The organism is Tritonibacter scottomollicae (assembly GCF_032924845.1).
GTDB lineage: Bacteria > Pseudomonadota > Alphaproteobacteria > Rhodobacterales > Rhodobacteraceae > Epibacterium > Epibacterium scottomollicae.
In genome coordinates this window covers 4,092,762-4,149,874 of the sequence record NZ_CP136704.1, presented here as the reverse complement: position 1 = coordinate 4,149,874, position 57,113 = coordinate 4,092,762, and the positions used below count along the sequence as shown (strand labels likewise).

General features: G+C 62.0%; 52 protein-coding genes and 1 pseudogene (2 of these 53 cut by a window edge). 27 read left to right on the top strand and 26 right to left on the bottom strand.

Annotated features, from left to right (window positions below):
- A protein-coding gene (locus tag R1T40_RS20465; protein ID WP_106163764.1) for a hypothetical protein crosses the window boundary here: on the top strand, positions 1–74 show its 3' portion. The gene continues 142 nt to the left of window position 1, outside the view; the window shows 74 of its 216 coding nt (coding positions 143–216); the start codon falls outside the window, past its left edge; it ends in the stop codon at positions 72–74.
- Positions 75–256: 182 nt separating this feature from the next.
- Positions 257–472, top strand: coding sequence for a hypothetical protein (locus R1T40_RS20460; protein WP_106163765.1), 216 nt, complete (start codon positions 257–259; stop codon positions 470–472).
- A 52-nt stretch (positions 473–524) separates the two neighbouring features.
- Here the strand turns inward: R1T40_RS20460 and R1T40_RS20455 are convergent, their stop codons facing one another.
- Positions 525–1,193, bottom strand: coding sequence for an arylesterase (locus tag R1T40_RS20455; RefSeq protein WP_317385468.1), 669 nt, complete (start codon positions 1,191–1,193; stop codon positions 525–527).
- A gap of 53 nt (positions 1,194–1,246) precedes the next feature.
- On the opposite strand from R1T40_RS20455, the gene R1T40_RS20450 reads away from it, so the two are divergent.
- On the top strand, positions 1,247–1,951 hold the full coding sequence (locus R1T40_RS20450) for an ABC transporter ATP-binding protein (RefSeq protein WP_106163767.1): 705 nt from the start codon (positions 1,247–1,249) through the stop codon (positions 1,949–1,951).
- On the top strand, positions 1,948–4,491 hold the full coding sequence (locus R1T40_RS20445) for an ABC transporter permease (RefSeq protein WP_317385467.1): 2,544 nt from the start codon (positions 1,948–1,950) through the stop codon (positions 4,489–4,491). Before R1T40_RS20450 ends, R1T40_RS20445 begins: the two co-directional genes overlap by 4 nt.
- Positions 4,492–4,499: 8 nt before the next feature.
- On the opposite strand, the gene R1T40_RS20440 is transcribed toward R1T40_RS20445, so the two are convergent.
- On the bottom strand, positions 4,500–4,967 hold the full coding sequence (locus R1T40_RS20440; protein ID WP_317385466.1) for an RrF2 family transcriptional regulator: 468 nt from the start codon (positions 4,965–4,967) through the stop codon (positions 4,500–4,502).
- A gap of 102 nt (positions 4,968–5,069) precedes the next feature.
- On the opposite strand from R1T40_RS20440, the gene R1T40_RS20435 reads away from it, so the two are divergent.
- Complete coding sequence (locus R1T40_RS20435; RefSeq protein WP_317385465.1) at positions 5,070–5,639, top strand: gamma-glutamylcyclotransferase family protein; 570 nt, start codon at positions 5,070–5,072, stop codon at positions 5,637–5,639.
- Positions 5,636–6,814, top strand: coding sequence for a DUF2254 domain-containing protein (locus R1T40_RS20430; protein ID WP_317385464.1), 1,179 nt, complete (start codon positions 5,636–5,638; stop codon positions 6,812–6,814). The genes R1T40_RS20435 and R1T40_RS20430 overlap by 4 nt, the downstream gene beginning before the upstream one ends.
- Positions 6,815–6,891: 77 nt before the next feature.
- Here the strand turns inward: R1T40_RS20430 and gltX are convergent, their stop codons facing one another.
- Positions 6,892–8,217, bottom strand: a complete 1,326-nt coding sequence (gltX, locus tag R1T40_RS20425) for a glutamate--tRNA ligase (RefSeq protein WP_317385463.1) — start codon at positions 8,215–8,217, stop codon at positions 6,892–6,894.
- 228 nt (positions 8,218–8,445) lie between these two features.
- Here gltX and R1T40_RS20420 point away from each other — a divergent pair, with 228 nt between their 5' ends.
- The gene (locus R1T40_RS20420; RefSeq protein ID WP_317385462.1) at positions 8,446–9,384 is read left to right on the top strand and encodes an MBL fold metallo-hydrolase; all 939 of its coding nucleotides are present in this window, start codon (positions 8,446–8,448) and stop codon (positions 9,382–9,384) included.
- 24 nt (positions 9,385–9,408) lie between these two features.
- Here the strand turns inward: R1T40_RS20420 and R1T40_RS20415 are convergent, their stop codons facing one another.
- Together R1T40_RS20415 and R1T40_RS20410 are read right to left on the bottom strand one after the other, a co-directional pair.
- Positions 9,409–10,704, bottom strand: coding sequence for an NAD(P)/FAD-dependent oxidoreductase (locus R1T40_RS20415; RefSeq protein ID WP_317385461.1), 1,296 nt, complete (start codon positions 10,702–10,704; stop codon positions 9,409–9,411).
- Positions 10,705–10,839: 135 nt separating this feature from the next.
- Entirely contained in the window at positions 10,840–12,498 is a 1,659-nt protein-coding gene (locus tag R1T40_RS20410) for an NAD+ synthase (RefSeq protein WP_317385460.1), read from the bottom strand.
- Between the two features lie 169 nt (positions 12,499–12,667).
- Between R1T40_RS20410 and R1T40_RS20405 the strand changes: the two genes are divergently transcribed.
- Both R1T40_RS20405 and R1T40_RS20400 read left to right on the top strand, forming a co-directional pair.
- Positions 12,668–14,107 (top strand): MORN repeat-containing protein, encoded by a 1,440-nt coding sequence (locus R1T40_RS20405; protein ID WP_317385459.1) that lies wholly within the window; start codon positions 12,668–12,670, stop codon positions 14,105–14,107.
- 8 nt (positions 14,108–14,115) lie between these two features.
- Positions 14,116–15,156 carry a hypothetical protein gene (locus tag R1T40_RS20400; RefSeq protein ID WP_317385458.1) on the top strand — a complete coding sequence of 347 codons (1,041 nt, stop codon included), beginning with the start codon at positions 14,116–14,118 and terminating at the stop codon, positions 15,154–15,156.
- On the opposite strand, the gene R1T40_RS20395 is transcribed toward R1T40_RS20400, so the two are convergent.
- Positions 15,153–16,679 carry a cryptochrome/photolyase family protein gene (locus R1T40_RS20395; protein ID WP_317385457.1) on the bottom strand — a complete coding sequence of 509 codons (1,527 nt, stop codon included), beginning with the start codon at positions 16,677–16,679 and terminating at the stop codon, positions 15,153–15,155. The two genes, R1T40_RS20400 and R1T40_RS20395, sit on opposite strands and share 4 nt — an antisense overlap.
- Positions 16,680–17,038: 359 nt before the next feature.
- On the opposite strand from R1T40_RS20395, the gene R1T40_RS20390 reads away from it, so the two are divergent.
- On the top strand, positions 17,039–18,610 hold the full coding sequence (locus tag R1T40_RS20390) for a 2-isopropylmalate synthase (protein WP_317385456.1): 1,572 nt from the start codon (positions 17,039–17,041) through the stop codon (positions 18,608–18,610).
- A gap of 167 nt (positions 18,611–18,777) precedes the next feature.
- Here the strand turns inward: R1T40_RS20390 and R1T40_RS20385 are convergent, their stop codons facing one another.
- Entirely contained in the window at positions 18,778–19,560 is a 783-nt protein-coding gene (locus R1T40_RS20385) for a 23S rRNA (adenine(2030)-N(6))-methyltransferase RlmJ (RefSeq protein ID WP_317385455.1), read from the bottom strand.
- Between the two features lie 109 nt (positions 19,561–19,669).
- On the opposite strand from R1T40_RS20385, the gene R1T40_RS20380 reads away from it, so the two are divergent.
- From R1T40_RS20380 to rodA, 6 genes and pseudogenes are all read left to right on the top strand, one after another.
- Positions 19,670–20,422: a hypothetical protein gene (locus R1T40_RS20380; RefSeq protein ID WP_317385454.1), complete on the top strand. Its 753-nt coding sequence runs from the start codon at positions 19,670–19,672 to the stop codon at positions 20,420–20,422.
- Positions 20,423–20,665: 243 nt separating this feature from the next.
- A complete protein-coding gene (locus R1T40_RS20375; protein WP_106163781.1) occupies positions 20,666–21,712 on the top strand; it encodes a rod shape-determining protein in 1,047 nt (348 codons plus the stop codon).
- 58 nt (positions 21,713–21,770) lie between these two features.
- A pseudogene (gene mreC / locus R1T40_RS20370) lies at positions 21,771–22,719 on the top strand (rod shape-determining protein MreC).
- Positions 22,712–23,251, top strand: coding sequence for a rod shape-determining protein MreD (locus R1T40_RS20365; RefSeq protein WP_106163783.1), 540 nt, complete (start codon positions 22,712–22,714; stop codon positions 23,249–23,251). Before mreC ends, R1T40_RS20365 begins: the two are co-directional and overlap by 8 nt.
- Positions 23,248–25,194, top strand: a complete 1,947-nt coding sequence (gene mrdA, locus R1T40_RS20360; RefSeq protein WP_317385453.1) for a penicillin-binding protein 2 — start codon at positions 23,248–23,250, stop codon at positions 25,192–25,194. The genes R1T40_RS20365 and mrdA overlap by 4 nt, the downstream gene beginning before the upstream one ends.
- On the top strand, positions 25,191–26,330 hold the full coding sequence (rodA, locus tag R1T40_RS20355; RefSeq protein WP_317385452.1) for a rod shape-determining protein RodA: 1,140 nt from the start codon (positions 25,191–25,193) through the stop codon (positions 26,328–26,330). The genes mrdA and rodA overlap by 4 nt, the downstream gene beginning before the upstream one ends.
- Here the strand turns inward: rodA and R1T40_RS20350 are convergent.
- Entirely contained in the window at positions 26,327–27,157 is an 831-nt protein-coding gene (locus tag R1T40_RS20350; RefSeq protein WP_317385451.1) for a LysR family transcriptional regulator, read from the bottom strand. The genes rodA and R1T40_RS20350 overlap by 4 nt on opposite strands.
- A 99-nt stretch (positions 27,158–27,256) precedes the next feature.
- Between R1T40_RS20350 and R1T40_RS20345 the strand changes: the two genes are divergently transcribed.
- Both R1T40_RS20345 and R1T40_RS20340 read left to right on the top strand, forming a co-directional pair.
- Complete coding sequence (locus R1T40_RS20345) at positions 27,257–27,667, top strand: VOC family protein (protein WP_106163787.1); 411 nt, start codon at positions 27,257–27,259, stop codon at positions 27,665–27,667.
- The gene (locus tag R1T40_RS20340) at positions 27,664–28,590 is read left to right on the top strand and encodes a 2-hydroxyacid dehydrogenase (protein WP_317385450.1); all 927 of its coding nucleotides are present in this window, start codon (positions 27,664–27,666) and stop codon (positions 28,588–28,590) included. Before R1T40_RS20345 ends, R1T40_RS20340 begins: the two co-directional genes overlap by 4 nt.
- Before the next feature lie 88 nt (positions 28,591–28,678).
- Here R1T40_RS20340 and R1T40_RS20335 read toward each other — a convergent pair whose 3' ends face one another.
- The 9 genes from R1T40_RS20335 to R1T40_RS20295 form a co-directional block, all read right to left on the bottom strand.
- Entirely contained in the window at positions 28,679–30,694 is a 2,016-nt protein-coding gene (locus R1T40_RS20335) for a M3 family metallopeptidase (protein WP_317385449.1), read from the bottom strand.
- Between the two features lie 252 nt (positions 30,695–30,946).
- On the bottom strand, positions 30,947–31,753 hold the full coding sequence (locus tag R1T40_RS20330) for an amino acid ABC transporter permease (RefSeq protein ID WP_317385448.1): 807 nt from the start codon (positions 31,751–31,753) through the stop codon (positions 30,947–30,949).
- Between the two features lie 74 nt (positions 31,754–31,827).
- Entirely contained in the window at positions 31,828–32,619 is a 792-nt protein-coding gene (locus R1T40_RS20325) for a transporter substrate-binding domain-containing protein (RefSeq protein WP_317385447.1), read from the bottom strand.
- A gap of 2 nt (positions 32,620–32,621) precedes the next feature.
- Positions 32,622–33,701 (bottom strand): HesA/MoeB/ThiF family protein, encoded by a 1,080-nt coding sequence (locus R1T40_RS20320; protein WP_317385446.1) that lies wholly within the window; start codon positions 33,699–33,701, stop codon positions 32,622–32,624.
- The gene (gene dut, locus R1T40_RS20315; protein WP_317385445.1) at positions 33,698–34,186 is read right to left on the bottom strand and encodes a dUTP diphosphatase; all 489 of its coding nucleotides are present in this window, start codon (positions 34,184–34,186) and stop codon (positions 33,698–33,700) included. Before dut ends, R1T40_RS20320 begins: the two co-directional genes overlap by 4 nt.
- 784 nt (positions 34,187–34,970) lie before the next feature.
- A complete protein-coding gene (locus R1T40_RS20310) occupies positions 34,971–35,345 on the bottom strand; it encodes a response regulator (RefSeq protein WP_317385444.1) in 375 nt (124 codons plus the stop codon).
- A 308-nt stretch (positions 35,346–35,653) separates the two neighbouring features.
- The gene (gene coaBC / locus R1T40_RS20305; RefSeq protein WP_317385443.1) at positions 35,654–36,865 is read right to left on the bottom strand and encodes a bifunctional phosphopantothenoylcysteine decarboxylase/phosphopantothenate--cysteine ligase CoaBC; all 1,212 of its coding nucleotides are present in this window, start codon (positions 36,863–36,865) and stop codon (positions 35,654–35,656) included.
- Between the two features lie 90 nt (positions 36,866–36,955).
- Positions 36,956–37,750, bottom strand: a complete 795-nt coding sequence (locus R1T40_RS20300; protein ID WP_317385442.1) for a ChaN family lipoprotein — start codon at positions 37,748–37,750, stop codon at positions 36,956–36,958.
- 41 nt (positions 37,751–37,791) lie between these two features.
- Positions 37,792–38,670 carry an RNA polymerase factor sigma-32 gene (locus R1T40_RS20295; protein WP_317385441.1) on the bottom strand — a complete coding sequence of 293 codons (879 nt, stop codon included), beginning with the start codon at positions 38,668–38,670 and terminating at the stop codon, positions 37,792–37,794.
- 170 nt (positions 38,671–38,840) lie between these two features.
- Between R1T40_RS20295 and cobU the strand changes: the two genes are divergently transcribed.
- The 4 genes from cobU (at position 38,841) to R1T40_RS20275 (ending at position 42,296) form a co-directional block, all read left to right on the top strand.
- Positions 38,841–39,374 (top strand): bifunctional adenosylcobinamide kinase/adenosylcobinamide-phosphate guanylyltransferase, encoded by a 534-nt coding sequence (gene cobU / locus R1T40_RS20290; RefSeq protein WP_317385440.1) that lies wholly within the window; start codon positions 38,841–38,843, stop codon positions 39,372–39,374.
- On the top strand, positions 39,371–39,952 hold the full coding sequence (locus R1T40_RS20285) for a histidine phosphatase family protein (RefSeq protein ID WP_317385439.1): 582 nt from the start codon (positions 39,371–39,373) through the stop codon (positions 39,950–39,952). The genes cobU and R1T40_RS20285 overlap by 4 nt, the downstream gene beginning before the upstream one ends.
- Positions 39,953–40,011: 59 nt before the next feature.
- A complete protein-coding gene (locus R1T40_RS20280; RefSeq protein WP_317385438.1) occupies positions 40,012–40,692 on the top strand; it encodes a glutathione S-transferase in 681 nt (226 codons plus the stop codon).
- A 101-nt stretch (positions 40,693–40,793) separates the two neighbouring features.
- Positions 40,794–42,296: a YifB family Mg chelatase-like AAA ATPase gene (locus tag R1T40_RS20275; protein WP_317385437.1), complete on the top strand. Its 1,503-nt coding sequence runs from the start codon at positions 40,794–40,796 to the stop codon at positions 42,294–42,296.
- A gap of 7 nt (positions 42,297–42,303) precedes the next feature.
- Here R1T40_RS20275 and R1T40_RS20270 read toward each other — a convergent pair whose 3' ends face one another.
- The 4 genes from R1T40_RS20270 to rsmI form a co-directional block, all read right to left on the bottom strand.
- Positions 42,304–43,191: an alpha/beta hydrolase gene (locus R1T40_RS20270; protein WP_317385436.1), complete on the bottom strand. Its 888-nt coding sequence runs from the start codon at positions 43,189–43,191 to the stop codon at positions 42,304–42,306.
- Positions 43,188–44,123, bottom strand: a complete 936-nt coding sequence (gshB, locus tag R1T40_RS20265; RefSeq protein ID WP_317385435.1) for a glutathione synthase — start codon at positions 44,121–44,123, stop codon at positions 43,188–43,190. Before gshB ends, R1T40_RS20270 begins: the two co-directional genes overlap by 4 nt.
- A 61-nt stretch (positions 44,124–44,184) precedes the next feature.
- Complete coding sequence (locus tag R1T40_RS20260) at positions 44,185–44,559, bottom strand: YraN family protein (RefSeq protein WP_317385434.1); 375 nt, start codon at positions 44,557–44,559, stop codon at positions 44,185–44,187.
- Between the two features lie 4 nt (positions 44,560–44,563).
- On the bottom strand, positions 44,564–45,421 hold the full coding sequence (gene rsmI, locus R1T40_RS20255) for a 16S rRNA (cytidine(1402)-2'-O)-methyltransferase (RefSeq protein WP_317385433.1): 858 nt from the start codon (positions 45,419–45,421) through the stop codon (positions 44,564–44,566).
- An 88-nt stretch (positions 45,422–45,509) separates the two neighbouring features.
- On the opposite strand from rsmI, the gene R1T40_RS20250 reads away from it, so the two are divergent.
- The 3 genes from R1T40_RS20250 to murJ all read left to right on the top strand — a co-directional run bounded on the left by R1T40_RS20250 (position 45,510) and on the right by murJ (position 51,026).
- On the top strand, positions 45,510–46,694 hold the full coding sequence (locus tag R1T40_RS20250; protein WP_317385432.1) for a penicillin-binding protein activator: 1,185 nt from the start codon (positions 45,510–45,512) through the stop codon (positions 46,692–46,694).
- Between the two features lie 64 nt (positions 46,695–46,758).
- Entirely contained in the window at positions 46,759–49,482 is a 2,724-nt protein-coding gene (locus R1T40_RS20245) for a [protein-PII] uridylyltransferase (protein ID WP_317385431.1), read from the top strand.
- Positions 49,479–51,026, top strand: a complete 1,548-nt coding sequence (murJ, locus tag R1T40_RS20240) for a murein biosynthesis integral membrane protein MurJ (RefSeq protein WP_317385430.1) — start codon at positions 49,479–49,481, stop codon at positions 51,024–51,026. Before R1T40_RS20245 ends, murJ begins: the two co-directional genes overlap by 4 nt.
- Before the next feature lie 64 nt (positions 51,027–51,090).
- Here murJ and R1T40_RS20235 read toward each other — a convergent pair whose 3' ends face one another.
- The gene (locus tag R1T40_RS20235; protein WP_317385429.1) at positions 51,091–51,777 is read right to left on the bottom strand and encodes a rhomboid family intramembrane serine protease; all 687 of its coding nucleotides are present in this window, start codon (positions 51,775–51,777) and stop codon (positions 51,091–51,093) included.
- A 116-nt stretch (positions 51,778–51,893) separates the two neighbouring features.
- Between R1T40_RS20235 and trpS the strand changes: the two genes are divergently transcribed.
- Complete coding sequence (gene trpS / locus R1T40_RS20230) at positions 51,894–52,922, top strand: tryptophan--tRNA ligase (protein ID WP_106163808.1); 1,029 nt, start codon at positions 51,894–51,896, stop codon at positions 52,920–52,922.
- A gap of 157 nt (positions 52,923–53,079) precedes the next feature.
- On the opposite strand, the gene R1T40_RS20225 is transcribed toward trpS, so the two are convergent.
- Positions 53,080–53,517 (bottom strand): GNAT family N-acetyltransferase, encoded by a 438-nt coding sequence (locus tag R1T40_RS20225; protein ID WP_317385428.1) that lies wholly within the window; start codon positions 53,515–53,517, stop codon positions 53,080–53,082.
- A 267-nt stretch (positions 53,518–53,784) separates the two neighbouring features.
- On the opposite strand from R1T40_RS20225, the gene R1T40_RS20220 reads away from it, so the two are divergent.
- Positions 53,785–55,632: an OmpA family protein gene (locus R1T40_RS20220; RefSeq protein WP_317385427.1), complete on the top strand. Its 1,848-nt coding sequence runs from the start codon at positions 53,785–53,787 to the stop codon at positions 55,630–55,632.
- Between the two features lie 160 nt (positions 55,633–55,792).
- On the opposite strand, the gene R1T40_RS20215 is transcribed toward R1T40_RS20220, so the two are convergent.
- The 3 genes from R1T40_RS20215 to paaK all read right to left on the bottom strand — a co-directional run.
- Positions 55,793–56,053, bottom strand: coding sequence for a glycine zipper 2TM domain-containing protein (locus R1T40_RS20215; RefSeq protein ID WP_106163810.1), 261 nt, complete (start codon positions 56,051–56,053; stop codon positions 55,793–55,795).
- Positions 56,054–56,257: 204 nt separating this feature from the next.
- Positions 56,258–56,854 (bottom strand): TetR/AcrR family transcriptional regulator, encoded by a 597-nt coding sequence (locus R1T40_RS20210; protein ID WP_317385426.1) that lies wholly within the window; start codon positions 56,852–56,854, stop codon positions 56,258–56,260.
- 6 nt (positions 56,855–56,860) lie between these two features.
- Positions 56,861–57,113, bottom strand: partial view of a phenylacetate--CoA ligase PaaK gene (gene paaK / locus R1T40_RS20205; RefSeq protein ID WP_317385425.1) — the 3' portion only. 1,058 nt of this gene lie beyond the right edge of the window; 253 of the gene's 1,311 nt are visible here — the last part of the coding sequence; its start codon lies beyond the right edge, outside the window; its stop codon occupies positions 56,861–56,863.

Here is a 57,113-nt window from a genome sequence, read left to right as displayed (position 1 = left end):
GTCTGGCCGTCCTGCTGCAGCCCCGCCATGATGCGGACGCAGAATCCGGCGAAATCGAGTTGGCACACGTCTGACAAGCACAGCTCACCTGTAGCGATCAGATCCATTTTCTGCCGATTGCGAAGCTGTCGTTAACCTTTCTTAAAGATTCTCCATGCTACCTTAGCGTGCGTAACTGAGTCGAATTTCGCGTCGACACACCTCGCCCATAGCGGCCCTAGCGACCGCATGATCATCAAGAGAGGATTGCAACAGAATGGCACTTGCAGGTTTGTTTCTCGGTATGATCGCAGGATCGACAGCTGCGTCTGTTGGTTTCTTTGCGTTTGACCTCTCCGTCTTGGTTTGTCTCGCAATCTACTCGTTCGTGGGCGCGGCGAGTGTGTTTGGCATCGCCGTTCTCAGCTATGTGTTGCGCAACCAATCCTCTGACTGGACGACCTCGGGCAGTCACGAAACAGCCGCTGGCTGATCTGCCCCCCCCCACTGGCACATGATTAAGAGACCGTGCACCTGATGCGGGATCAGCCTGCGTCGGCGGACCTTATAATCTCGATCAGTTCATGTAGCTTTGGCACCATCGCGGCGATGTTGGCGGCCACTCCATCCGCATTGGGGTGAATCCCATCGTCCTGCATGAAGGCACCCAGCTGTGCCGGATCATCACCAGCGCGCTCCACCATTCCCTCAAATGCAAATCCATGAAGCACGACGCCATTGTCCTGAGCGAGATCTGCATAGATGCTGTCAAATTCAGCCTTATAGGCCGCGCCAAAATTGCCCGGCGCCTGCATGCCGATCAGCATTACGGCTGCTCCGGCCTTCAGCGACGCCTCAACGATATGAGACAGATTTTCTCGCGCATTTTCAGGCGGCAGTCCCCGCAGCAGATCATTGCCGCCGAGCAGCACAATCACACCATCCGGTTGATCCGCCAGCGTCCAATCAATCCGCGCAGCGCCGCCCGCCGTGGTATCGCCGGACACCCCGGCATTGGCCACAACAACGTCCAGGCCTTGCGCCTCGAACCAGGACTGCAACTGCGGCACGAACCCCTCACCCTGCGCCAAACCATAGCCCTGCACGAGACTGTCCCCGAAGGCGGTTATCTTAATCGCATCTGCATGCACAAACGGCGTCGACATCATCAACGCCGTGAAAGTCGCCGCAATCTGCTTTAGAAACTTGCGCATGGTGGTGGGCACTCCATATCAGTTTAGGATCAAAAAAACACAGGCAGCCCCTTATGAGCACTGACGCCCGCCCCGTTCTCTCACTTCAAGATGTGCATTTGTCGCTGAATGGCAATACCGGCCCGGTGTCGATCCTCGAGGAGATCAGCCTTGACGTGCGGCGGGGCGAAACGCTGGCGCTGGTGGGACCATCGGGGTCGGGCAAGTCCTCGCTTCTGATGGTGATGGGCGGGCTGGAACAGGCCACCGGTGGCGCCGTGCACGCCATGGGCGAGGATCTGACCCGGCTGGACGAGGACGCGCTGGCCCGGTTTCGCCGCGCCCATATGGGGGTGGTGTTCCAGAGTTTTCACCTGATCCCGACGATGACCGCGCTCGAAAACGTCGCCACGCCGCTGGAACTGGCGGGCGCGCGCGATGCCTTTGACCGGGCCCGCGAAGAATTGGATGCCGTGGGGCTTGGGCATCGCTGCGACCACATGCCCGCGCAGCTATCGGGCGGTGAACAGCAGCGGGTGGCGCTGGCGCGCGCGGTGGTGACACGACCAGAGATCCTTTTGGCGGATGAGCCCACGGGCAACCTCGATCAGGCCAATGGCGCACAGGTGATGGACCTGCTGTTCGACCTGCGCGACCGTCATGGCTCGACACTGGTGATGGTGACCCACGCACCCGACCTGGCAGAGCGCTGCGACCGCACGGTTCACCTGCGCGATGGGCGCATCTTGCCCGACAGCCAGCGTGAGGCGGCGGAATGAGCACCACCGACCTGCCCGCCCCAGGCCAATTTCGCCTCGCCTGGCGCTTTGCCCTGCGCGAGCTGCGCGGCGGTTTGCGCGGGTTTCGCCTGTTTCTGGCCTGTCTCGCGCTTGGGGTTGGCGTCATTGCCGCCATCGGCTCGATCCGCGCCTCCATCGAGGCGGGGCTGACCCGCGAAGGCGCAAGCCTGCTTGGTGGCGATGCAGAGCTGACCTTCACCTACCGCTTTGCCACACAGGATGAGGCCGCGTGGATGGCGGAGGTCGCCCGCGACCGCTCCGAGGTGGTGGAGTTTCGCTCCATGGCGGTGGTGGATGACGAACGCGCGTTGACACAGGTGAAATCCGTCGACGCCGCCTATCCCTTGCGCGGAGAGGTCCGCTTGACGTCTGGCGTGCCGCTGCACGAGGCCCTCGCCGAGGTTGATGGCCGCCCCGGCGCGGTGATGGAGCGGGTTCTGGCGGACCGGCTGGGGCTAAGCGAGGGCGATTTTTTCAACCTCGGCACGCAGGAATTCCGCCTGAGCGGCCTTATCGAGTGGGAACCGGACGCAGCCGGGTCGGGCTTTTCCATCGGGCCGCGCACGTTGGTGCGCACGGACGCGCTGGTGCAGTCTGGATTGCTGGCGCCGGGCACGCTCTATTCGACCAAATACCGCCTGACCCTGCCGCCTGACGCCGATCTGCAAGCGCTGGAACAAGACGCCCGTGCGCAGTTCGAAGACAGCGGCATGCGCTGGCGCGACGCGCGCAACGGCGCGCCGGGGATTGCGCGCTTTGTCGAGCGTTTGGGCGCGTTTCTGGTGCTGGTGGGTCTCTCGGGGCTGGCCGTGGGCGGCGTAGGCGTCTCCACCGCGGTGCGCGCCTATCTCGCCACCAAGACCGAGACCATCGCCACCCTGCGCACGCTTGGCGCCGAACGGCGGGTGATCTTTCTGACCTATTTCCTGCAGATCGGCGTGTTGTCGCTCTGCGGTATTGCGCTGGGGCTGGTGCTGGGCGGGGTCGGGCCGCTGCTGCTGGGGCCGCTGATCGCAGCACAGCTGCCGTTTCCGGCGGTGTTTTCCGTCTACCCCGGGGCACTGGCCGAGTCCGCACTCTACGGTGTTCTGACGGCGCTTCTCTTCACCCTCTGGCCTCTGGCCCGGGCAGAGCGCATCCGGGCCGCCGCGCTCTACCGTGATGCGGTGGGCGGGCCCATGCAGTGGCCCGCGAAGCGCTATATCCTTGCCACCCTGGCGACACTGGGCTTGTTGATCGCGGCGGCTGCGCTGTTCAGCGGTGCGCCCGCACTGGCGCTTTGGACGGCGGGCGGGCTGATCGGCGCGCTGATCGTATTGCTGATCGCCGGGGCCGCCATCGGCTGGCTGGCCCGGATCAGCAACCGGCTGGCGCGCGGTAAACCCGCGCTCCGCTGGGCGCTGGCCTCCATCGCCTCCACCCGCGACGGCGCAATGCCTGCTGTGCTGGCGCTGGGGCTTGGCCTGACAGTGCTGGCCGCAATCGGTCAGATCGACGGCAATATGCGCCGCGCCATTGCGGGCAACCTGCCGGATGTTGCGCCGTCCTATTTCTTTGTCGACATCCAGCGCGACCAAATGCCCGCCTTTCTGGAGCGCGTCGAGGGCGACCCGCAGGTGAGCAAGGTGGACAATGCGCCCATGTTGCGCGGCATCATCAACCGCATCAATGATCGCCCCGCCAAGGAGGTCGCAGGCGATCATTGGGTTATTCGCGGAGATCGCGGTGTGACATACGCCGGCGCCAAACCCGCCAGTACCAATGTAACCGCGGGCGAATGGTGGCCGGAAGATTACACCGGCGCACCACAGATTTCATTTGCCGCCGAAGAGGCCGAGGAAATGGGCCTAAAGCTCGGCGACACCATGACCATCAACGTGCTTGGTCGCGACATCACTGGCAGTATCACCAGTTTCCGCGAGGTGGATTTTTCCAACGCGGGCATGGGGTTTGTTCTAACCATGAATGAGGCTGCGCTGATCGGCGCACCGCACAGCTATATCGCCAGCGTCTATGCAGAAGAGGAAGCCGAAGCCGCCATCCTGCGCGATGTGGCCCGCGCCATGCCCAACATCACCGCGATCCGGGTGCGCGATGCAATCGACCGGGTGTCGGAGATCCTCGGCCAATTGGCCACCGCGACCGCCTATGGCGCGGCGGCAACCCTGTTCACCGGCTTTCTGGTGCTACTTGGCACGGCAGCGGCGGCGGAACCGGCACGGCGATACGAGGCGGCACTTTTGAAGACACTGGGCGCGCCCCGTGGCCAGATCCTGCGCAGTTTTGCCTTGCGCTCTGCCCTTCTGGGTGCGTCGGCGGGCAGCGTGGCCCTGCTGGCGGGGATACTGGGCGCTTGGTCCGTCAGCCATTTTGTGCTGGAAACCGACTATGTGGTGATCTGGCCCAATGCGGTCGGAGTGATCGGCGGCGGCGTTCTGGTGACGCTCTTTGCCGGATTGGCCTACGCATTGCGCCCGCTGGCGGCACGACCGGCACGGGTGCTGCGTGCGCGCGACTAGGGGTGACCCTAGGCGTGCGCCGCCGCTTCGGGACCGGGACAGGACATCGGCGCCAGAATACGCTGCAACTCGAAATTGTCGCAGGTCAGGCTATCCAGCCTGACCCCGTCCAGCGCAGTGTAGAACGCCTCTCCCGCACGGGTCAGGGCATCACGCAGGCGACAGGCCGCCACCAGCGGGCAGGTATTGTCGGCATCGGCAAAGCATTCAACCATCGGCAATCCGCCCTCAACCTGCCGGAAGACATCGCCGATGCAGATATCGCTGGCCGCCCGCCCCAGGGTCAGCCCCCCGTTGCGGCCACGCTGGGTCTTCAGAAACCCAAGCTGGCTCAGTTGATTGACCACTTGGGCCAGATGGTTTTCCGAGATGTTGCAACGCTGCGCAATCTCGGACTTGGTGACAAGGCGACCCTCGTGCAGGGCACAATACATCAGCAGACGGACCGCGATATTGGTTCTTTTTGTGATACGCATTGAAGGGCCCTCTCCCGGAGACGGTGACAGCCCAGTGTTGCAAATTGCGACAAAAAGCGGTTTGACATACATCAAAGCCCCCTCAGAAAACGACAAGGCCTCATGACACCGCATTTCTTCGGCTTCGGCAGCCTCGTAAACACCGCCAGCCATATCTACGGCAACACCCGCCCCGCGCGATTGGCGGGCTGGAGGCGCGCCTGGGTGCACACGCCGGAGCGCAATCTGGCGTTTCTAAGCGTCCGCCCGGCACATGGACATGTGATCGAAGGGCTGCTGGCTGCGGTCCCGAACGGCGATTGGGCCGCGCTGGACGAACGCGAAACCGGCTATGTGCGCGTCGATGTGACAGCACAGGTGGCCCATGACATGGCCCCTGCCCCGCAGATCTCGCTCTATCAGGTGCCGGACGAGACCCAGGACCCGGGCGCAAACGGCCACAAGATCCTGATGAGCTATCTCGACGTGGTGCTGCGCGGCTATACGCAGGTCTTCGGCGAGGGCGGTGCGCGGGCCTTCATGGCCACGACGGATGGCTGGGAGACGCCGATCCTGGATGACCGCGCCACCCCCCGCTATCCACGCCATCAGGAGATCACAGCCGAGGAACGCACGCTTCACGATACGCTGATTGCTGAGGCAGGCGCACGGGTTCTGGCGGACGACGTATGATCTCGCGCAGCCTCCTGCTGTTGCGTCGCGTCACGCGACAGCTGTGGTTCCGGGTGGTTGCGATCTCACTGTTCTCATTGCTGGCTTTGGCTGTAGCGCCACTGCTGGCGCCTATTCTGCCGCAGGAGTGGGAAAATAGGTTCGGGCGCGATGCAGTGCTGCCTGTACTCAACATCCTTGCCACCGGCATGCTGGCGGTGACCACCTTCTCGCTCAACGTCATGGTCAGCGCATATCGCACTGCCTCCACCATGGCGACGCCGCGCGTCTATCGGCTGCTGCTGGAGGACACTGTGACACAGAGCGTGCTGGCGACCTTCACCGGCGGCTTCGTCTATTCGCTGAGCGCGATCATCCTGTTCCGGGCCAGGCTTTACCCGCCCGGCGCCGCCTTTGTGGTGTTTGTGATGACCGTCCTGGTGGTGGCGCTGATCGTGATCGCCATCCTGCGCTGGATCGACCACCTGTCGGATCTGGGCAGCATGGACCACACCCTGCGCCTGATCGAGACCCGCACCCGCAATAGCCTGCAGGCGCGCAAGGACACACCCAGCCTCGGCGGGTGTTGCGACACGTCGGAGCCGCCAGCGGATGCGCGTCCGATTGCCGCTGCTGAAAGCGGGTTTGTCCGGTTCGTCGACATGCCCGCGCTCAACGCCCGTGCAGAGGAGGCGGGCGTCACCATTCACCTGACCCGCCTGCCGGGCGAGTTCGTGCTGCGCGGGCGGCCGCTTGCCATGGCGCAGGGTGCGGATAAGGATTTCTGCACCGAAGCCACGGGTCTGATCGACATCGGCGACGTGCGCAGTTTCGAGCAGGACCCGGCCTTCGGGCTGACCCTGCTGGCCGAAACCGCGCAGCGGGCCCTGTCACCCGGTGTAAACGATCCCGGCACCGCGATCGAGGTGATGGGCCGCATCGAACGGCTGTTGTGGGAGACCCTGCCCGATGGCACCGAGACCGAGGGAGGCGAGGTCCGTTTCCCGCACATCCACCTGCCGCCGGTGACGGCGCAGGAGCTGCTGAAGGCATGTTTCCCCCCCATTGCACGCTGCGCCGAGGATGCGCCGGAGGTGATGCAATGGATGGATAAAGCGCTCAGCGAGCTGGAGCACCACCCCAACACCGCCATGACCAAAGCGGCACGCAAGATGCACAACAGTTTCTTCGACTAGGCGCTTGTAACCAAAACGGGCAGAGCCTGCGCCCTGCCCGTTTTTGATTGTCCGATATTCAGCTCGCAACCTCAGTCTCAGCCGCGCGCGCGCACCGTCTCCATCAACGCCAGCAGGGCGGACATGTCCGGGCCGCGCTCCATGCCGGTGACGGCCTTGCGCAGGGGCATGAACAGCCCCTTGCCCTTGCGGCCGGTCTTTTCCTTAACCGCGGCCGTCCATTTGCCCCAGCTCTCGCTGTCGTAGGGGCCTTCGGGCAGCAGCGCCATCGCCTCGGCGATGAATTCCTTGTCCTCGTCGGCGATCAGCGGCTCGGCGCCATCACGGCAGAGCACCCACCAGCCCTCAAGATCCTTGAGCGTGGTGATATTCTCCTTCGCCACCGCCCAGAAGGCCTCCTGCTTGTCCTCGGGCACGCCCGCCGCTGCCACATGCGACTGCACCGCCGACAGCGGAAGCCCCTGCAGATAGCGCGCGGTCAGCGGATAGAGATCATCGGCATCAAACTTGGTCGGCGCGGAGCCGAACCGGTTGATGTCGAAGCCCTCGACAAGCTCTGCCATCTCGTGGCGCAGCTCCACCGGGTCGGACGAGCCCAGACGCGCCATCAGTGACAGGAGCGCCATCGGCTTCACGCCCGCCTCGCGCAGGTCGCGCAGCGCCAGCGTTCCGAGGCGTTTGGACAGCGCCTCGCCCTGCGGACCGGTGAGCAGCGAGTGATGCGCGAATTCCGGGTGGCCATGACCCAGCGCCGACATGATCTGGATCTGTGTCGCGGTGTTGGTCACGTGATCGGAGCCGCGCACCACATGGGTCACGCCCATGTCCGTGTCATCCACCACCGAGGCGATGGTGTAGAGCACCTGCCCGTCGCCGCGGATCAGCACGGGGTCGGACACGGAGGCCGCATCAATGGAGATGTCGCCAAGGATGCCATCGTTCCAGTCAATCCGCTCATGGTCGAGCTTGAAACGCCAGACGCCATTGCCACGCTCGGCGCGCAGGGCGTCCTTCTCAGCATCGGACAGCGTCAGCGCAGCGCGGTCATAGACCGGCGGCTTGCCCATGTTGAGCTGCTTCTTGCGCTTGAGGTCCAGTTCCGTCGGGGTCTCGAAGGCCTCGTAGAAGCGGCTGATCTCGCGCAGCTTATCGGCGGCCTCGGCATAGCGGTCGAGCCGCTCGGACTGGCGTTCCACCTTGTCCCATGTGAGGCCGAGCCATTCCAGATCCTGCTTGATCGCGTCGACGTATTCTTCTTTCGAGCGCTCGGGATCGGTGTCGTCGATGCGCAGGATGAATGTCCCGCCGGCCTTGCGGGCGATCAGGTAGTTCATCAGCGCGGTGCGCAGGTTGCCCACGTGGATATAGCCGGTGGGCGACGGCGCAAAACGGGTGGTGGTCATCGCAATTCTCCTGTTGGTCGTTGATCTGTCACAGGCGCGCGGAATTGTCCAGTTTTCGCGTCTTTGGCTGCAAAGATGCGCCCCTGTCGGGGCGCGGCCTCCGGCGGAGGTATTTGGGAAAAGATGAAGGCGGTGTGTGCTCCCACGCATTCGTGATCGGGCTTCAGGGGACTTTGCGGATCGGTGCGCTAGGCTTGGATCATACCATTCAACAGGGAGACCAAGAGGATGACATTAAAGCTATCCCGCCGTGCCGCGCTGGCCGGTGTTGCCGCCGCCCCGATTGCCGCGACCGTTGCTGCGCCCGTGAGGGCTGCGGGCGATAAGGCCGCCATGACACCTTTGCATGCCCGCGCCTTCAAGGTCGGGGATTATACCGTGCACAGCCTGCTTGCGGGCAGCACCGGGCGCGACGGGGTGCAGGATATCTTTGGCGGCGGGGCCTCGGATGAGGCGTTCGCCCAAGTGGCAGAAGAGAATTTTATCTCTGACACCAATGCGCAGTTCTATTTCACTCCGACGCTGGTTGATACCGGCGCGGAAAAAATCCTGTTCGACACGGGCCTCAACGCGGGCGGCATCACCTCGGCGCTGGCGGATGCGGGCGTGACACCCGACGAGATCGATGTAGTGGTGCTGACCCATATGCACGGCGACCACATCGGCGGCATGACCGACGACAGCGGTGCAGCCACCTTTGCCAATGCGCGCTACGTGACGGCGGCGCGGGAGTATGACCACTGGACCGGCCTGCCCGAGGGCAATGGCGGTGCGGATCGGGTGCGGGCCAAGGTGGCGCCGCAGGCCGAGAAGATGAGCTTTATCGAGGATGGCGGCACGGTGGCCTCCGGGGTGACCGGCATGGCGGCCTTCGGGCATACGCCGGGCCACATGGTCTACATGATCGAGAACGGCGGCCAGCAGCTTTTGCTGACAGCGGATCTGGCGAACCACTATGTGTTCCCCTTTGCACATCCCGAATGGCAGACCAGCTTCGACACCGACAAGGACGCTGCCTCTGCCACCCGACGCCGGGTGCTGGATATGCTGGCAAATGATCGCACGCCGATGATCGGCTATCACATGCCCTTCCCGGCTGCCGGTTTTGTGGAAACGCGCGGCGACGGCTTTCGGTTTGTGCCGGTGAGCTATCAGATGATGGACTAGGACCTCAGTCCCGCCGGTCGGCGGTCAGTAACGGCTGAGGCGGAAGGGGCGCGGATCAACTATGGGCGTGTCCCCCGTCACCAGATCCGCTGTCAGCCGCCCGGCACCGGGGCCGAGCCCAAAACCGTGGCCGCTGTAGCCGGTGGAGACAAACAGGCCGGGACGGGCCTGCACCTCTGAAATCACCGGAATTTCATCCGGGGTCACATCGATCAGGCCACCCCAGCTTTGGGTGACATCAGCCTTTTCCAGCGCCGGGAAGGCATCACGCACCGCCGCAAGCCCACGGCGCAGGGCCTTTTGCGAGGGCTGAGGATCAAGCACGCGGGTTTCCTCAAACGCGGTGCGATCCTGGGCGGTCCAAGGGCGGGCCTCGCGGGCCTCGGTGCTCCACCGATCGGACAAGCGGAACCGCAGGGCGGTGACATCCTGCAGGAAGGCCGAAATGAAGCGGTGCCCGATGCGGAAGGTGTCGGGCACGATGTCAAAGGTGCTTTCGCCACCCGACGCAACGGTATAGCCGCCATCTGCGCGTTTGCGCAGGCCAAAGCCCGCCGCCCAAAGCGCGGTCTCCGGCACGCCCTCGACCGGAGAGAGGCGCATCACGGAGTTGAGCACCTTGAGTTGCGGCAGGAAAATTCCCTCGTTGCGCAGGAACAGACGCGACCAAGCCCCCCCTGCGACCACCACCGCCGTCGCGGTGACGCGGCCCTTTTCGGTAACAACGCCGCGAATGCGTCCGGCCTCCACATCCAGCGTGCGCACGGCGCAGCCAGTGACCACCACGGCGCCCTTGTCGCGCGCGGCTGAGGCTATGGCGTGGGAGGCCATCTGCGGTTCGGCGCAGCCGTCCTGCGGTGTGTGAAAACCTGCGCGCAAACGTTGGCCATAGCCCGGCGTCAGCGCCTCCAGCGCCGCACCACGCAGCATATGTCCCTCACCGCCGATGTCTTTCAAATGCTCGGCCCACGCCAGGAGTTCAGCCTCGCGCTTGCGGCTGCCAGCGGTGAACATGATACCGCATTTGGTATAGCCGGTTGCATGGCCGGTGCGTTCGTCCAGGCCCTCCCAAATGCGCTGGGAATGGGTCATCAGCTCCATTTCGCGGGGGTCGCGCTGGGACATGCGCACCCAGCCCCAGTTGCGCGAGCTTTGTTCGCCCGCGATCTGGCCCTTTTCGCACAACAGCACCGAATGGCCCCGTTCAGCAAGTTCCAGCGCAGTGGATGCGCCCACGATTCCACCGCCAATCACGACGACATCAACCGCGTTTGGCAGCACGCGGTCCGAATTGAAATGAGGCAGCTTTGGTCCGGGCATGGGTCTGTTCTATTCCGTCAGGAAAGAGGGGGTCTAGCCGTGCATGACAGTCTTGAGGCCAGTTTCCGCAGCCTGTGTTCTTCCGGCCTCAACCAAGGCCGGAACGGTCATATTGTCCAGACCTGGACAGTCCGATCAGCTGGGATCACGCCAGCGATTGACGATTGGATAGCGCCGGTCAAGCCAGAAGGCCCGCTTTGTCAAGCGAGCACCGGGTGCGGACTGAAAACGTTTGTATTCGCTGATAAAAAGCAGGTGTTCCACCCGTTTTGCTACATCGCGATCAAAGCCTGCAGCGACGCACTCCGCAATAGACCCGTCCTGATCCACAAGGATATCGAGAATCGCATCCAGCTCGGGATAATCCGGCAGGGAATCGCTGTCTTTCTGGTCCTCGCGCAGCTCCGCCGACGGGGGCTTGTCGATCACATTCGGGCGGATCACCTCGCCCTCTGGCCCCATCATCCAGTCGCGGTGATTGGCATTGCGCCAGCGGCAGGTCTCAAACACGCGCGTCTTGTAAAGGTCCTTGATCGGGTTATAGCCGCCGTTCATATCGCCATAGATGGTGGCATAGCCCACAGCCACCTCGGATTTATTGCCAGTGGTCAGCAGCATCTCGCCAAATTTGTTGGACATAGCCATCAGCAGCAGGCCGCGCAGTCGCGACTGGATGTTTTCCTCGGTGAGGTCCGCATCACGGCCCGCAAAGAGCGGCGCAAGCGTATTGCTGATCGCATCACGCCCTTCAGAAATCGGCACATAGTCGTAGTGAACGCCCAGTGCTTTGGCCACGGCCTCGGCATCCTCCAACGATTCCTTTGAGGTGTATTCGGACGGCAGCATGACGCAGCGCACGTTCTGCGCGCCCAGCGCATCCACCGCGATGGCGGCGACAATTGCCGAGTCCACGCCCCCCGAAAGGCCCAGCAGCGCTTTTTTAAACCCGGTTTTGCCCATGTAGTCGCGCAAGGACAGTACCATGGTGCGATAATCCTGCTCCCACGCATCGGGCAGATGTGCCTTTTCGCCCTCTTGAATGCGCCAGCCATCGGCGGTGCGCTCCAGATCGAGCTGCGTGATGCATTCGTCGAAGACCGGCATCTGAACCGCCAATGCACCATGCGGGTTCAGGGCAAAGCTGCCGCCGTCAAAGACCTGATCGTCCTGACCGCCCACCATATTGAGGTAGATCACCGGCAGACCGGTCTCGATCGAGCGGGCCACCATGTGATTGTAGCGGGTCTCCATCTTGCCACGATAATAGGGCGAGCCATTGGGGATCAGCAGGAATTCGGCGCCGGTTTCTTCCAGCGTCTCGGCCACATCCTCATGCCAGCCATCCTCGCAGATCGGGCTGCCGATGCGGGTATTGCCAACGGAGTATGGCCCGCCCAACGGTCCCGCATCAAAAATCCGCACCTCGTCGAATACTGTCTCGTTTGGCAAATGGTGCTTCAGGCATTTGGAGGCAATCTTGCCGCCCTTGAGGATCAGATAGGCATTGTAGAGCTTGCCATCCTCGACCCATGGGCTGCCGATCGCCAGCGCCGGACCATCCGCCACTGCAGCGGCCAGCGCCTCGACCTCGGCAATCGCGGCCTGATGAAAGGCCGGCTTCATCACCAGATCCTGCGTGTTGTATCCTGTGATGAACATCTCCGGCAGCGCCACGAGATCAGCGCCGGCGTCGCGCCCGGCCTGCCATGCGGTGCGCGCCTTGGCGGCATTGCCTGCCAGATCACCAACTGTCGGGTTCAATTGCGCAAGCGTGATGCGAAAACTATCGGCCATCTGACGGGTCCTCGGATTCATGTCTTAGCAAGCCGTGTATCAGATCCCTGCCGAAGGGGAAGCCTATGGGGGCAAAACCGTTGCGACCGGGCCGCTGCTGACATAGGTTTGCGGACAAGCAACCCAATTCCAGGCAGCGCTCGAACGACTTGAGGCAACTGAGGTTTCCATGATCCGCATCGGCTCCACACTTATCCTGACTTCCCTGCTGGCGCTGACCGCGGCGGGCGCCGGGGCTCCCGCATTTGCACAGGACGGACAGGTCCTGACCACCCAAGACGAGATCGGCGGCGTCTATGAGGGGGAGTTCAAGGGCGGACTGCAACACGGTCAGGGCACCTACAAGCTGCCCAACGGCTATGAATATTCCGGCCAATGGGTCGATGGAGAGATCCGTGGCACAGGTGTCGCGCGTTTTCCAAATGGGTCAGTCTACGAAGGCGAATTTGCCAAGGGCAAACCCGAGGGCATCGGCAAGATCACCTTTGCCGACGGCGGCACCTATGAAGGGGAATGGAAAAACGGCGTGATCAACGGCCAGGGCGTTGCGATCTATGCCAACGGCGTGCGCTACGAGGGCACATTCGTCAACGCCAAGCACCACGGCCGTGGTGTGATGCAGAACCCCGGTGGCTATGAATACGAAGGCGATTGGGTCGAGGGTCGCAAAGAAGGCACCGGCAAGATCACCTATCCCAATGGCGCCACCTATCAAGGCGGCGTCAAGGACGGTAAACTCGACGGGCTTGGCACCTTGGTGATGCCCGACGGCCTCAAATACGAGGGCGAATGGGGCGACGACCAGATGAACGGTATGGGCACCCTGACCCAGCCGAACGGCGACGTCTACGAAGGCGCGCTGGTCAGTGGCCGCCGTCAGGGCGAAGGCAAGCTGACCTATGCCAATGGCGATGTCTACGAAGGCATGTTCGAAGACGACCTGCGGCAGGGCCAAGGGACCTACACCGGCACCGACGGATATCTCTACACAGGCCAGTGGCAGGCCGGCCAAATCGAGGGCGAAGGCAAGGTGACCTACCCCGACGGCTCCGTCTATGTTGGTGAGTTCCGCGATGACCTCGCCCATGGCACCGGCAAGATCACCTACCCAGATGGCTCCACCTACGAAGGCGAATGGGTCGCCGGGGTGATCGAGGGCGAAGGCACGGCCACCTACCCCAATGGCACCGTCTACGAAGGCAGTTTCAAGAACGCCAAGAACGATGGTCAGGGCGTCATGACGTCACCGGAAGGGTATCGTTACGAAGGTGGTTGGAAGGACAGCCTGCGCCATGGCGAGGCGAAGGTCACCTATGCCGACGGATCAATCTATGAGGGCATGTTCAAGGATGGCCAGCGCCATGGCACCGGCAAGATCACCCGCCCCGATGGCTTCAGCTATGAGGGCGACTGGGTCGAGGGCAAGATCAACGGTGAAGGGGTCGCCACCTATGCCAATGGCGACGTTTACGAGGGCAGCTTCGTCAACTCCAAGCGCCAGGGACCGGGCACCATGCGCTACGCGTCCGGGCAGGAGGCATCGGGCACTTGGGACAATGGCGCATTGTCTCGCGGCGAAGAGAGCCCGACCGACGACGCCAGCGAATAACCCCACCCATGGCCACCATCTGCTACGTCTTGACCGGGCGCGATCCGCGCCAACACCAAGAGCTGTCCTATAGCATCCTCTCCGCCCTGAAACAGGGCTTGGAGGGGGTTGAGATCCTGCTGGTCTGTGACGCTGAAAACCGCCGCACCGACCTGCCGGTCGGACATATGGACATCTCAACGGATCAGATGGAGCGGTGGACTGAGGCGGGTAGCTATCCCGCACACACGCGGCTGCATGCGTTGCAGATGGTGCTGGAAAAAACTGACGGTCCAGTCTGTCTGGTCGAGACCGACACAGCCTTCAAAGCGGCGCCCAGAGAGCTGTTCAACCGGATCACACAGAAGACCCCGCTGCTTCATGATCGTGCGGGATGGCTCTCCTCACGGCCTGAGTGGGGCCCGCTGATCGACGCCTGCCGCGACACTCCAGAAGAAACTTTGGTTCACACGGGCGCCGAGGTGTTTGACACTGCGACAATCGGGCTTCTGCCTGCACACGCAGATTGCATAAAGAAGACAATATCGCTGTCAAAATCGCTACCCGACACCGCAGCAGCGCACGAAAAAGAACAATTCCTGCTTGGGGCGGCGGTATTGTCCCACACCGAAGATCTGAGCTTTTCCGATGACATCGTGACCCATTACGCGGGCTATATGCGTCATGTGTATCATGGCCGGTTCGACGTCATGTTTCCGGCAGGTGCTGCGGTGAACACCGCAATGGCACACCAACTTCCCGCTGTAGCAGAGCCGCCCAAACCCCTCCTGTTGCAGCTGAAAGCGAAATACTACGCTCTGCGTCACGGCCTTGGACGGGGCACACAATTTGGCTATCTCGCCTATCTGTGTGCCTTTGCAGCTCCGACAGCGGAGGGACGCAATGTCTGGGCCAATATTGCGCTCGACATGATGGAGCGCTCTGAAAGACCCGCCGCAAAACTGCAGCGTGACCTGCCCAAGCTGGCTCCGGACGCACTGACACAAGCAGAACTGGCTCCAGCAACAGAGGCGCGCTGGCGGGACTTCTGGGCGAGCAAAGAGCTCTAGACGCTGTCTCCCGCGTCAAGCTTGGCGAGGAACGCATCCGCGTCTTTTATGATCGTGGCCCGCTTGTCGTCATCCATTCGATCCCAGGTTCGATACATGTTGCCCATGCGCGGGATGCTTTCGAACCGGTCGCGATGGCGATCCAGAAAATGCCAGTACAGCAGGTTGAACGGACAGGCCCCCTCGCCCGTTTTCTGCTTCACCTTATAGGCGCAACTGCTGCAGTAATTGGACATTCTGTCGATGTAGGCGCCGCTGGAGACATAGGGTTTCGACCCGACCACACCCCCGTCTGCAAACTGGCTCATGCCGATGGTATTGGGCGCCTCCACCCACTCGAAGGCGTCCGCATAGACCGCGAGATACCATTCATGCACTTCCGCCGGATCCAGCCCGGCCAGCAGTGCAAAATTGCCCGTCACCATCAGCCGCTGGATGTGATGGGCGTAGGCCTCCTCCTTGGTCTGCGCCACCACCTGCGACAGGCAGTGCATATCCGTCGAGGCGCCCCAGAACAGCGGTGGCAGCCTACGCGCATGCCCGAGTGCATTTCGGGAGGTATAGTCCTCCCCTTCAAGGAGATAGATACCGCGCACAAATTCCCGCCATCCCAGAATTTGCCGAATGAATCCCTCCACCGCGTTGACCGGCGCATCTCCGCGATGGTAGGCAGCCTCCGCCGCCGCGCAAACCTCGCTCGGCGATAGCAGACCGATATTCAGGTAGGGCGACAGGATGGAATGGTAGAGCCACCGCTCATCCGTCATCATCGCATCCTGAAAATCCCCGAACTGCGGCAATGCGTGCTCTATGAAGTGCTCCAGCGCGGTCAGCGCCTCTGCACGTGTGGTGGCAAATCCAAATGGCCGCAAATCACCAAAATGCGTACCAAACCGCTCTTCGACCAGATCGAGCACTTCCACGACCTCATCACCCGGTTCAAACCAGAGCGGCCCTTCGTGTTCGATCTTCTTTGGCGGGGCCTTGCGGTTGTCCTGATCGAAATTCCACTGCCCACCAACAGGCGAAGTGCCCTCCATCAAGAGACCTGTCTTCTTGCGCATCAGGCGATAGAAATACTCCATTCGCAGCTGCTTGCGCCCCTCCGCCCAATCGGCAAAATCCTTCCGCGTTGCGAAGAAGCGCTCATCCGCGTGCAGATGCACCTTGAGCGGCGCATATTTCAGGGCCCGGATCAGTCGCCATTCCCCGGGTGTGGTGGCCAGCACCTCACCGGCCCCAAACTCCTCAGCCCGGCGCAGCAACTCGCCCACGATGGAGCCTGCGTTGTCCTTGTCATCGAGCCGCGTATAGGCGACGCGCCAGCCCTCGGCCTCCAGATGCGCGGCAAACTTGCGCATGGCAGCCAGCACCAGCGCAATCTTCTTGGGATGGTGAGACACATAGGTGCCCTCATCCGACACCTCGGCCATCACCACCACGTCGCGCGCGGGATCAGCCGCCCGAAGCGCCGACAAATCATCAGAAAGCTGGTCGCCCAGCACAAGTACAAGTCGTGTCATGAGACGCAGAACTGTGGTGGAAACTTGCAAAGTCCACAGCATCCCCTTCATCTTTTCAATAAATACCTAAGCAACGCCAGGGGCTGATGCTGCCTGTGCTGCATCGCAGAGAATTTTGCCCCTTTCCAATTGCCGCATGGCCTGTATAACTCAGCCCATGACCACGTTTTTTGATATCCAGATTGCCGACGCTGCCTCCCGCAGCGCGCTTTCGCGTGGCCTACTGCTCCTAATCCGCCTCTGAGCGTGCCATCCGGCGCGCCCGCTCAGAGGATGTGCACGCGCGCCACGGATTGGACCCTTTACCCCGCACGCAAGACACGACGTCCCCGGGGCCCAGAGCAAGAAAGACATCTGACATGACCAGCATTACCGACCAAGATCGCGTCCTGATCTTCGACACCACTCTGCGCGATGGCGAGCAGAGCCCCGGCGCAACCATGACCCATGACGAAAAGCTCGAGATTGCAGAGCTTCTGGACGATATGGGCGTCGACGTCATCGAGGCTGGGTTTCCCATTGCCTCCGAAGGCGACTTCAATGCGGTGAGCGAGATCGCCGCGCGCTCGAAGAACTCGATGATCTGCGGCCTCGCCCGCGCCAACCTGAAGGACATCGACCGCTGCGCCGAGGCTGTGCGCAAGGCGGCCCAGCCGCGCATCCATACCTTTATCGGCACCTCGCCGCTGCACCGCGCCATTCCAGACCTCACCATGGACGAGATGGCCGAACGCATCCATGAAACCGTGACCCATGCCCGCAACCTGGTGGACAACGTGCAATGGTCGCCAATGGATGCGACCCGCACCGAATGGGATTACCTCTGCCGGGTGATCGAGATCGCCATCAAGGCGGGTGCCACCACCATCAACATCCCCGACACCGTCGGCTATACAGCACCGCGCGAAAGCGCCGACCTGATCCGCCGCCTGATCGAGACGGTGCCGGGCGCTGACGAGATCGTCTTTGCCACCCACTGCCACAACGACCTTGGCATGGCGACCGCGAATTCGCTGGCGGCCGTCGAGGCCGGCGCGCGCCAGATTGAGTGCACCATCAACGGTCTGGGTGAACGGGCAGGCAATACCGCGCTGGAAGAGGTCGTCATGGCCATGAAGGTGCGCAATGACATCATGCCCTTTGCCACCGGCATCGACACCCGCAAGATCATGCATATCTCGCGCCGGGTCGCGACGGTTTCCGGCTTCAACGTGCAGTTCAACAAGGCCATCGTCGGCAAGAACGCCTTCGCCCACGAGAGCGGCATCCACCAGGATGGCATGCTGAAGAACAAGGAAACCTTTGAGATCATGCGGCCCGAGGATGTCGGCCTTGCCGGGACCTCCCTGCCCCTTGGCAAACACTCCGGCCGGGCGGCGCTGCGCGACAAGCTCAGCAACCTCGGGTATGAGGTCGGTGACAACCAGCTCAAGGATATCTTCGTTCGCTTCAAGGAACTTGCCGACCGCAAGAAAGAAGTGTTCGACGACGACATCATCGCGCTGATGCGTACGGGTGGCGATGAGGATGACCATCTCAAGCTGGTCTCGATGAAAGTGGTCTGCGGCACCGGCGGCCCGGCGGAATCCACTGTCGAGATGGAAGTTGACGGTAAAGATGTCTCTGAAACCGCAGAAGGCGACGGCCCGGTCGATGCGACCTTCAAGGCGATCCGCAAGATCCACCCCAATGACGCGCATCTGCAGCTTTATCAGGTGCACGCGGTCACCGAAGGTACAGACGCACAAGCCACCGTGTCCGTCCGGCTGGAAGAAGACGGCATCATCGCCACCGGCGACAGTGCCAACACAGACACCGTGGTTGCCTCTGCCATGGCCTATATCGGCGCGCTCAACCGCCTGATCGTGCGCCGCAACAAGATGGGCGAAGGCGCGGATTCGCGTGAGATCTCCTACAAGGACATCGGCTGAAGCACGCCGCCAGAAATTGGCGCAAACCTAGAACCAATCATGGATGAGGGCACCTTCGGGTGCCCTTTTTCGTTCACTGGGTGTGGAAGAAATCCGACTGCGCAGGCGATTTGGATCGAGGATAAGGCGCTAAAAGGCACGGCCTTGCAGGACGCCCGGGGCGCGGCTTAGCGCAACGCAGAAAAGCGGCGATCAAGGCGCTGCGTTTCCTCGCGCAAACCAAAGGGCGCATTCACCACAAACAGTCCCGATCCGATCATCCGGTGGCCCTCCCGTGCGGGCGGGAAGCGCACTTCGTGCAGCAGCGTTCCCGGCAGGTCCTGAGCTTCCAGCGCAGTCAGCATCCGCTTGTGCGGGCCATCTGTCAGGATCGGATACCACAACACGATCACGCCAACATTCCACTTGCGATGCAGCTTGCCGATAATGCCGGGAATGCGGCTGTAGTCGGATTTGATCTCATAGCTGGGATCAATCAGCAGCACTCCGCGTCGAGGTTCTGGCGGGGCCAGTGACTGCGCCATCTCGAACCCATCCTGCACATGCACCTTGGCACCGGAGCCGCGCATCGACGCGCGCAGGGCCTGTGCTTCCTGTGGATGCAGCTCTGCCAGATGCACATTGTCGATGGGGCGCAGCACCTCCGTCGCAATGCGCGGCGAACCCGGATAGCTGGTTGGCCCATGCGCGGCCTGAACACTGTCCAGAACCCTCGCATAGGGGTGGTCGGCTGGGAACCAGTCCCGTGCGATATCGATACCTCTGGCCGCTTCGCCCGTCTTGACGGCCTCGGCAGACGACAAGTCATAGAGAGCCCGCCCCGCGTGGGTTTCCAGATAGCTCAGCGGTTTGTCCTTGCGCGTCATGTACTCCAGTATCCACGCGAGCAGCGCGTGTTTCTGGACATCGGCGAGGTTTCCCGCGTGGTAGATATGTTGGTAGGACAGCATGCCCTCCCATAGCGGCAAACCGCGCCCGGCGAAAGAGCGCTCTCTAAACGAAATCTCAACTACAATCGGCCAATCTGAGGTCAGACATCACCCGCAGAAGCAGGTTGCAATGCCCCTCAGAACGAGCCCACAAACCGGCGCGCTATGTGCGCTGATGCTGATCTCTTCGGTCTGGACCGACCCGGTTCGTGCCAATTCCGCAGGATTCTCTCTGGTCGGGGACGGCAGCTTCTTCATGCGGACCTCGGCGCCAGCAAACAGTGCAATTGCGGGGCTGAATGATGATGAAACAGGCCGCGGGGCCATCTCGCTGGACCCCGGCGCCGCAAGCCTCTTTCGGGGACGCAGCAGCGGCAGTCTGTTTGCAAGCCCGCCGATGGTCGGCATCGACGTCGCCGCAATCATGAATGTCATCGCCAGCGCCGAGGCAGGCAAGGCGGATTACGACGCCGTCCAGCACGGCGCCCGGATCAAACCGCCCGCCTCCCCCACAGACATGACCCTGCTCGAGATCTACGCCTGGATCGACGCAACCCCCGGCCAGCCCCATGCCATCGGGCGCTACCAGTTCATCCCCGCCACCCTGCGCCGGCTCGCCAAGCATCAAAGCGTCCCTCTCGGCCGTCGCTTCAACAAGGAGCTTCAGGATCAGCTTGCCCATCAGCTGATCGAGGAAGCTGGTCTCTCGAATTTCAAGGCCGGCGAGATCACGCAGACCACATTCATGAACAACCTCGCCAAAATCTGGGCAGGCTTGCCGACTTCCAGCGGGAAATCCTATTATCACGGCTACGCGGGCAACCGCGCAACCAAGACATGGGCGGCCTACAAGGCGCAGATGGATGAGATTTTCTCGGGGTAAGAGGCGCTGTTGAACTGGGGCCATGATCGGGTGCGGCTGGCTCTGGCGCATGTGCGCAAACGCACGCTGATCTTGATTCCGTGTGCTCGAAAGCGAAAACAGTCGATTTCACAAGCGAAAAGACGCTAGGTGAACGGAATACTCCCTTTTACGGCGGGCTCGGCCTGCTTATAAGATCTAAAGCTGCGACCCGGCGAGAGAGTCGCGGTCAGATAAATGCAGTACTCACAGGATCCCTCTTACATGGCGCTCTTCGGAAATCTCGGCGGTCTGTTTACATCGGACATGGCCATTGACCTCGGTACCGCGAATACGCTGGTTTACGTGAAGGGCCGTGGCGTCATCCTGTCGGAACCTTCAGTGGTGGCCTACCACGTCAAGGATGGCGTGAAAAAAGTGCTCGCCGTCGGTGAGGACGCAAAGCTGATGCTGGGCCGGACCCCCGGCTCCATCGAGGCGATCCGCCCGATGCGCGAAGGTGTCATCGCGGACTTCGACACCGCCGAAGAGATGATCAAGCATTTCATTCGCAAGGTGCACAAGCGCTCCACGTTTTCAAAGCCCAAGGTCATCGTCTGCGTCCCGCATGGCGCGACCCCGGTGGAAAAACGCGCCATCCGGTCTTCTGTTCTGGCGGCAGGTGCCCGCCGTGCAGGGCTGATTGCTGAACCGATTGCCGCCGCCATCGGCGCTGGCATGCCCATCACCGACCCGACCGGCAACATGGTCGTCGACATCGGCGGTGGTACCACCGAGGTGGCCGTTCTGTCGCTTGGTGACATCGTCTACGCCCGCTCCGTTCGAGTGGGGGGCGACCGCATGGATGAGGCGATCATTTCCTACCTGCGTCGCCAGCAGAACCTGCTGATCGGCGAGGCGACATCAGAACGCATCAAGACCTCGATCGGCACGGCTCGCATGCCCGACGATGGCCGTGGTCAATCGATGCAGATCCGCGGTCGGGACCTGCTGAATGGCGTTCCCAAGGAAATCGAGATTTCTCAGGCCCAGGTGGCTGAGGCGCTGGCCGAACCGGTACAGCAGATCTGCGAGGCGGTGATGACCGCATTGGAAACCACGCCGCCGGATCTGGCAGCTGATATCGTCGATCGGGGCGTGATGCTGACCGGGGGCGGTGCGCTTCTGGGCGATCTGGATCTGGCTCTGCGCGAACAAACAGGCCTTGCGGTCTCGATCGCAGATGAAAGCCTGAACTGCGTCGCACTTGGTACCGGCAAGGCGCTGGAGTACGAAAAACTGCTGCGCCACGCGATCGACTACGAAAGCTGATCCCCCTCGCCCCGCGCGGGCATGCCACTGAATTTGATTGACGTCTGGAAGGAGTGCCTTGGCCAAGGATCGGTCACAGCGCGAAGACTATGCAGGCCCGCTCAAGCGTTTGCTTGTCGGGATTTTGGTGCTGTTTCTCGCGGTCGTCTTCATCGTCTGGCGCATCGACAGTCCACGAGTTCGAGCGGTTTCGCGCGCAGGTGGTGGATGCGGTGGTGCCCAATATGCAATGGGCCATGGTTCCCGTCACCGGCATCGTAAACCTGGTGCGTGACTTCCAAAGCTATCAGCGCCTGTCCGAACAGAACCAGGAGCTGCGCTCCGAATTGCGCCAGATGCGGGCCTGGAAAGAAGCTGCCTTGCAGCTGGAACAGGAAAACGCGCGATTGCTCGATCTCAACAACGTCCGGCTGGATCCGCAGCTGACTTATGTCACCGGTGTCGTCGTGGCAGACTCCGGCTCGCCTTTCCGGCAATCGGTTCTGCTGAACGTCGGGGCACGCGATGGCATTCGCGACGGCTGGGCTGCGATGGACGGCATTGGGCTGGTGGGACGCATCTCCGGCACCGGCCTGAAGACTGCGCGCGTCATCCTGTTGACCGACGCCGCAAGTGCGGTTCCGGCCACGCTGCAACCGTCGGGCCAGACCGCGTTGGTTAGTGGCGATAATACTGCCGCGCCCTTGCTGAATTTTGTCGAAAACCCGGAGATGGTCCGCCCCGGAGACCGTGTTGTGACCTCGGGCGATGGTCATGTCTTTCCGCCGGGACTGCTGATCGGTCAGGTGGCACAAGACAAGGCTGGGCGCCTGCGCGTACGTCTCTCCGCAGACTACGAGCGGTTGGAATTCCTGCGCGTTCTGCGCCATCAGGGCAGCGTTCCGATTTCGGATCCGGGCGCGCTGATCGCACCGGTTCCAGACGACATGATACCGCTCCCCCGCCCGGACACATTGCTGGACGGCGTTCTCCCCGAGGCTGCCGGTGACGAGGCCGAGAATGGCTAAGACAACGCCAGCCGCAATTTGGCTCATGCGCGCTATCTTTGTCGGGCTGGCGCTGGTCATCATGTTCTTTCACCTGCTGCCGCTGGACACCACACCGCGCCGCTGGGCACCGCCGGATCTGCTGCTGGCCGTGGCGCTGGCCTGGACTGCACGGCGTGCAGATTTTGTCCCGCCCCTGTTGATCGCCGCCGTAATGCTGCTCGCTGATCTGTTGTTTCAGCGTCCTCCGGGATTATGGGCCTTGCTGGTTCTGCTCGCCTGCGAGTTCATCAGATCACGCTTGCCCGCCAGCCGGGAGACGCCGTTTCTGGGAGAATGGTTCGCGGTCTCCGTGGTCATAATTGCCATTGCTTTGCTCAATCGCGTGATCCTTGGCATGCTTGCGGTCGAGCAGGCGCATATCGCGCTGATTCTCGTGCAGGTCATTATGACCATCGCCGCCTATCCGGTCGTGGTTCTGCTGAGCCAGAGCGTGTTTGGCGTGCGACGTCTTTCTCCTGCCGATGCAGAAACCCTTGGAGCTCGCCTGTGAAACGCACCCCGAAGGACCAGGATCACAGCCATCGCACCCTGACCCGCCGCACCCTGCTGCTGGGCGGGTTGCAGCTGGGCTTTACCGGTGCGCTGGCCATGCGGATGCGTTTTCTGCAGGTGGATCAGGCAGATCAGTTCCGTCTGCTGGCCGAGGAAAACCGCATCAACATCCGCCTGCTCGCCCCTAGTCGCGGCGAGATCTATGACCGCAACGGTATTATCATCGCGCAAAACTCCCCGTCCTACCGCATCGTGTTGGTGCCCGAAGACGCCGGTGATGTGGAAGGCGTGATTGAAAACCTCACCCGTTTGCTGCCGCTCGATACAGAGGACCTGGAACGTGCGCGCGCAGAGATGCGGCGGTCGCGTCCGTTTCTCCCCATCACGCTGGCCGATCAGCTTTCCTGGGATGACATTTCAAAAGTCGCGGTCAACGCCCCAGCCCTGCCGGGCATCACGCCCGAGGTCGGACTGTCCCGTGTCTATCCGCAGGGCGCCGATTTTGCGCATGTGGTTGGCTATGTCGGTCCTGTCTCCGACTACGACCTGTCGAAGATGGAAAGCCCCGATCCGGTCTTGCTGACCCCACGGTTCCAATTCGGCAAGGTCGGTTTTGAGTCCAAACGTGAGGAAACCCTGCGCGGCAAGGCCGGGACCAAACGGGTCGAGGTCAATGCCGCCGGTCGGATCATGCGCGAACTGGATCGCCGCGAGGGGCAGCCCGGCGCGGATGTGCAGCTGACGCTCGATGCGGACCTGCAAAGCTACGTGCAGGCCCGGCTTGGCAACGAAAGCGCCGCCGCCGTTGTGATCGACGTGGAGAATGGCGATCTGCAGGCCATCTGCTCCAGCCCGAGCTTTGACCCCAACCTCTTTGTGCGCGGCATCTCTGTGGCCGACTATAGCGCCCTCACCGAAGACCCCTATCGCCCGCTGGCCAACAAGACCGTGCAAGGCACCTACCCGCCGGGCTCCACATTCAAGATGGTGACGGCGCTGGCGGGACTGGAAAGCGGCGTCATTACACCGGAAGAAACCACATGGTGCCCCGGGCATCTGGAAGTGTCCGGCCGGCGGTTCCACTGCTGGAAGCGCGCCGGTCATGGGCACGTCAACCTTCTGGATTCACTAAAGAGTTCCTGTGACGTCTACTATTACGATCTGGCGATCAAGGTCGGGATAGACCGGATTTCGGAGATGGCCAACAAACTCGGCCTTGGTATTCGCCACGATATTCCGATGTCCGCAGTGGCCGCCGGACTTGCTCCGAACCGGGAATGGAAGTCCCGCACCTATGGGCAGGATTGGCTGGTTGGCGACACGGTGAATGCCTCGATCGGTCAGGGCTATATGCTTGCGTCGCCCATGCAGCTTGCGGTCATGACAGCACGGATTGCCAACGGCCGCAGTGTCACACCTCGTCTGGTGAAATCCATCAATGGTGTCGAACAACCTTCTGGCGCAGGTGAAATGATCGGCCTCACCCCCTCGTATCTGGATCACGTGCGCAAGGCCATGTACGCGGTCAGCAATGATCGCCGCGGCACCGGGTATCGGTCCCGCATCATTGCCGATGGCATGCGCATGGCGGGCAAGTCCGGCACCAGTCAGGTGCGCAACATCACCGCAGCAGAGCGCGCGACAGGGGTGATCCATAACCGGGACCTGCCATGGGAACGCCGCGACCACGCTCTGTATGTGTGTTTTGCCCCCTATGACAAACCAAAGTACGCGGTTGCGGTCGTTGTCGAACATGGCGGCGGCGGATCCTCCACAGCCGCCCCCGTGGCGCGGGATGTATTGCTGCAAGCGCTCTATGGCGGCACGCCACCGCTGGAGGCCTATCCGACCGGAGACCGCCGCAAGATCAAGGCACAGCAGGAGCGGCTCGAACGCGAGCGGATTAAACGCTCGGACGGGAAAGAGAGCGATCAGGCATGAGCTATCTTGAGTATCACGCCAAATCGACGCCCACCGGGTTTCGCAAGATCCTGTTTCTGAACTGGCCCCTTGTTCTTCTGCTGACTGCGGCAGCAAGCGTCGGTTTCCTGATGCTGTATTCCGTGGCGGGGGGATCATTCACCCCTTGGGTCGAACCTCAGGCGAAACGGTTCCTGATCGGCCTCGGCGTCATGCTGGTGGTGGCGATGGTTCCAATTTGGTTCTGGCGCAATATCTCGGTTCTGGCCTACCTGATTGCGCTGGTACTTTTGGTGGCGGTGGAGTTCTTCGGCTCCGTCGGCATGGGCGCGCAGCGTTGGGTGGACCTCGGGCCAGTGCGTCTGCAACCGTCAGAGCTGATGAAGATCACGCTGGTGATGGTGCTTGCGGCCTATTACGACTGGCTGCCGCCGCACCGGACCTCTCGGCCACTCTTTGTATTGCTGCCGGTTCTGATCGTGCTCGCGCCCACCTTTCTGGTGTTGAAGCAACCTGACCTCGGGACGTCGATCCTGCTGCTGGCCGCCGGGGGCGGCGTGATGTTCCTCGCCGGGGTTCACTGGGCCTACTTCACCGCCGTGATCGCGGCGGCGGTCGGGCTCGTGGTGGCCGTATTCCAAAGCCGCGGCACCGACTGGCAGTTGCTCAAGGACTACCAATACAGGCGCATCGACACCTTTCTCGATCCCTCTCAGGATCCGCTGGGCGCAGGCTATCACATTACGCAATCCAAGATCGCCCTTGGGTCGGGCGGTTGGTCGGGACGTGGCTTCATGCAGGGCACCCAGTCACGCCTGAACTTTCTACCGGAAAAGCAGACCGACTTCATTTTCACCACGCTGGCAGAAGAATTCGGCTTTGTCGGCGGGGTGATGCTCCTGACCATCTATGTGATGATCATCATCTTCTGTGTGGCCACGGCGGTCTCGACTAAGGACCGGTTCTCGTCGCTGGTGACGCTGGGGATTGCGCTCAACTTCTTTTTGTTCTTTGCCGTCAACATGTCGATGGTGATGGGGCTGGCCCCGGTGGTTGGCGTACCGCTGCCGCTGGTGTCCTATGGTGGCTCCGCGATGCTGGTGCTGTTGGCGGCCTTCGGGATCGTGCAGAGCGCAAACGTCCACCGCCCACGCTAACGCAATGCCGCCCGCACAAGCGCCACCAGTGGGCTGTCCGCGTCCCGTTGCCGGTGCAGCAATCCGATGCGGCGACGCGCGCCTGACCAAGGTGTAAAATCGGCGCCGGGCGCATGTCGGGACAATCCCCGCCAGCCGGGCAGAACCGCCTGCCCGACGCCCCCCTCCACCATTTGCGCGATTGTCTCAAGCGCATCCATCTCGACCAAGACCTGCGGATCCTCCACCCGATCCGTCAGTGCCGACCAGCACAGGCTTCCGCCCCAGGCCTCACGGGAATAGACGAGGTAAGGCAACCGCGCGATCTCGCTATGGCGCGGGCGTAGCAGGCCGATGGGTTCTTCGATCAGCAGGTCGAACCGCAGGGCTTTGGGCAGGTTGACCGGCGGCTCCACCACCACCGCCATATCGATGTCCTCTGCCTCAAGTGCCGCCACTAACCCCGGAGATGTGCCGGGGATCAGGCGCAACTCGACATCAGGCGCCTGCTCTCGCAGATGCCGTAGCAAGGGTGCGGCGCAGTCGCCCAGAGCAGTCGAAATGGCGCCGATCCGACAGCTGCCGACCAGCCCCTGCCCGCGCACATCGGCCCGCAAGTCCTGCTCTATTCTCAGCATTTCGCGCAGCCGAGGCAGCAGGTTTCGGCACGCGTGGGTGGGGCGCACCATGCGCCCTTCCCGCCGCAACAACGCCACCCCCAGATCGGTCTCCAGCGTCGTGATCCGCTGAGACAGTGCCGAGGCGGTCACGCCGACGCGCCGGGCCGCCGCTGCAAAGGAGCCTTCCTCCACGATGGCCAAAAGGCTGGCGACAAATCGCGTATCCACAGCTTTCCTTACGTCTGAACATTCAAAAACAAGCTAGCACGTTGCGCCCTTGAAACGCTATGCAGACGTGACCCTAATTTCTGCCTCAGGAGCCCGCACATGAGCATCTTTCACCTCGCCTATCACGTCGACGACCTGGACGCTGCCAGCACCTTCTACTCCGAAACGCTGGGATGCCGGGCTGGGCGCAGCACCGACAGCTGGGCAGACTTCAATTTCTTCGGGCACCAGATCTCGCTGCATAAGGGCACGCCCTTCGCCACCGCCAAGACAGGCCGGGTGGGAGAGCATCTTGTGCCGATGCCGCACCTTGGCGTGATCCTGCCGCAGGACCAGTGGGAACGTCTGGCCGAGCGCCTGCATGAGGCAGGTGTCGAATTCGAGATCCCGCCCACTACACGGTTCAAGGGAGAGCCCGGCGAACAGAGCACCATGTTCTTCTACGACCCGGCCGGCAACCCGATCGAGGTCAAGGGCTTTGCCGATATGGACGGGGTCTTTGCCACATGATCAAAGCCCTGTTCGCCGCCGGACCGGACCGCTGGGACACCTATGCCTCCCCCCTCAAGGCCGCTTTCGAGGGCGCCGGGCTGGAGGCCGATCTGCGCCAGGATTTCGCGCCGGAGGAGGTCGACTACATCATCTATGCGCCCCATTCCGACCTGCAGGATTTCCGCCCTTACACGCGCTGCAAGGCGGTGCTGAACCTCTGGGCCGGGGTGGAAAAGATCACCGGCAACGCGACCCTGACCCAGCCGCTGTGTCGCATGGTGGACCCGGGCCTGACCCAGTCCATGGTCGAATGGGTCACCGGCCATGTGTTGCGCTATCACCTGGAGATTGACCGTTCCGTGGCGTTGCAGGATCGCTGGCTGCCCTATGTGCCGCCGCTGGCAGAAGAACGCCCGGTCACCATCCTCGGTCTGGGTGAATTGGGTCAGGCCTGCGCCACCGCCCTGACCCGGCTGGGCTTCCCGGTGTCCGGCTGGTCGCGCACGGCCAAGGATCTTCCCGGCCTCAGCTGCCATCACGGCACCAACGGGCTTCGGGACGCTCTGGCTTCGGCGCAAATCGTAGTACTGCTCCTGCCGGACACACCGCAGACCGCGAACATTCTCGACAGCAACAGCCTTGGCTGGTTGCCGCAAGGGGCGCGGATCATCAACCCGGGGCGTGGCCCGTTGATCGACGATGCCGCCCTGCTGACCGCGCTGGACATTGGCCCGGTGGACCATGCCACGCTGGATGTGTTCCGGGTGGAGCCGCTGCCCGAGGATCATCCCTACTGGGCCCATCCCCGGGTCACCGTGACGCCGCATATCGCGGCGGAAACCCGCCCCCTCACCGCCTCCCGCGTGATTGCCGAGAACATACGCCGGGGCGAAGCAGGCGAGGCCTTTCTCTACGTGGTTGATCGCGACCGCGGTTATTAAACCATAAAAAAGGGGCGCACGACGGCGCCCCTTCTCTTCATCTTTTCATAAATACCTCCCGCCGGAGGCCGCGCCCCGACAGGGGCGCCTATTCCGCCGCCAGCCCACGGCCCTTCAGCAGCGCCTCAACGCCCGGCAACCGGCCCCGGAAGGCGGTATAAAGTGCGGCCGCATCCTGTGAGCCACCCTTGGACAGGATATGCGTCTCCAGCGCCTCGGCGCGCTCGGGATCAAACGCGCCGCCTGCCTCCTCAAAAGCGGCAAAGGCATCGGCGTCCATCACCTCCGACCACATGTAGCTGTAATAGCCCGAGGAATAGCCGTCACCAGAGAACACATGCGCAAACTGCGGCGTGGCATGGCGCATGACGATGGCACCGGGCATGCCGATTCGCTCCAGAATCTCCGCCTGTTTGGCCATCGGATCCGCCGGGGCTGCTCCGTCGTGAAACTCCAGATCCACCAGCGCCGAGGCGACATATTCCACAGTCTGGAACCCCATATTGAAGGTCGCCGCGCCCAGCACCTTGTCCAGCATCGCCTTGGGCATCGCGGCACCGGTCTCGGCATGGGTGGCAAATTCCTGCAGCACCTCGGGCACCTCCAACCAATGCTCATAAAGCTGGCTCGGCAGTTCCACAAAGTCCCGCGCCACCGAGGTGCCCGACACGCTTTCATAGGTCACATCAGACAGGATCTGGTGCAGCGCGTGGCCAAACTCGTGAAACAGCGTGCGCGCATCATCGTAGGACAACAGCGCCGGATCGCCATTGGCGAAGTTGCAGACATTGACCACGATCGGCGTCTGCGCTTCCGGGAACTTGGCCTGCGCCCGCATTGCGGAACACCAGGCACCGGAGCGTTTGGAGCCACGCGCAAAGTAATCGCCGATGAAGACCGCCAGATGCTTGCCGTCCCGGGTCACCTCCCAGGCGCGGCAATCCTCGTGGTAGAGCGGCACATCGAGTGGCGCGAAGTCCAGCCCGAACAGGCGGTTGGCGCAGGCAAAGGCCGCCTCGATCATCCGGTCGAGTTGCAGATAGGGTTTCAGCTCCGCCTCATCGAGGTCATGTTCGATCTTGCGGCGTTTTTCGGCGTAGTAGTGCCAGTCCCAGGGCGCCAGATCACCATTGATGCCATCCTCGTGCATCATGTCCGTCAGCACCTCGGCGTCCTTGTCGGCCTGCGCCTTGGCAGGGCCCCAGACGTCCATCAACAGGCCCCGCACCGCCTCCGGCGTCTTGGCCATCTCGGTTTCCAGCTTGTAGGCCGCGAAGTTTTCATAGCCCAGAAGCTTGGCGCGTTCCTCGCGCAGCGACAGGATCTCAGCGGCAATGGCGCGGTTGTCATGCTCACCACCATTTGCCCCGCGTGCGGCCCATGCGCGAAACGCCTTTTCGCGCAGGTCGCGGCGGGGTGAGAACTGCAGGAACGGTGTGACGATGGAGCGCGCCAGTGTCACCACGGGACCATCCGCGCCCTTCTCTTTTCCTGCGGCGCGCGCATTCCTGACCACGAACTCCGGCAGTCCCTGCAGATCCGCGTCCGAGAGTTCCATGTGCCAGTCGCGCTCATCCGCCAGCAGGTTCTGGGTGAAATTGGTGCCGAGGGTCGCCAACCGGGATTTGATCTCCTGCATGCGGGTATCTTCGGCGCCCTCCAGCGCCGCGCCGCCGCGCAGGAAGCCACGATGGGTCAGCATCAGGACCCGGGCCTGCTCCTGCGTCAGATCTAGGTCTTCGCGCTGATCCCAGACGGCTTTCACCCGCGCATAAAGCGCCTTGTTGGCGGTGATTGCGGAGAAATGCGCCGCCAGTTTTGGCGAAAACTCCCGCTGCAACGCCTCGCGTTTCGGATTGCTGTCGGCGCCGGCCACGGAGAAAAATACCGAAAGAACCTGTTCCAGCGGCTGGCAGGGTGTCTCCAGGGCCTCGACCACATTGGCAAATGTCGGGGTGTCCGGGTTCTGTGCGATGGCCTCGATCTGCGCGCCATGGGCGGCAAGCGCCTGCTCGAGCGCCGGGGCGAAATCATCATCGGATATCTGGTCGAACGGCGCGATGCCGAAGGGGGTCTGCCAGTCTGCGAGCAGCGGATTTGTCATGTGAGATCTCCTTTGCGCTGACGCTAACGGCTTCGCTCCGGAGCTGCAATCTGTCCCCGCGCCGGGCCGTCAGGCCCGGCGCCCGGCCCAACCCTGCCAAGGGGGGCTTGCTCATGGGCAAGAGCACCTGCGGGGGCGGGAGCGCTCCCGCCACCGGCGCCCAGCATCAGGAGATGCAAGGACCGGCGTTGGGCCGGGCCGCGCGCCCTGACGGGCGCGCGGCGGGCGCCAGATCGCACCACCTGAGCAAAATCAGCCTTTGTTCTGCTTGTTGCGCAGATGCCGTTCAAGTGCCCGTAACCCAAGCGACAACGATATCGTCATCGCCAGATAGACCAGCGCCACCATGTTGTAGGTCTCGAAATAGCGAAAATTGCTGGCGGCCGTCACCTTGCCCAGCTGGGTGATATCCAGCACGCCCAGCACCGACACCAGCGAGGAATCCTTGACCAGCGCCACGAAGTCATTGCCCAGCGGCGGCAGGATGGTGCGTATCGCCTGCGGAAACACGATGAAGCGAAACCGTTGCCAGCCGGAGAGCCCAAGCGCTTGGGCCGCCTCCTTCTGCCCCTCTGGAACAGACAGCAGGCCAGCGCGAAAAACTTCCGCGATGAAAGCGGAATAGGCAATCATCAGTGCCAGAATGGCGCGCCATAGCAGAGGAAAGCTCCGGGTGCGGATCTCCTCCAGCCCCAGAAAACCGCCCAGCCAGTTGCGCAGATCCACCAAGGCAGGCGCCACCACAAAGGCCACGTAGAGCAACAGCACGATGATCGGAATACCGCGCACCACCTCGACATAAAACCGGCAGATCTGACGCACCAGCAGCCACCTGGAATCAGCCCCCAGTGCGAGCGCCATCCCCAACGCGGAAGCGGAGAAAAAGCTGACAAGGGTGACAAAGACCGTCACACCAACCCCGCGCCAGAGCGTATTGAGGATCTGCGCATAGACCTCGCTGCGCGCAACTTCGACGCCGAGGTAGAGTGCCGTCAGCCCCACGGCCACCAGCCACCAGGGGAAATCTTCCTTGTCTTCACGCGTGCGGCGTTCGCTCATTATCTTGTCCTGTCACGACAAACCCCGGCCGAAGGCGCGGCCGGGGTGGTATTGGAAATAGGAGGTGTCTTGGCCTATTGGCCCATCTTGTAGTCGAGGAACCACTTTTTGTTGAGCGCATCCAGCGTGCCATCGGCCTTCATCTCGGCCAGGGCGGCATTCACCGGCTCCACCAAATCGCTGCCCTTTGGGAAAATGAAGCCGAAATCCTCGGTCCCCAAGGGATCTCCGACGACTTTCAGCGCGCCGTCAGATGCAGCAACCACCCCATTTGCCGCGGTGCTGTCGGAAAGCGCCAGATCCACGTCGCCCGCCCGCAACGCCTGCAGTGACGCACCAAAGGTCTCGAACAGCTTGATGCGCGGGTTGGCTTCATCCCCGTCAAGCACATCGTAGACGGTCACGTAGAAGGGCGTGGTGCCCGGCTGCGCCGCCGCGAGCAGGTCGTCATCGGCGGCAAAGCTGGCGGCATCCGTAAACCGATCCTCATCGCTTGCCACGATCATGCGCATCTGCGAGGTCAGGTAGCTTTCGGAGAAATCCACCTTCTCCTTACGGTCGTCCCGAATGGTAATGCCATTCATGGCTATATCGTACTGACCTGCGGTGATCGCCGGGATCATCGCATCCCAACTGGTGTTCTCAAACTCCACAACCAGGTTGAGCCGTTCCGCGATCTCGGTGATCGCATCATATTCCCAGCCCACAGCCTGACCCGTACCGGGCTCGATAAATTGCAGCGGCGGGTAGGTGTTCTCGGAGGCGACAAAGATTTCGCGCCCCTCAAGATCCGGCAGATCGGCGGCAAGGGCACTGGCGGCAAAGCCAGCGGTCAGCGCTGCGGCCAGGGCAAAGGTGCGAGTCATGATCAGTTTTCTCCTGTCGGGGCCGGTTTATTGTCGGTCTGTCCGCAAACGGGACAGTTCGCGCGCGATTTGAGCGCAATCCGGCGAGTTTCACCATAGAGACCATCGTAGATCAACATCTGTGAGCGCAAGAGCTCTCCGGCGCCGGTGATCTGTTTCACGGCCTCCACGGCCATCATTGCCCCCACCACCCCGGGCAACGGACCGATCACGCCTGCTTCGGCACAGCTCGGTGCGAGCCCCTCGGCAGGTGCCTCGGGAAATATGCATTGATAGCACGGCCCGCCATGGGCCGGATCAAAGACCGAAATTTGCCCTTCCCACTGGGTCAAGGCCCCCGAGATCAAAGGCTTTTGCTGTGTCACAGCGGTGCGGTTGACCAGATAGCGGGTGGCAAAGTTATCGGTTCCGTCAAGGATCAGATCATATTCCCCAAAGAGATCAGGAGCGAGTTCCTCGGTCAGTCGACGATGATAGGGGCGTATCGTGACGAACGGGTTCTGTGCCTCCATTGCGGCTTGGGCAGAGAACACCTTGGGCAAACCGATATCCTGATCGCGGTGGATCACCTGCCGTTGCAGGTTCGCATTCTCGACCGTGTCATCATCGATCACGCCAATGGTGCCAATACCTGCGGCTGCCAGATACTGCAGCGCCGGGGCACCAAGCCCCCCCGCCCCGATCACCAGTACCTTGGCGGCCTTAAGACGTTTCTGGCCAAGGCCACCCACCTCGCGCAGAACGATGTGGCGGGCGTAGCGGTCCAACTCCACCTCGCCAAATGGCCCATCGCTTGTTTCCGCTGTCGCCGCAACCGTGTCCGCTGCGTCCGCTCGCGTTCGCAACCGCTTCAGGGCCGCGGAATAAAGTGCCACCAGCGCGGCGAAACCCGCGAGGATCAGCCAAAGGCCGGGCGTCCCGCCCGTGGCCTGTCGCAAGGGCGCACCGTCCGGCAAGGTCAGCTGGATCGTCAGAACTGCAACAAACAAGAGCCCCAGCAGCAGAACGCGCAGATTCCGGTCAAACCCCATCAGGCGACCGCCCCACCAGATCAGCCCGGCGAGCCCGAAGACAAGGATCATGCCGCGCCTCCCGTCCCTGTGGAGCCAAACCCACCCGCGCCACGTTCGGTTACGTCGGAGAATGCCTCGACCTCAGACAATGCCGCCCTGAGAACCGGAACGAACATCAACTGAGCGATACGCTCGCCCGGTTCTATCCGGATCGGCTCCGCCCCCACCGGGTTGCGATTCCAGGCGCTGATGAAGACCTGCCCGGTGTAGTCGGCATCGATCAGACCGACAGTGTTGCCCATCACCAGCCCCTTCTTGTGCCCCAGACCAGAGCGCGGCATCACAAGCGCCGCGCAGGCGGTATCGCCCATGTAGAAGGCGAGCCCCGACGGGATCAGCACCGCGGCGTCCTGCGCCACGATCTCCATCGGCGCATCAATGCAGGCAAAGAGATCGATCGCCGCAGATCCGGAGGTCTGATAGCTGGGCATGCCCCAGTCGCGAATGCGCGGGTCGAGAATTTTCACTTCTACCGCAAAGGGCGCTTGCGTCATGAGACCATCCTTCTTGTCGTCTGTCCTGCCGATGAATTTTATGCGCAGGGGGGCGCCCCGGTTATGCCCCGGAAGCGGCATGAATTGCCACCGCAGATGTAGAGCCGCCACAGCCCAGGCCCTGAGGCCTCACGCAATGGTGACGGCAACCAACATCAGCGAGCGCGCGCCATCTGCAAGACTTGCCGGAGAGGTTTTGGCGTCCATCTCCCCCGCCCATTCGACCGGAGCACTCAACAGCGCCCGAGCGCGACATGTTTGAATGCAGTCAAAGTGAGATACGGACACCCTGTGATGGGGGCAGCTTTACCAATCCGCCGCATGATGCTGCGGATATCGTCGTGCTTTGTGCATGTCCCACACGACCAGCGCATTCGACACGATCAGATGTCGAGGCCAGATCTGCCGGGCGCGCATATCGCGATGGTTGTTTCGTAACGGCAATTCTGAACAGGCGCGGGCGCGATTTTCAGGGCGCCAGCGCACGCGCTGCGTCGCTCCATGACCGTGATGCTCTGACAGCCGCAGCATAGGTACTCGTAACCGACAACAGGCCAGACGACCTAGACCATTTGGGCCGCAGGACGGCGAGCACATCAAATAGGTACAGCGCCAGCATGCGTCCAAAGCGCGGCGTTGCGCCCTTCCCTGCCGCCAAGCAAGGAAGATACACGCAGATTGAAGACCACGCCTGCGCAATATTTTCTATGCGCTGCCAAGGCTTAGACCAACGCGGACCCTACCCCCGGCCAAGAATACGGGTCATTCGCAGCTGCCAGCAGCGTCAACGCACTGGTTCCGATTGCAAGAGCTGTGCGGCGGCGCCTCGAATGTCTTCTTCGCTGGCGGGCTTGCGTACCACCAATCCGCGCGCCGGACGGGTCGACAATTGGTCCGCCTCGTCGCCATCCGCCAGCAGAAGCACCGGGATCGCCCTGGCATTCGCCTCTGCCACGGCCCGGTCACAGAGCTGGCCGCGCAGGTTGATATCAAAAATACATAGGTCGAAAGGCTGATTTTTCATCATCTGACACGCATCTACCTCGCTGGAGGAAAGCTGCGGCGCACCAATACGATACATGCGGATCATATCGCACATCAGCTGGCCCAGAAGGTTATCCCCCTCCAGAACCAGTATATTCAGTTCATCGCTTGTCATCTTTGCACCCTGCTGAGGCAGACAGCTTTCCGATCCAGTCCAAGCGCTATGATCGCCGAAATTTCCAACTTGTCACTCTTTACCAAACTGATCTCCATACACAGGCTGTGCCGCACAACTTCGAGCAGCATGGAAACAACACATCAACGGCTGACCGCAAAACTGCTCAGCCTGCAGTTGTTATACATCTCAGGTGGTTAACCAGCCAATGACTTTCCGTAAAAAGCAAAAACTGAATATTTAACGCCCCGCCTCTCATAACGGGAATGTGAACGTCAGAGAGTTGATTATTCTTGGAAATCTCCAGCTCAATGCCCCGGCTCAGAGGTGGAAAGGGATTGAGAGATTGCCTCGGCCAAACGCGCAGCCACCTGTTCCTTGGGCATACGTGGCCAGTGTTCGGCCCCATTCTCGGTTATGAGAACCACCGCATTCTCACGCCCTCCCATGATTCCGGTCTCCGGCGATACGTCATTCGCCACAATCCAATCGCAGCCTTTCCGGCTCCGCTTGGCAGTCGCATATTCAACCACATCATTGGTTTCAGCCGCAAATCCAACGACGAGCGCGGGACGATTCTTCGTTCTGCGCGCCACCTCGCGCAAAATGTCCGGGTTCTCGGCAAACTCAAGTGCTGGCAGGCCATCTTTGGTTTTCTTCAGCTTGCGATCAGACGCGGAGGCCACGCGCCAATCGGCAACAGCCGCAGCAAAGACCCCCGCATCGGCCGGCAAGGCAGCGTCTACGGCGGCTTGCATCTCACGCGCGGTTTGCACCGGCACCACCTCTACCCCATCCGGAGGGGACACCGTTGCAGGGCCCGTGATGAAGACCACCTCGGCTCCCAATGCGCTCAGAGCACGGGCCACCGCCGCACCCTGCGCGCCAGAGGACCGATTGGCGATATACCGCACCGGATCTATGGGCTCATGGGTCGGTCCAGAGGTGACGATGATCCGTTTCCCCCGCAGCGGGCCAGACGCAAGACGTTCCGCGATCGCCGCAACGATTTCCTCTGGCTCTGCCAGTCGTCCGGGACCGAACTCACCGCAGGCCATACCGCCCTCGTTGGGCCCGACCATCTGGATGCCATCGGCGCGCAACTGCGCAATGTTGCGCCGGGTTGCAGGATGCTCCCACATACGCACATTCATCGCAGGCGCCAGCAGCACCGGGGTGTCCGTCGCCAACAGCACGGTGGAGGCCAGATCATTGGCGTGCCCCTGCGCCATCTTAGCCATCAGATCCGCCGTCGCCGGAGCCACAACCAGCAGATCCGCACTACGCGATAGCTGAATATGGCCCATTTCCGCTTCGGAGGTCAGGTCAAACAGATCACGATGCACCGCGGTCCCCGCCAAGGCAGACACCGACAAGGGCGTCACGAATTCTTCGCCCGCACGGGTCAAAACCGGGGTCACCCGCGCGCCCTGATCCTGCAACCGCCGAATGAGCTCCAGCGACTTGTATGCGGCAATGCCACCGCCGATGATCAGCAGAATATGTTTACCTGACAACATGATGCGCCCTCGGTTGCTGCGTTCGCCCGACACACTACTGCGCCTGCGCAGCTGAGGGAAACGCTTTTGCGACCAGTCCTGTCGCAGCGCCTACTTGAACGCAGAACAGGGGTCTGGTCGCGCCACGACTGGCCCATCCAGAACCATGTCAAAAACGCCGCCCACCTGCCCGGCTTCCGACTGACCAAGTGCGAAAATCTCCAAATCCGGCGCCGCCTGCTGCAGGTAAACCGGCACTCCGCGATCACGCCGGGCATGGCCATTGCCGGTCACAACGACCACTGGCCCGCCAGCGGCTTCAAATGCGTGCAGCGCGGCGCGCGCCAAAGTGGCATCGCGCAGTCGCTGGATGTCGACCATCGCAGGTAGCAGATTGTCCGGTAGGGCCCCACAATGCGCGGCCCGCTGCTCCGCCTCTCGCGCGCCCTGTACGTCATCGGACAATGGTGTGGACAAGCCAAAGACTGTGGCGTCCTCGCCAAAGTACGCCGCAACACCTTCCGTCATCGCGGCCCGCGCCTGGGCACGTGGCACCGCCGCCCCCCAATGCCCTGCCGTCGTAGCGGCGTCAAAAATCGGCAGGTACATGGAAAAGTCTGGCCAGCCTGAGGCGCCCCACTGCAGCAGGTCGCCCAGCTCGGCTGGTGTCTGCAACGCTTCTTTGGTGAGTAGGTCAGCCTGATCGGCGGTCAGCATCTCCCAAACCACCGCGCTGGGGGCAAGGCCTGCAATCAGCAGCGCCTGCCTGTCGTGGTGCGTAGGGTTGTCGTGCACCTCACCCAAGAGGACGATATCCGCTCGCGCGGCTTCTGCAATGACCTGCGCAAGATCTGCCGCTGTTGCAGCCCGGACAGACAGAGCAACAAGAACGACGGCAATGGCCAAGCGACCCTGCAGCATTCCTCCGCGAAACGAATGGCACATCCTCATGCGAGGAAGTTTTGAACCTCGCGCGACTGACCTTCAAGAGTCTTTTTCATCTTCTGAAACGCCGCCGCCTCCAGCTGACGGACCCGTTCCTTCGACAAGCCCAGCTCATTGCCCAGGCTTTCCAGCGTACGCCCATCTTCGCGCAGTTTCCGCTCGCGTATGATGAAGCGCTCGCGCTGGTTCAAGCCGTTCAATGCGGTAATCAACCACTCGCGCAATTGACGGTTATCGTGGTCGGCCTGCACGCGCTCTGCCGCCTGCTCGCTGTCGTCTTCCAGCGCGTCGATCCACTCTCGCCCGTCTTCATCTGCTGACTGCACTGCATTCAACGAGAAATCCGCGCCGGTCAGGCGACCGTCCATCATCTCCACATCTCGCAGTGGCACGCCAATTTCCTCAGCGATCATCTGCTGCAGCTTGTGGCGATCCAGTTCGACACCTTCGCTCTGCGCCTCTCGTTCCAGCTGCGCCTGCACGCGGCGCATATTGAAGAACAGCGATTTCTGCGAAGACGTGGACCCGGTGCGCACCATAGACCAATTGCGCATCACGTAGTCCTGAATGGAGGCCTTGATCCACCAGACAGCATAGGTCGAGAATTGCACGCCGCGATCCGGATCGAACTTCTCGGCCGCTTTCATAAGGCCCAGACCGGCCTCCTGGATCAGGTCATTCATCGGCGCGCCATATCGGCGGAACTTCGACGCCATGGAGACCGCCAGACGCATGTAGGCGTTGATCAGTCGATGCAGCGCCTGCACGTCCTGTTCGTCCCGCCATGCGTAGGCCAGAGCCAACTCCGTTTCTGCATCCAGAAGCTCGGCTTTCATTGCCCGCCTTGGAAGGGGGTTTTCGGTGCTCTCGTCCAGTGCCATGTTAAACTCCCTGTTCTAAGAACTACGTTAACAACGTGTGAGGGCCGGCTTTGGTTCAAAAATAGTCTTGATGTCTGTCGTTTGAGATCCAAAAACGGTGCAGATCACCAATCGGGCCATATTCGACGGCCGCTTGCAGTGCGCCTCGCGCACGCAACATTCTTACAACTTTGAGGGTATCCACATTGTCGGGCAGAGTCACAGTTATTCTCGGGGGCGCAGCATCCGGCAAATCCGCTTTTGCTGAACAAACCTGCGTCAGCACTGGGAAAAACCGCCTATACTGGGCGACTTCACAAATACTTGATGAAGAAATGCAAAAGAAGGTATCGCGTCATCTCGTGCAGCGTGGCGGCGGCTGGACCACTTTGGAAGAGCCCTTCGACGCGCGAAAGGTCTTGCCGATAGCTCAACCCGAAGATGTATTGCTGATGGATTGCGCGACGATGTGGCTGACCAATCATCTTTTGGCAGATCATGACCTTCAAAAGCAAACCGAGGCGCTGCTTTCCGGTTTCGACAACTGTGCGGCGGACATTGTCGTGGTCACCAACGAGACCGGCCTTGGCATCGTGCCCGAAAACGCGCTCGCCCGCCGGTTTCGCGAGGCACAGGGGCGGCTCAACATCGCGCTCGCAGCCCGGGCGGATTGTGTGGTGATGGTGGCGGCAGGCCTGCCCATGGTGTTGAAGGGGGCGCTATGATCACCCGATTTCACATGGTGCGGCATGGCCCGACCCACGCCAAAAGCATGGTTGGCTGGTCCAATCTACCGGCCGATCTCTCTGATAACGCCGCCCTGGCCCGTTTATCCGAGGCCCTGCCGGATGACGCCGTGGTGATTTCCTCTGATCTCGACCGCGCAGTGACAACTGCCGATGCTATTCAGGGGCAGCGCTGTCGCCTGCCCCACGCGCAGGCCCTGCGTGAAATGCATTTTGGGGACTGGGAACTGCGCCGCTGGAGCGACATTGATGCAGAATCGCCCGACCATATTCGGGCCTTCTGGGAGCAACCCGGAGATGTCGCCGCACCCAATGGCGAGAGCTGGAATATGCTCCTGCAGCGTGTCACAGCATGTTTCAACCACCTGGCACAGACACACGCCGAACAAGACATCGTCGTTGTCGGGCACTTTGGCCAGATCCTCTGCCAGCTGCAGCGGGCTGCGGGCCTCACTGCAACAGAAGCGTTTTCGCAAAAGATTGACAACCTTTCGCTCACGCAGATCAGCCACGCGGAAACAGGTTGGCAGGTTGACGCAATAAATCAAATTTTGTGATTACTCACAGCACAAACATTAGATTTACTGATGGGCCTCATCGCCCGATAGTCGGTGACATGACATATACACTCTACATCGGTGATCGCATGTATTCCAGCTGGTCTTTGCGCGGCTGGCTCATGCTCGAAAAGTTCTCCCTGCCGCATCAGGTGCAGCTGGTCGGGCTTTATTCAGGAACCATGGCTCAAGACCTTGCCGATCTTGCCCCGGCGCGGCTGGTGCCCACGCTGCAACTGCCCGATGGCACCGTCGTGGGGGAGACTCTGGCCATGGGCGAAACCCTGGCCGAACGGCACCCCGATGCGGGGCTCTGGCCCGCGGATGCAACACTTCGTGCCACCGCGCGGTGGCTTTGTGCCGAGATGACCTCCGGGTTTGCGGCGCTGCGCGGCGACTGCCCGATGCAACTCAGCCATATCTGGCGCGGATTTGAGCCCTCCGATGCCGTCAGAGCTGATCTGGCAAGGATCGAAACCCTGTTCGCCCACGCCCGTACCCTTTCCGGTCAGACGGCCGGACCCCTGTTCGGGAGCTACAGTCTGGCCGAGGTGTTCTATACTCCCGTCGCCGCCCGGATCATCGGCTACGACCTGCCCGTGTCAGCCGAAACCCGCGCCTATTGCACGGAGCTGCTGCGCGACCCGGCGGTACTGGCCTGGCAAACGGCGGCGCAGACAGTCACCTATGATCCAGAACCCTACCTGCAGGATCTTGAGCGCGCGCCTTGGCAGCTATGAGCGATTTCGCGACCGGTTAACGGCACATTTAACCAATCAGTAACCACGTTTCCCAATGCTGTCCTTCGAGGCTCTCAACCGAGGGACCTCGGGGGACAGAGATGATTTCACGCGCACATACAGTTTCATTTCAGGGTGTCGAGGCCTGCCCGGTGGAGGTGCAATGCGCGGTATCTCCGGGATTGCCCGCCTTCTCCATCGTCGGCCTGCCCGACAAGGCGGTCAGCGAAGCGCGCGACCGGGTCCGCTCGGCCTTGGCGGTGATGTCGATCGCTCTGCCCTCAAAACGCATCACCATAAATCTCTCCCCTGCCGACCTGCCCAAGGAAGGCAGCCACTTTGACCTTCCCATCGCGGTGGCGTTGTTGACAGCGCTGGAGATCCTGCCGCCGGAGGCTGCGGAGGAGACACTGTCGCTTGGTGAACTGTCTCTCGACGGCACATTGGTCGCCATCACCGGCGCCCTGCCTGCGGCCCTTGCGGCCGCAGAACAGGACCGCAGCCTGCTCTGCCCAAAGGGATCGAGCGCGGAGGCCGCATGGGTCGAGGCGACGCCGGTCATCGGGGCCGCTTCCTTGACCGAGGTGATCCGCCACTTCACCGGGAAAGGCGTCATTGCGCCTGCCACCGCAGGTGAGGTCATCGAAACCGCATCGGACAAGGATCTTTGTGATGTGAAGGGACAGCAGGTGGCGCGGCGGGCATTGGAAATCGCCGCTGCTGGCCGTCATCATCTCCTGATGAGCGGGCCACCGGGGGCAGGGAAATCCATGCTGGCCGCGCGCCTGTCGTCCATCCTGCCGCCCCTGACACCGCAGGAGGCGCTGGAAACCTCCATGATCCATTCGATCTGCGGGCTGATCGAAGCGGGTGGCGTTAGCCGCAGCCGCCCCTATCGGGCACCGCACCACACCGCCTCAATGGCCGCAATTGTCGGGGGCGGACGGCGGGCGCAACCGGGCGAGATCAGCCTGGCGCACAACGGGGTGCTGTTCCTCGACGAGCTGCCGGAATTTGCCCGGGCGGTTCTGGAGACCCTGCGCCAGCCGCTGGAGACCGGCGATGTCATGGTGGCCCGTGCCAATGCTCACATACGCTACCCCAGCCGGTTCATGCTGGTGGCCGCCGCCAATCCCTGCCGCTGCGGCTATATGAGCGACCCGGCGCGTGCATGTTCGCGGGCTCCGGCCTGCGGCGCCGACTACATGGGGCGGATCTCAGGACCGATGATGGATCGTTTCGATCTGCGGATTGACGTCGAACCGGTGCCATTCGCGGATCTGGAACGCAGCCGCCCCGGCGAATGCTCGGCCTCGGTTGCCGAACGGGTGGCAAGGGCGCGCGCTGTGCAAGCCGAAAGATACGCGGCATGTGACGGTGCCACGGTGAATGCAGATGCAGAGGGGCGTGTCCTCGAGGATGTCGCCGAACTGGACACCGACGGCCGCGCGTTGATGCTGCAGGCCTCGGATTGCTTTGGCCTCAGCGCACGTGGGTACCACCGTGTTTTGCGCGTCGCGCGCACCATTGCCGATCTCGATGGAGATGCAGGCATTGCGCGCGATCACGTCGCGGAGGCGCTTTCTTACCGTATGCCTCAATAAGGTCCGCTCAAAGACAGGCCCGCGCGAAATACGAAATATCGCATAAAGAGCGACGCGCCTCGGGTATCCAGCCATCAAACAGATGCCAGACATGAGGCGCGCTCGGGTGCACCGTCTCGGTCACATCCGCCCCATGGGCGCGCAGGCGCGCAGCCATGCGACGACAGTCGTCCAGCAGGATTTCGGTCTGTCCATAATGCAGCAGGACCGGCGGGCAGTCGGGAAAATCCGCAAACAAGGGCGAAAGACGCGGATCTTCAGCGTCCTCGCCCTCGGGCAGGACATAGCCTACCAGCTCCCGAATGCGTTTTGCCGGCAGAAACGGGTCCGCATTGGCGTTTCGCGTCAGGCTCTCGCCCGTCAGGGACAGGTCGCACCAGGGCGACATCGCGAAGAGGCCCGCAGGTGGCGTGCCCGCCAGGCAGAGATGCGACAACAGCGCGATGGCCAATCCGCCGCCCGCGGAATCTCCGCCGATCACGATATCCGAAGGCGCATACCCCATCGAGACAAGGTGATCCCAGGCCGCACAGGCATCGTCATAGGCGGCTGGAAACCGATGCTCCGGCGCCAGGCGATAATCCGGGGCGCAGATCTCAAGCCCAGAGAGAAGAGACAGCCGGCCCAGCATAGCCGCATAGCTGTTCGGGCTGCCCGCGATATAGCCGCCACCGTGGAGAAACAGGATGATTTTGCCACGCGTGGGACGTCCGACGTGGATCCGGTCCATGCCTGCGCTGTCGTGAACGTGGCAGAGGTACGGCGGCGGTCGGCATCCGATGCGGGCCAGACGTTCAAACCCTATCCGCGCCGTGATCGGCTCTTTGACATGTTGCAGCCGTGGGCGCGCCACATGCCGCAACCCACGCAACAGAACGGCAAGTTGCCAGCTCATCCGAGCCGCCCTTCGATCGCCTCCCAGACCTTTTCGGCAATATTCACGTCATCAAACCGCTCCAGTTCCTGGATGCCGGTGGGCGAGGTCACATTGATTTCGGTCAGGTAGTCCCCAATCACGTCGATGCCGACAAAGATCTGGCCGCGTTCTTTGAGAAGTGGCCCGATGGCGGCGCAGATCTCAAGGTCGCGTTCGGTCAGACCGACCTTCTCGGGCCGCCCGCCCACATGCATGTTGGAACGGGTCTCGCCCGCCGCTGGCACTCGGTTGATCGCGCCCACGGGCTCGCCATCGACGAGGATCACCCGTTTGTCGCCATTGGACACATCCGGCAGGAATTTTTGCACGATCAGCGGCTCGCGGCTGAAGCCGGTGAACAGCTCATGCAGGGAGGACAGGTTGCGGTCATTGGCGTCCAGCCGGAACACGCCCGCGCCGCCATTGCCGTAAAGCGGCTTCAGGATCACATCGCCATGCTTGGCCTTGAACGCCTTGATGGTGTCCAGATCACGGGCAATGGTCGTCGGCGGTGTCAGGTCGGGAAAATCAAGAACCAGCAGTTTTTCCGGGTAGTTGCGCACCCAGAACGGGTCATTCACCACCAGCGCCTCGCCCTTCAGCCGGTCCAGCAGATGGGTCGCGGTAATGTAGTGCATGTCGAACGGCGGGTCCTGACGCAGCCAGACCACATCGAAGTCAGCCAAATCCACCTCGCGCAGTTCGCCGAGCGTCGCCGGGGTGCCCGCGACACGTTGCACCACCATGTCATGACCGCGCGCGGTAATGCGCCCTTCCTGATAGGCCAGCTGGTCAGGACTGTAGTAAAACAGCTCATGCCCACGGGCCTGCGCCTCTTCGGCGAGGCGGAAACTGCTGTCGGCGTTGATATCAACGCCCATGATCGGGTCCATCTGAAAGGCGATTTTCATGGCATCTGTCCCTTATTCTGTTGGACGGAACATGGCGTAGGCCAAGGCCATGTTCAATGGCTCAACCGTGACCATAGGCATTTTCGAGGATCTCCACCTCGCCGACGCCCCAGACCAGCACAACATCGAGCCGCACATCAGTCAGCTGCCCTTGTGGCTCGCCATCCAGAAAGATCGAGGCACTTGCCATCACCCGTTGCATTTGCCCTGCGGTAATCCGCGCGGCAGCCTTGTCGCGGGTGGCGCTGGATTTCACCTCGGCAAAAATCACCTGTGCGCCGTTGCGCAGGATCAGGTCGATTTCGCCGTGAGGGCACCGCCACCGCGTTTCGGCGAGGGTGTAGCCCCGGTCCAGATAGGCCCGGATTGCGATCTCTTCAGCGGCCGCCCCAGCGATATGGGCCCGGCGTCCACGGTCGCTGCCGCCCTGCCCCATCGTTTCAATCCTCGCGCGCGATCTGCAGCGCCTGCTGGTAGATCCTGCGCCGGGGTTCGCCATGCGCCTCGGAGACAATCGCGGCGGCATCCTTGACGGAGTTGTCTTTAAGCGCCGCGCGCAAGTCTGCCTCCAGATCCGCCTCGCTGCTGGCAGCCGCGCGCTGGCGGTCCACCAAGACCACGATCTCGCCCTTGACTGGAGCCTCGGCCAGCCCGGCAGCCAGCTCCGACAGCGATCCGCGGCGGACCTCCTCGAACTTCTTGGTCAGCTCACGACACATCGCCGCCTCGCGGTCGCCAAGAACCTCGGCCATATCCGCGAGCGAGGCGGCAACCCGTTTGGGCGATTCGTAAAACACCAGCGTTCCGGGAATATTTGCGACTTCTTCCAGACGCTTGCGGCGCGCCCCAGACGCATTGGGCAGGAAGCCGGAAAAATAGAACGCATCCGTCGGCAGCCCCGCCAGCGTCAGCGCACAAAGGGCCGCTGATGCGCCCGGCGCAGCCGTCACAAGATGCCCCGCAAGTGCGGCTTCCCGGCTGAGATCATAGCCGGGATCAGCGATCATCGGCATGCCCGCTTCCGATGCGTAAGCGATCGATTTTCCCGCTGCCAGATCCGCGAGCAATCGCGCCCGCGCGCCTGCGCTGGAGTGATCATGGTAGGCCACGACGGGGCGATCGCCCAATGGAACCCCGTGTATCTCCAGCAGCTTACGCATAGATCGCGTATCTTCCGCGGCGATTATGTCGGCCGACGCCAACACATCCAGCGCACGCAGGGTGATGTCTCGGGCGGTGCCGATGGGGGTCGCGACGAAGTATAACCCCGGCGACAAACTGACGATCTTGTGATTCACGCTGGACCCGCTTTTCTGGTCGTCTATGATTGCTCCGAACCAATACGGGTGCGCGATGCATAACGCCGCAGCCCGGAATAGGGAGTTTATGCGCTTTATGTTTGCTGTTTTCAATCGGGCTCGCAAGATTGTCCTGACCGCCACCGCCGTTGCCGCAACCGCTCTCGTGGCTGCCTGTGATCCGGGCGCAATTTCCGGAGGTGGGCCCACCATCAACACCTCCAAGCCCGTACCGGTGGCTCTCCTGGTGCCGCGCGGCTCTGCCCAACACGGTGACGGTGTTCTTGCGCAAAGCCTGGAAAACGCCGCCCGCCTTGCCATTGCTGATCTGAACGGCGTGAAGGTGGATTTGCGGGTCTATGACACCGCTGGCAATCCACAAACCGCGGCCAATGTCGCCGCGCAGGCAGTCAACGACGGCGCGCGCATCATTCTTGGCCCGGTCTATGCGGAGGCCGCGAATGCTGCCGGTATCGCGGCTGCCAAACGCGGCGTGAACGTGCTTGCCTTCTCCAACAACCCCTCCATTGCCGGTGGCAATGTTTTCGTGATGGGGGCCACGTTCGACAATACCGCAAGCCGCTTGACCCAATATGCAAAACGCCAGGGCAAAAGCACCATGGTTGTGGTCTCGGGCAACAACGCAGCGGGCCAGGCCGGACGTGCCGCGATCCAACAGGCCGCAGTGCAGAGCGGCATGACCATTGCAGGCAATGTCAGCTATGATCTGTCGCAGCAGGGCGTGATCAATGCGATCCCGACCATCAGTCAGAATGTGCGCCAGTCGAATGCGGATGTGATGTTGATGACGGCCACGACTGCCGGTGCGCTGCCGCTTCTGACACAGCTTCTGCCCGAAGCCGGGGTAAAGACCACCGATGTACAATACATGGGCCTGACCCGCTGGGATATTCCCGCGCAGACACTCGAGCTGCCCGGCGTTCAAAACGGCTGGTTCGCGCTGCCTGACCCGCAGAAATCTGCGGCCTTCCGTGCCCGTTACCAATCCACCTATGGCGCCGCGCCGCATCCGATCGGTGGTCTGGCCTATGATGGCATCGCCGCAATCGGCGCATTGGTCAGCGCTGGAAACTCCGGCGCGCTGACCGGCGCCGCCCTGACACAGCCCGCCGGGTTCCAAGGCACAGGCGGCATTTTCCGTCTCCGCCCGGATGGTACCAACGAGCGCGGCCTCGCCATTGCAACGATTCAGGACAAGAAAGTCGTCATCATTGACCCAGCGCCCCGCAGCTTCCCAGGAGCCGGTTCCTGAACCGGCAGACGCTCACGCAAAAACCCATCCCGAACCTCTGGGGTCGCTCATCTGCGACCCCAGCATGATTTTTGACACTGATGCCATCCGGTTTCGGGTCATGGAGCTCTCTCAGGATCTTCAGGGGGCGGGGTTTCGCGCCGCCGTCGTGGCACTGCTGCGTGAGGCCAACAAGGCCGGCCGCAGCGCCATTGCCGATGCTTTTGAGCTGCAGCCGTTCGCCGCGCGCGAGCTTGCACGCTCCTACACCTACCTGACCGACGGGCTTGTCACCACGGCGCTGATGGCGGCCAACGATGTGCTGCACCCGATTGCCACGCCCACCACCGGTGAGCGGATCGCCGTATTTGCGGTCGGGGGCTATGGCCGCGGTGAGATGGCGCCCTTCTCCGATGTCGATCTGCTGTTCCTGACCCCCTACAAGATCACCGCCTGGGCGGAGAGCGTGATTGAGTCCATGCTCTACATCCTGTGGGATCTGCGCCTGAAGGTCGGACATTCCAGCCGCACCATCAAAGACTGCATCCGCCTTGGCTCTGAGGATTTCACCATCCGCACTGCCATGCTGGAGCATCGGTTTCTGGCAGGGCATGGCCCCCTCGCGACCGAACTCGAAGACCGCCTGGCCAAGGATCTCTTTGCCAAGGACGCCGCCGAATTCATCGATGCCAAGCTTGCTGAACGCGACGCCCGCCACCTGAAGCAGGGCGAGCGCTACATGGTGGAGCCCAATGTCAAAGAGGGCAAAGGCGGCCTGCGCGACCTTCAATCACTGTTCTGGATCGCCAAATATCTCTACAAGGTGCAGGATGTGGCCGAACTGGTGCCACTGGGCCTGTTCCGCCCGGATGAGTTCGATTTCTTCGCCAAGGCCGAAAATTTCCTTTGGGCGGTGCGCGCACATCTGCACCTGAGTGCCGGCCGCGCCACCGAAAAGCTGACGTTCGACGTGCAGGTGCAGATTGCGGAACGCATGGGCTACCAGGACACCTCGGGACGTCGCGCGGTTGAAGTCTTCATGCAAGACTATTTCCGTCACGCCACGCAGGTCGGCGATGTGACCCGCATTCTCTTGTCCAAACTCGAAGACAGCCAGCTCAAGAGCGAGCCACTTCTGGAGCGCATTTTTCGGCGCAAACCGCGTATCAAGCCCGGCTACAAGATCACCCACAACCGCCTGGAAATCGCAGAGCCAGAGACGTTCCTGAGCAACAAGCTGAACCTTCTGCGCATGTTCGAAGAGGCCCTGCGCACGGGCCTGCTGCTCCATCCGGACAGCATGCGGCTGGTGCGTGGCAATCTCGACCTGATCGACGACGAGATGCGCAACACCCCGGATGCGCAGCGGATTTTTCTGGACCTACTGCTCAAGCACGGCAATCCTGAACGCGTGCTGCGGCGGATGAACGAGCTGGGCGTCTTGTCGGCCTTCATCCCCGAATTTGAGCCGATCGTGGCGATGATGCAGTTCAACATGTATCATTCCTACACGGTGGACGAGCACACCATTCAGGTGATCTCCAACTTCTCCGCCATTGAGCGCGGCGAGCTGGAAGATGAGCTGCCCCTGTCCTCCTCCCTCATCAAGAAGGGAGTGAACCGCAAGGTCCTGATTATCGCGATGCTGCTGCATGACATCGGCAAGGGACGGCAACAGGATCACTCCATCCTCGGCGCACAAATCGCCCGCAAGGTGGCGCCCCGCCTTGGCCTCAGCAAGTCCGAATCCGAGACGGTTGAATGGCTGGTGCGTTATCACCTGTTGATGTCGGACATGGCGCAGAAACGCGATATCGCCGACCCGCGCACCGTGCGCGACTTTGCCAAGGCCGTTCAAACCGTGAAGCGGCTTGATCTGCTGCTGCTGCTGACGGTCTGCGATATTCGCGGCGTGGGTCCGGGCACCTGGAACAACTGGAAAGCAGTACTGCTGCGCGCGCTTTACAACCAGACCCGGGATGCAATGGAAAACGGGCTGGAGGCCTTCAACCGAGAACATCGCGGCGCGGAGGCCAAAAAGCGCCTGCGCAAGGCCCTGCCCGACTGGGGAAAATCCGCCGTCAAACGCGAAACCGCACGCCACTATCCGCCCTACTGGCAGGGGCTGCATGTCACCGCACATGTGGATTTTGCCGAGATGCTGCGCGAGATCGACGTGCTGGATGACCCATCCGCCATGCTGGTGCGGCTGCACCCTGACGAGGACCGCGACGCCACCCGCGCCTGTTTCGTGATGCCGGACCATCCAGGCATCTTTGCCCGTATCGCCGGGGCGCTGGCGCTGGTGGGGGCCAATGTGGTCGATGCGCGCAGCTACACCACCAAGGACGGGTTTGTCACCGACGCGTTCTGGGTTCAGGACGACGATGGCCACCCGTTCGAGGCCTCTCGCCTGCCGCGCCTGCGGAGCATGATCGAAAAGACCCTGCATGGCGAGGTGATCGCGCGCGAAGCCCTGAAGTCCCGCGACAAGATCAAGAAACGCGAGCGTGCGTTTCGAGTGCCGACCCATATCACCTTCGACAATGACGGCTCCGAAATCTACACCATCATCGAGGTGGACACCCGCGACCGTCCCGGCCTGCTTTATGATCTGGCTCGCGCCCTAGCGAGCGCCAACGTCTATATCGCAAATGCGGTCATCGCGACATACGGTGAACAGGTGGTGGATAGCTTCTACGTGAAGGACATGTTCGGGTTGAAATATCACTCTGCTACGAAGCAGCAGTCGCTGGAGAAGAAAATCCGCCAGGCCATCGTCGACGGTGCAAAGCGGGCCGACACATGAAGCCGATCAAATTGCTGTCCGGCTTTATGACGGTCGGGTTCTGGACTTTGGCCAGTCGTATTCTGGGGTTCGTCCGCGAGATCCTGATCGCCGCCTATATCGGCCCGGGTCCGGTTGGGGATGCGTTCTATGCCGCATTCCGGCTACCCAACATGTTCCGTCGCTTCTTTGCCGAAGGCGCCTTCAACGCTGCCTTCGTGCCGATGTTTGCCAAACGTTGGGAGGCCGAAGATAACCCGCAGGGGTTTGCGCAGGAGGCCTTCAACCTGTTGGCGGTTGCGGTTCTGGGTCTGACCGGCCTCGGCATGGTGTTCATGCCCGCACTGGTCTGGGCCACTGCGGGCGGTTTTGTCGGCGACGCGCGCTTTGACCTTGCGGTTGGATTTGGCCGTGTGGTCTTTCCCTACATCCTGTGCATGTCGCTGGCGGCGCTGTTCTCCGGTATCTTGAATGCAACGGGCCGCTTTGCGGCGGCAGCGGCGGCGCCTGTGCTGCTGAACATCTTCACCTGTGCCGCGATGATCGCAGGTGCGGTGCTGGGTCAGGACGTGGTGGACTGGCTGATCTGGGTCATACCGCTGGCCGGTGTGGCGCAGCTGGCGCTGGTCTGGATCGCAGCCGGTCGCGCCGGGATCACGTTGCGCCCCGGCCTGCCCCGACTGACGCCGGACATGAAACAGCTGGTGAAGGTCGCCCTTCCCGCCGCGCTGGCCATGGGGGTCACCCAGGTCAACCTGGTGGTCGGCCAGATCGTGGCCTCAGGGTACGATAGCGCCGTATCCTGGCTGTCGCTTGCGGATCGCCTGTATCAACTTCCGCTCGGTGTGGTCGGCATTGCCGTCGGCATTGTGCTGCTGCCCGATTTGGCCCGCCGCCTGCGCGCAGGGGATGATCTCGGCGCACAGGACGCTCTGTCGCGTGCGGGAGAGTTCTCCCTGCTGCTGACCGTCCCCTCCGCGGTGGCCTTTATCGCCATACCGCTGCCGCTGGTCTCCGTCCTTTATGAACGCGGCGCAACCGGGCCGGACGACGTTGCGGCCATTGCACTTGCGGTTGCGGTCTATGGCGTCGGTCTGCCTGCCTTTGTGCTGCAGAAGGTGTTGCAGCCGCTGTATTTCGCGCGCGAAGACACCCGTAGCCCATTCCGTTACGCGCTGATGGCGATGGTGGTAAATGCGGCGCTGGCGCTTGGGCTGCAGCCCTTGTTTGGCTGGCTGTCACCGGCTGTGGCCGCGACCGTTGCCGGCTGGATCATGGTTCTCCAGCTTTGGCTTGGGGCACGGAGCATGGGGGACGCCGCGCAATTCGACACCCGGTTCAAACGCCGCAGCCTGCGTATCTTCCTTGCCTCGGTGGCGATGGGGCTGGTGCTGATCCTCGCCGCCAACGCGCTCGCCCCTGCGCTGGCGATGGGATACTGGCGCTACCTTGCGCTGCTTGCCCTGATCGTGATCGGGGCCGTGACCTACTTTGGGATTGGCCAGATCATTGGCGCCCTGCGCCTGTCGGATTTCAAATCCGCACTGCGTCGCGGCAGGGCATAGTCATTGCGCCCCTTCAGGGAGGTTGCATCTTTGAAAGCGCAACCTCCCACTCCGGCACAGCTGCTCAGCGCTGCTGACGCAATTTCTGCAGGATCCGTGCCCACCCGCCGGGCACCAGGAAAAACGACATCGTGAACCCGGTGACAAACCCCGCCAGATCGGCCACCCATTCCGGGCTGCCACCAAAGATCAGCCCGAACAGCAGTTGGATACCCATCAGGAAGGCGATCAGGGAAAAGGCCCGGTACTGCTGTGCGCCCACGGTCGCGAGCGACAGCCACAACAGATGGGTAAAGCCACCAATCAGCCCGTAGACCGCTGGAAAGCCGCCGATCAGGGCGACCTGACCACCGACAAACACCGCATAGGCCAGCGCACCACCGATTGCAGAGCCGAGGAAGATCAGCACCACGGCGATCTCCCCCATCGCCTCGCCCACCATCTTTCCCATGGCCAGCAGGAAGACGCAGACAAAGATCGTCTGGGTAAAGGCCCCATGCACAAAAGCGTAGGTCACAAAGCGCTTTAGCAGATCAAAGGGCCAGGTTCCGCTGTCCCACATCCACCAGACATATTCCGCGCCAAAGCTGTATTCCTGAAGCGCACTGAGACGCCAGCCCACCGCCTCCGGCCCGCCGATCAAACCGCGCGCGCCAAGCGAAAACACCACCTCGATCCCGAGGATCACAAGCACGAGCGCCACCACCACCGGCGGCAATGCATTGAACGGGGATTGGTTCTGATCTTGCATGTTGTCCTGCTCTCCGGCGCCTCTACCCCGCTCAATGCCGGGCTACGCCTGTTGACGATACTCTGCGCCATGGGTAAGCGACGATGGTGCATAATTCCAGACGGGAGTTTTCGACCATGAGCGAAACCAGCTTCACTCCGCGTGTCTTTTCAGGCATCCAGCCTTCGGGCAATCTGCATCTGGGGAATTACCTCGGTGCCCTGAAGCGGTTTGTCGACTGGCAAGCGCGCGATGTGGAGTCCATCTACTGCATGGTCGACCTGCATGCGATCACCGTCTGGCAGGACCCGACTGACCTGAAGAAAGCCACCCGCGAGCTCTGCGCCGGGTTCATTGCCGCCGGGCTTGATCCGGAAAAATCCATTCTGATCAACCAGAGTCAGGTGCCCGAGCATGCGCAACTGGCCTGGATCTTCAACTGTGTCGCCCGCATGGGCTGGATGCAGCGGATGACCCAGTGGAAGGACAAGGCAGGCAAGAACCAGCAGAACGCTTCGCTGGGTCTTCTCGCCTATCCGTCGCTGATGGCCGCGGACATCCTGATCTACCACGCCACCCATGTGCCTGTGGGCGAGGATCAGAAACAGCACCTTGAACTGACGCGCGACATCGCGACCAAGTTCAACCACGACTACGGTGTTGATTTCTTCCCGCTGACCGAGCCGGTGATCGAGGGTGCGGCCACCCGGGTGATGAGCCTGCGCGATGGCTCCAAGAAGATGTCGAAATCCGACGTCTCGGATGCCAGCCGCATCAACCTGACCGATGATGCCGACACCATCGCCAAGAAGATCCGCAAGGCCAAGACCGACCCGGAAGCGTTGCCCTCCGAGGCCGAGGGTCTGGAGGACCGCCCGGAGGCCCGCAACCTGGTCAACATCTACGCGGCCATGTCCGGCCAGTCGGTGGATCAGGTGCTGGCGGATGTGGGCGGCCGGCAGTTCTCGGAGTTCAAGCCGATGCTGGCGGATCTGGCCGTTGAGAAAATGTCGCCGATCACCACCGAGATGGCCCGGTTGATGGAAAATCAAGACGAGATCGACAAGATCCTCGCCCGCGGCTCCGAGCGCGCCCGCGAGATCACTGCGCCGATCCTGCGCAAGACCTACGACATCGTCGGGCTGGTGGCCCCGGTCGAGATCTGACCAGATCAACAGCTCCTGCTTCGACATGCCAAGGGCCGTCTCCAGAGGCGGCCCTTACGTCTGCGTGATGTGTGGAATGCTGCGGAAGAGCGTTTCGAACCAGACCATCGCTGCGAACGCCCGCATGTTTCATTCACCAGCCGTGGCTGGCGGACCTCTAAGGCTGCCACGTGTAGTAATTATCGAGGTCGTCGGACTTTTCGAGCACGAAGCCGCACGAAAGGTAGAAGTCATTCGCCGGGCTACCGCGAAGCGCCAGGAGCCGCAAAGGCCGCGCCATCTCTCGTGCCTGATCCTGAACCGACCAAACGATATTGCGTCCCAGACCGCGGCCCTGATGCGTGGGATAGATATAAATGTGGTCGAGGTAAAGATGATCGGGGCGTATCCGCACGACATAGAAACCAACTAGATCCTCCCCATCTCGAACGATCTGGGTATCACGAGGGTCGTATGTTTCGAGAAAGCGCTTGCGTGCACGGTCGGGATCAAACCGTCCAACGGCTTCGAGGCTCGGTCTCATTGCCACCACACGGATCGCCGCAAGACTAGATGCATCATCATTTGTCGCGCTTGAAATGGAAATGTCATGCATGCTCGGATGATGCTATGGATAGGTAGGTTTCTCAAGCCATTTAGCTGCAACCGCCTCTCCTACCACAGTGCAATATCCATCACATTGGGCTCGCTGCGCCCCTCGCCGTATGAGTGATGAACGGCAGCGACATGTCGGTCGCGGGAGAACTGGGCCAGCGATGCGACAGGAAAGCCTGGTTGGTCTGGCATTCTGCAGGATGCAACTTTTGTCCGACTTCTGCGTTTCACAACCACAGTTACGTGCTGACACAGGAAAGGACGCGCGATGAAACCGGAATTTTTCAAATCGGCCACCGCATTGGCCGTGATCGCCTCGCTGGCGGCCCCGATGCCGGGTGTGGCTCAGGTTGAAGGCGCGGCGACGTTCGATCTCAGCCAGATGAGCGAGACCGAGATTGCCGCGCTGGTGGAGCGCTGCCGCGAAAGTGCCGGGCAGGATACGCAGGCCGAAGGGGACGATCCCATTGCCCAATTCTGCACGCAGTATGGTGAGGGCGCCTTTGATGCAGCGCTGCCCGTTGAGCTGCAATCAGGGTCTGTTCTTTCCGCACTCGCCCCTGATGGCGAAGACGTAGGCGGTCTTGAACAGGCTCTAGAGGACACCGCGCAGGCCGAAGCAGAGGCTGAGGCGCCAGCGGAAGCCGAGGTGCAAGAAGAACCTCAGGAAGAAGCCGCTGCTGCTGAGGCCGAAGCGACCGCAGATCCTGACGAGACAGCAGAAAACGCTGCCGTGGCCGAGACGTCAGAGGCCGCTGAAGCGGAGCAACCTGCCGAGGTCGAGCAATCGGAGGATACTGCTCCTGAGGTTGAGGCGACTGCAGAGACAGAGGCTGCAACAGATGAAACCGCTGAGGCCCTAGCGGAGGATCTTGCAACACAAAACGCCGATGTCGCCGCTGAGGCTGAGGCTGAGGCTGAGGCTGAGGCTGAGGCTGAGGCTGAGGCTGAAATTGCCGAGGACCAGCCCGTCGACAACCCCGAAGTGACAGAACGCGACAGCCAGCAACAGGCCGACGCGCTTGCAGAATCCGACACCGAGACCGCCGCGGCAGCAGCGGCTGCCTCTGACGGCAGCGAGACCGATGCAGAGGTGATCGAGGAAACCGTCACCGAAGACACCGCGCGCAGCTCTGACGAGGAGTTCGACACCAAGGTCAACGAGACCGCCTCAGCCGACGCCGCGCCACAGGCCCCGGCGGCGGAACAGGACGATGACGATGGTCTCTCCAAGCTGGAAAAGGCCGCCCTGCTGGGGTTGGGTGCCCTTGCCGTTGGTCAATTGCTGAAATCCGGCGAAACGGTGGTTTCCAACAGCGGGGACCGCGCCGTGGTCGAACAGGACGGCCAGTATCGCATTATCAAGAACGACGATGCGCTGCTGCGTCAGCCCGGCTCCAACGTGAAGACCTACCAGTTCAAAGATGGCTCCACCCGCACCGTGGTGACCCGTGAGGATGGCGTCGAGGTCGAGACCATCCGCGCAGCCGACGGTCGCGTGTTGCGCCGCAGCAAAGCCCTACCCGATGGCCGCACCGTGGTGCTGTTCGACGACACCCAGGAGGCCGAAAAGGTGGTGGTAAACGACCTGCCTACGGCGGCACCTCGACGCAACGCCGTCGCGAGTGATGGCAGTATTTCACCCGAAGATCTGGCCGCAGCCCTTGCTGCACAGCAGCCCGAAGGCATCAACCGGCGCTTTTCCCTCGCCCAGGTGCGCAGCATCGACGCGGTGCGCCGCCTAGTGCCTGAAATCAACGTCGACAAGGTGACCTTCGAGACCGGCTCCTCGGTGATCCGCCCGGAACAGGCCGAGGAGCTGACAGACCTGGGCAATGCTCTGCGCCAGATGGTGGAACGGACTCCGACCGAGGTGTTCCTGATCGAGGGCCACACCGATGCGGTGGGGGCGGCGACCTACAACCTCGCGCTGTCGGATCGTAGGGCGGAGACCGTGGCGCTGGCGCTGACCGAGTATTTTGATGTGCCGCCGGAGAACATGGTCATTCAGGGCTATGGCGAAAGTGACCTCGCGGTGCCGGTGCTGGACGCCGAACGGGCCAATCGTCGCGTCACCGTCCGCCGGATCACACCGCTGCTGGCGTCACGGCAGTAAGCCCTGACGACCAGACCCGAAAACAAGTTGCCCCGGCACTGCGCCGGGGCTTTTTTGTTGCAACACCTGTTCCGCTTCAAACGCGTTTGCATAGAGGTCGACAAAAAAACAGCCGCTCCAGTCGGAGCGGCTGCTGTCATGTGGTCTTGGTCCAGACAGGTTACGGGCAAGCGGCCTTGTAGGTCTGACCGGCACTGTTGCGATATGTGCACTGACGCGGTGCGTTTGCGCCAACCTGAGCACCAACGGCGCCGCCAATGAGCGTCGCGGCGGTTTTGCCGCTGCCGGAGCCGACTTGGTTGCCAACCGCCGCACCCGCCAGCGCGCCGGTGACGGCATTGATGTCCTGATTGTCAGAGCACCCCGCCACAAAGACACTTGCTGCAAACAGCGCCGCAATGACGCCAGTAGTCTTCGACATATTCCCATCTCCTCTCTGCTGACCGGATCAGGCAGGAAGGGGAAAAGCGCAGAGCGATTGCCCTGTCGCGCCGCCCGGTCGCTGCACCGGTCAAGGTGTTTCGTCTACACATGAACGTAGTGCGCGCCGGAATGTTCCCAACATTTTAGACAATCGGCTCAGCGACTACAGCAAAGATCTGCCGAAGCCCGGCGCGCTGGCCGGTTACAGCCCCGCCACCCCTTCAAGTGTCAGCCGCGCCACAAGATCGGCATAGCCCTTGCGGTCCTCGGTATCGGCCCCGGCGTTCCACATGTAGTGCCAGTTCAACATGCCAAAGACCGACATGGTGACTGCGCGCAGCTTGCCCTTGTCAGAACCCAGCGTGTCGGGGGCGGCGTCCCGAATGGCCGTGCTCATGCATTTCACCATTTCACGCTGATAGGCGCGCAAATGCTCCTGCTGTGCCTCCGGCAGCGCCGACATCGCGTTGAGCTGCACCTTGTGCTCGTGATCCGCGCCCTCATAGGCCAGCAGCACCTCGGTCAGGATACATCGCAGCCGCGCCACCGGATCGAACCCGTCCAGATCCAGCCCGCAGACCCGGTCCCGCAGGCCGCTCAGGTAGTTGTCCAGAAGGTCGAACAGCAGTGCGTCCTTGCCCTCGTAGTAGTGGTAGATATTCGCCTTCGAGATCCCGCAAGCCCTTGCGATCTGGGTCATCGAGGCCCGGTCATAGCCCTCCTCGGCGAACAGCCGCGCCGAGGCCGACAGTATCTGAGCGCGCTTCTGGTCGTGGTCTTTGGCAATGGTCCGGGCCACGGGAGCTTATCCTTTCACGCGATTGTCGACGACGCGGCGCGCCTTGCCCTGCGAGCGTTCGACGCTGCCGGGATCACCGACCAGAATTTCCGCCGAGATGCCGACAATATCCTTGATCCGCTTGGCCAGCTGCGCGGTGCAGGTGGCGCGCTGTTCAGGCGCGGTGGCCGCTGGCAAGACCTCAACATGGATACGCATCGCGTCCATTCGGCCCTTGCTGACCAGCTCGATCTGGTAATAGGGCGCGAGCGCCTCCACC

Bases quoted from the DNA above. Each gene is read 5' to 3' on its own strand.
- coaBC (WP_317385443.1), bottom strand. From the start codon at position 36,865: ATGTTGTCAGGTAAACATATTCTGCTGATCATCGGCGGTGGCATTGCC.
- R1T40_RS20260 (WP_317385434.1), bottom strand. From the start codon at position 44,559: ATGGGGCAGGGCGGCAGCGACCGTGGACGCCGGGCCCATATCGCTGGG.
- R1T40_RS20310 (WP_317385444.1), bottom strand. From the start codon at position 35,345: ATGACAAGCGATGAACTGAATATACTGGTTCTGGAGGGGGATAACCTT.
- R1T40_RS20460 (WP_106163765.1), top strand. From the start codon at position 257: ATGGCACTTGCAGGTTTGTTTCTCGGTATGATCGCAGGATCGACAGCT.
- R1T40_RS20455 (WP_317385468.1), bottom strand. From the start codon at position 1,193: ATGCGCAAGTTTCTAAAGCAGATTGCGGCGACTTTCACGGCGTTGATG.
- R1T40_RS20275 (WP_317385437.1), top strand. From the start codon at position 40,794: ATGATTTCACGCGCACATACAGTTTCATTTCAGGGTGTCGAGGCCTGC.
- R1T40_RS20435 (WP_317385465.1), top strand. From the start codon at position 5,070: ATGACACCGCATTTCTTCGGCTTCGGCAGCCTCGTAAACACCGCCAGC.
- R1T40_RS20395 (WP_317385457.1), bottom strand. From the start codon at position 16,679: ATGACACGACTTGTACTTGTGCTGGGCGACCAGCTTTCTGATGATTTG.
- R1T40_RS20285 (WP_317385439.1), top strand. From the start codon at position 39,371: ATGATCACCCGATTTCACATGGTGCGGCATGGCCCGACCCACGCCAAA.
- R1T40_RS20410 (WP_317385460.1), bottom strand. From the start codon at position 12,498: ATGGCCGATAGTTTTCGCATCACGCTTGCGCAATTGAACCCGACAGTT.
- R1T40_RS20405 (WP_317385459.1), top strand. From the start codon at position 12,668: ATGATCCGCATCGGCTCCACACTTATCCTGACTTCCCTGCTGGCGCTG.
- R1T40_RS20340 (WP_317385450.1), top strand. From the start codon at position 27,664: ATGATCAAAGCCCTGTTCGCCGCCGGACCGGACCGCTGGGACACCTAT.
- R1T40_RS20415 (WP_317385461.1), bottom strand. From the start codon at position 10,704: ATGCCCGGACCAAAGCTGCCTCATTTCAATTCGGACCGCGTGCTGCCA.
- R1T40_RS20220 (WP_317385427.1), top strand. From the start codon at position 53,785: ATGAAACCGGAATTTTTCAAATCGGCCACCGCATTGGCCGTGATCGCC.
- R1T40_RS20375 (WP_106163781.1), top strand. From the start codon at position 20,666: ATGGCGCTCTTCGGAAATCTCGGCGGTCTGTTTACATCGGACATGGCC.
- R1T40_RS20365 (WP_106163783.1), top strand. From the start codon at position 22,712: ATGGCTAAGACAACGCCAGCCGCAATTTGGCTCATGCGCGCTATCTTT.
- R1T40_RS20295 (WP_317385441.1), bottom strand. From the start codon at position 38,670: ATGGCACTGGACGAGAGCACCGAAAACCCCCTTCCAAGGCGGGCAATG.
- R1T40_RS20335 (WP_317385449.1), bottom strand. From the start codon at position 30,694: ATGACAAATCCGCTGCTCGCAGACTGGCAGACCCCCTTCGGCATCGCG.
- R1T40_RS20235 (WP_317385429.1), bottom strand. From the start codon at position 51,777: ATGCAAGATCAGAACCAATCCCCGTTCAATGCATTGCCGCCGGTGGTG.
- R1T40_RS20345 (WP_106163787.1), top strand. From the start codon at position 27,257: ATGAGCATCTTTCACCTCGCCTATCACGTCGACGACCTGGACGCTGCC.
- R1T40_RS20450 (WP_106163767.1), top strand. From the start codon at position 1,247: ATGAGCACTGACGCCCGCCCCGTTCTCTCACTTCAAGATGTGCATTTG.
- dut (WP_317385445.1), bottom strand. From the start codon at position 34,186: ATGACGCAAGCGCCCTTTGCGGTAGAAGTGAAAATTCTCGACCCGCGC.
- R1T40_RS20430 (WP_317385464.1), top strand. From the start codon at position 5,636: ATGATCTCGCGCAGCCTCCTGCTGTTGCGTCGCGTCACGCGACAGCTG.
- gltX (WP_317385463.1), bottom strand. From the start codon at position 8,217: ATGACCACCACCCGTTTTGCGCCGTCGCCCACCGGCTATATCCACGTG.
- murJ (WP_317385430.1), top strand. From the start codon at position 49,479: ATGAAGCCGATCAAATTGCTGTCCGGCTTTATGACGGTCGGGTTCTGG.
- R1T40_RS20320 (WP_317385446.1), bottom strand. From the start codon at position 33,701: ATGATCCTTGTCTTCGGGCTCGCCGGGCTGATCTGGTGGGGCGGTCGC.
- R1T40_RS20250 (WP_317385432.1), top strand. From the start codon at position 45,510: ATGCGCTTTATGTTTGCTGTTTTCAATCGGGCTCGCAAGATTGTCCTG.
- R1T40_RS20445 (WP_317385467.1), top strand. From the start codon at position 1,948: ATGAGCACCACCGACCTGCCCGCCCCAGGCCAATTTCGCCTCGCCTGG.
- R1T40_RS20270 (WP_317385436.1), bottom strand. From the start codon at position 43,191: ATGAGCTGGCAACTTGCCGTTCTGTTGCGTGGGTTGCGGCATGTGGCG.
- R1T40_RS20215 (WP_106163810.1), bottom strand. From the start codon at position 56,053: ATGTCGAAGACTACTGGCGTCATTGCGGCGCTGTTTGCAGCAAGTGTC.
- R1T40_RS20330 (WP_317385448.1), bottom strand. From the start codon at position 31,753: ATGAGCGAACGCCGCACGCGTGAAGACAAGGAAGATTTCCCCTGGTGG.
- gshB (WP_317385435.1), bottom strand. From the start codon at position 44,123: ATGAAAATCGCCTTTCAGATGGACCCGATCATGGGCGTTGATATCAAC.
- R1T40_RS20420 (WP_317385462.1), top strand. From the start codon at position 8,446: ATGACATTAAAGCTATCCCGCCGTGCCGCGCTGGCCGGTGTTGCCGCC.
- R1T40_RS20385 (WP_317385455.1), bottom strand. From the start codon at position 19,560: ATGCTGTCCTACCAACATATCTACCACGCGGGAAACCTCGCCGATGTC.
- R1T40_RS20325 (WP_317385447.1), bottom strand. From the start codon at position 32,619: ATGACTCGCACCTTTGCCCTGGCCGCAGCGCTGACCGCTGGCTTTGCC.
- R1T40_RS20280 (WP_317385438.1), top strand. From the start codon at position 40,012: ATGACATATACACTCTACATCGGTGATCGCATGTATTCCAGCTGGTCT.
- R1T40_RS20400 (WP_317385458.1), top strand. From the start codon at position 14,116: ATGGCCACCATCTGCTACGTCTTGACCGGGCGCGATCCGCGCCAACAC.
- rodA (WP_317385452.1), top strand. From the start codon at position 25,191: ATGAGCTATCTTGAGTATCACGCCAAATCGACGCCCACCGGGTTTCGC.
- trpS (WP_106163808.1), top strand. From the start codon at position 51,894: ATGAGCGAAACCAGCTTCACTCCGCGTGTCTTTTCAGGCATCCAGCCT.
- R1T40_RS20390 (WP_317385456.1), top strand. From the start codon at position 17,039: ATGACCAGCATTACCGACCAAGATCGCGTCCTGATCTTCGACACCACT.
- R1T40_RS20440 (WP_317385466.1), bottom strand. From the start codon at position 4,967: ATGCGTATCACAAAAAGAACCAATATCGCGGTCCGTCTGCTGATGTAT.
- R1T40_RS20225 (WP_317385428.1), bottom strand. From the start codon at position 53,517: ATGCATGACATTTCCATTTCAAGCGCGACAAATGATGATGCATCTAGT.
- R1T40_RS20380 (WP_317385454.1), top strand. From the start codon at position 19,670: ATGCCCCTCAGAACGAGCCCACAAACCGGCGCGCTATGTGCGCTGATG.
- R1T40_RS20245 (WP_317385431.1), top strand. From the start codon at position 46,759: ATGATTTTTGACACTGATGCCATCCGGTTTCGGGTCATGGAGCTCTCT.